This is a genomic window from Levilactobacillus koreensis JCM 16448, from assembly GCF_001435525.1.
GTDB lineage: Bacteria > Bacillota > Bacilli > Lactobacillales > Lactobacillaceae > Levilactobacillus > Levilactobacillus koreensis.
The window spans coordinates 1-57601 of the sequence record NZ_AZDP01000043.1 but is presented as its reverse complement, the minus strand read 5'-3'; the positions used below and the strand labels follow the sequence as shown (position 1 = coordinate 57601).

At 50.0% G+C, this 57601-nt stretch carries 56 protein-coding genes, 1 other RNA gene and 1 other annotated feature; of the genes, 12 read left to right on the top strand and 45 right to left on the bottom strand.

Translation table 11 applies throughout. The features are described 5' to 3' along the window. Nucleotides 1-119: 119 nt before the first annotated feature. The 4 genes from groL to FC99_RS03590 form a co-directional block, all read right to left on the bottom strand. The gene (gene groL / locus FC99_RS03610) at nt 120-1745 is read right to left on the bottom strand and encodes a chaperonin GroEL (RefSeq protein WP_048732424.1); all 1626 of its coding nucleotides are present in this window, start codon (nt 1743-1745) and stop codon (nt 120-122) included. A gap of 58 nt (nt 1746-1803) precedes the next feature. Then, nucleotides 1804-2088: a co-chaperone GroES gene (groES, locus tag FC99_RS03605; RefSeq protein WP_048736247.1), complete on the bottom strand. Its 285-nt coding sequence runs from the start codon at nt 2086-2088 to the stop codon at nt 1804-1806. 525 nt (nt 2089-2613) lie between these two features. Then, on the bottom strand, nt 2614-3687 hold the full coding sequence (gene rsgA, locus FC99_RS03600) for a ribosome small subunit-dependent GTPase A (RefSeq protein ID WP_053083535.1): 1074 nt from the start codon (nt 3685-3687) through the stop codon (nt 2614-2616). A 705-nt stretch (nt 3688-4392) separates the two neighbouring features. Next, nucleotides 4393-5028 (bottom strand): redox-sensing transcriptional repressor Rex, encoded by a 636-nt coding sequence (locus FC99_RS03590; RefSeq protein ID WP_048732426.1) that lies wholly within the window; start codon nt 5026-5028, stop codon nt 4393-4395. A gap of 237 nt (nt 5029-5265) precedes the next feature. Here FC99_RS03590 and FC99_RS03585 point away from each other — a divergent pair, with 237 nt between their 5' ends. Next, nucleotides 5266-7218: an ABC-F family ATP-binding cassette domain-containing protein gene (locus FC99_RS03585; protein WP_048732427.1), complete on the top strand. Its 1953-nt coding sequence runs from the start codon at nt 5266-5268 to the stop codon at nt 7216-7218. 177 nt (nt 7219-7395) lie between these two features. Here the strand turns inward: FC99_RS03585 and tsaD are convergent, their stop codons facing one another. The 16 genes from tsaD to FC99_RS03510 form a co-directional block, all read right to left on the bottom strand. Continuing rightward, complete coding sequence (tsaD, locus tag FC99_RS03580; RefSeq protein ID WP_048732428.1) at nt 7396-8439, bottom strand: tRNA (adenosine(37)-N6)-threonylcarbamoyltransferase complex transferase subunit TsaD; 1044 nt, start codon at nt 8437-8439, stop codon at nt 7396-7398. 75 nt (nt 8440-8514) lie between these two features. Further along, the gene (gene rimI / locus FC99_RS03575) at nt 8515-9102 is read right to left on the bottom strand and encodes a ribosomal protein S18-alanine N-acetyltransferase (protein ID WP_048732429.1); all 588 of its coding nucleotides are present in this window, start codon (nt 9100-9102) and stop codon (nt 8515-8517) included. After that, entirely contained in the window at nt 9086-9808 is a 723-nt protein-coding gene (gene tsaB / locus FC99_RS03570) for a tRNA (adenosine(37)-N6)-threonylcarbamoyltransferase complex dimerization subunit type 1 TsaB (protein ID WP_048732430.1), read from the bottom strand. The genes rimI and tsaB overlap by 17 nt, the downstream gene beginning before the upstream one ends. 459 nt (nt 9809-10267) lie before the next feature. After that, on the bottom strand, nt 10268-11005 hold the full coding sequence (locus tag FC99_RS03565) for an acyl-[acyl-carrier-protein] thioesterase (protein ID WP_048732431.1): 738 nt from the start codon (nt 11003-11005) through the stop codon (nt 10268-10270). Nucleotides 11006-11010: 5 nt separating this feature from the next. Beyond that, nucleotides 11011-11892: a 16S rRNA (cytidine(1402)-2'-O)-methyltransferase gene (rsmI, locus tag FC99_RS03560; protein ID WP_048732432.1), complete on the bottom strand. Its 882-nt coding sequence runs from the start codon at nt 11890-11892 to the stop codon at nt 11011-11013. Between the two features lie 14 nt (nt 11893-11906). Beyond that, nucleotides 11907-12245 (bottom strand): DNA replication initiation control protein YabA, encoded by a 339-nt coding sequence (locus tag FC99_RS03555; protein WP_048732433.1) that lies wholly within the window; start codon nt 12243-12245, stop codon nt 11907-11909. Nucleotides 12246-12271: 26 nt separating this feature from the next. Continuing rightward, complete coding sequence (gene holB, locus FC99_RS03550) at nt 12272-13288, bottom strand: DNA polymerase III subunit delta' (RefSeq protein ID WP_048732434.1); 1017 nt, start codon at nt 13286-13288, stop codon at nt 12272-12274. A gap of 8 nt (nt 13289-13296) precedes the next feature. After that, the gene (locus FC99_RS03545; protein ID WP_048732435.1) at nt 13297-13626 is read right to left on the bottom strand and encodes a cyclic-di-AMP receptor; all 330 of its coding nucleotides are present in this window, start codon (nt 13624-13626) and stop codon (nt 13297-13299) included. A gap of 26 nt (nt 13627-13652) precedes the next feature. Next, a complete protein-coding gene (gene tmk / locus FC99_RS03540; protein ID WP_156166880.1) occupies nt 13653-14309 on the bottom strand; it encodes a dTMP kinase in 657 nt (218 codons plus the stop codon). Between the two features lie 307 nt (nt 14310-14616). After that, nucleotides 14617-14868, bottom strand: a complete 252-nt coding sequence (locus FC99_RS03535; protein WP_048732437.1) for a YaaL family protein — start codon at nt 14866-14868, stop codon at nt 14617-14619. Between the two features lie 13 nt (nt 14869-14881). After that, nucleotides 14882-15481 carry a recombination mediator RecR gene (gene recR / locus FC99_RS03530; protein ID WP_048732438.1) on the bottom strand — a complete coding sequence of 200 codons (600 nt, stop codon included), beginning with the start codon at nt 15479-15481 and terminating at the stop codon, nt 14882-14884. Nucleotides 15482-15504: 23 nt separating this feature from the next. Then, nucleotides 15505-15822 carry a YbaB/EbfC family nucleoid-associated protein gene (locus FC99_RS03525; RefSeq protein ID WP_048732439.1) on the bottom strand — a complete coding sequence of 106 codons (318 nt, stop codon included), beginning with the start codon at nt 15820-15822 and terminating at the stop codon, nt 15505-15507. A 20-nt stretch (nt 15823-15842) separates the two neighbouring features. Next, complete coding sequence (dnaX, locus tag FC99_RS03520) at nt 15843-17603, bottom strand: DNA polymerase III subunit gamma/tau (protein WP_048732440.1); 1761 nt, start codon at nt 17601-17603, stop codon at nt 15843-15845. A 553-nt stretch (nt 17604-18156) separates the two neighbouring features. Then, an RNA gene (gene ffs, locus FC99_RS13570) (signal recognition particle sRNA small type) lies at nt 18157-18243 on the bottom strand. 415 nt (nt 18244-18658) lie between these two features. After that, entirely contained in the window at nt 18659-19180 is a 522-nt protein-coding gene (locus FC99_RS03515; protein WP_082153173.1) for a nucleoside deaminase, read from the bottom strand. A gap of 25 nt (nt 19181-19205) precedes the next feature. Next, nucleotides 19206-19808, bottom strand: a complete 603-nt coding sequence (locus tag FC99_RS03510; protein WP_048732441.1) for a class I SAM-dependent methyltransferase — start codon at nt 19806-19808, stop codon at nt 19206-19208. Between the two features lie 197 nt (nt 19809-20005). On the opposite strand from FC99_RS03510, the gene FC99_RS03505 reads away from it, so the two are divergent. From FC99_RS03505 to nrdF, 3 genes are all read left to right on the top strand, one after another. Beyond that, nucleotides 20006-20233 carry a redoxin NrdH gene (locus tag FC99_RS03505; RefSeq protein ID WP_048732442.1) on the top strand — a complete coding sequence of 76 codons (228 nt, stop codon included), beginning with the start codon at nt 20006-20008 and terminating at the stop codon, nt 20231-20233. Between the two features lie 115 nt (nt 20234-20348). Then, nucleotides 20349-22514 carry a class 1b ribonucleoside-diphosphate reductase subunit alpha gene (gene nrdE / locus FC99_RS03500; protein WP_048732443.1) on the top strand — a complete coding sequence of 722 codons (2166 nt, stop codon included), beginning with the start codon at nt 20349-20351 and terminating at the stop codon, nt 22512-22514. Nucleotides 22515-23064: 550 nt separating this feature from the next. Continuing rightward, complete coding sequence (gene nrdF, locus FC99_RS03495; protein WP_048732444.1) at nt 23065-24060, top strand: class 1b ribonucleoside-diphosphate reductase subunit beta; 996 nt, start codon at nt 23065-23067, stop codon at nt 24058-24060. A gap of 68 nt (nt 24061-24128) precedes the next feature. Here the strand turns inward: nrdF and FC99_RS03490 are convergent, their stop codons facing one another. Next, nucleotides 24129-25028, bottom strand: coding sequence for a 3-hydroxyacyl-CoA dehydrogenase (locus FC99_RS03490; protein ID WP_048732445.1), 900 nt, complete (start codon nt 25026-25028; stop codon nt 24129-24131). A 272-nt stretch (nt 25029-25300) separates the two neighbouring features. On the opposite strand from FC99_RS03490, the gene FC99_RS03485 reads away from it, so the two are divergent. Then, entirely contained in the window at nt 25301-25879 is a 579-nt protein-coding gene (locus tag FC99_RS03485) for an LOG family protein (RefSeq protein ID WP_048732446.1), read from the top strand. Between the two features lie 216 nt (nt 25880-26095). Here the strand turns inward: FC99_RS03485 and mprF are convergent, their stop codons facing one another. The 19 genes from mprF to FC99_RS13915 all read right to left on the bottom strand — a co-directional run bounded on the left by mprF (nt 26096) and on the right by FC99_RS13915 (nt 43779). Beyond that, complete coding sequence (gene mprF / locus FC99_RS03480) at nt 26096-28708, bottom strand: bifunctional lysylphosphatidylglycerol flippase/synthetase MprF (protein ID WP_048732447.1); 2613 nt, start codon at nt 28706-28708, stop codon at nt 26096-26098. Nucleotides 28709-29152: 444 nt separating this feature from the next. Then, nucleotides 29153-29746: an NADPH-dependent FMN reductase gene (locus FC99_RS03475; RefSeq protein WP_048732448.1), complete on the bottom strand. Its 594-nt coding sequence runs from the start codon at nt 29744-29746 to the stop codon at nt 29153-29155. 306 nt (nt 29747-30052) lie between these two features. Next, nucleotides 30053-30418: a 50S ribosomal protein L7/L12 gene (gene rplL / locus FC99_RS03470; protein ID WP_048732449.1), complete on the bottom strand. Its 366-nt coding sequence runs from the start codon at nt 30416-30418 to the stop codon at nt 30053-30055. 58 nt (nt 30419-30476) lie between these two features. Beyond that, nucleotides 30477-30983: a 50S ribosomal protein L10 gene (rplJ, locus tag FC99_RS03465; protein WP_048732450.1), complete on the bottom strand. Its 507-nt coding sequence runs from the start codon at nt 30981-30983 to the stop codon at nt 30477-30479. Between the two features lie 25 nt (nt 30984-31008). After that, nucleotides 31009-31133, bottom strand: a sequence feature (ribosomal protein L10 leader region). Nucleotides 31134-31204: 71 nt separating this feature from the next. Continuing rightward, a complete protein-coding gene (gene rplA, locus FC99_RS03460; protein WP_048732451.1) occupies nt 31205-31903 on the bottom strand; it encodes a 50S ribosomal protein L1 in 699 nt (232 codons plus the stop codon). A 98-nt stretch (nt 31904-32001) separates the two neighbouring features. Then, a complete protein-coding gene (gene rplK, locus FC99_RS03455) occupies nt 32002-32427 on the bottom strand; it encodes a 50S ribosomal protein L11 (protein WP_020088139.1) in 426 nt (141 codons plus the stop codon). Between the two features lie 131 nt (nt 32428-32558). Then, nucleotides 32559-33110, bottom strand: coding sequence for a transcription termination/antitermination protein NusG (gene nusG / locus FC99_RS03450; RefSeq protein WP_048732452.1), 552 nt, complete (start codon nt 33108-33110; stop codon nt 32559-32561). Between the two features lie 122 nt (nt 33111-33232). Then, nucleotides 33233-33409: a preprotein translocase subunit SecE gene (gene secE / locus FC99_RS03445; protein WP_048732453.1), complete on the bottom strand. Its 177-nt coding sequence runs from the start codon at nt 33407-33409 to the stop codon at nt 33233-33235. A 46-nt stretch (nt 33410-33455) separates the two neighbouring features. Continuing rightward, entirely contained in the window at nt 33456-33605 is a 150-nt protein-coding gene (rpmG, locus tag FC99_RS13565; protein WP_082153174.1) for a 50S ribosomal protein L33, read from the bottom strand. A gap of 74 nt (nt 33606-33679) precedes the next feature. After that, on the bottom strand, nt 33680-34249 hold the full coding sequence (locus FC99_RS03440; RefSeq protein ID WP_048732454.1) for a sigma factor: 570 nt from the start codon (nt 34247-34249) through the stop codon (nt 33680-33682). A 549-nt stretch (nt 34250-34798) separates the two neighbouring features. Then, complete coding sequence (locus FC99_RS03435) at nt 34799-35341, bottom strand: NYN domain-containing protein (RefSeq protein ID WP_048732455.1); 543 nt, start codon at nt 35339-35341, stop codon at nt 34799-34801. Nucleotides 35342-35366: 25 nt separating this feature from the next. Next, nucleotides 35367-36137: a 23S rRNA (guanosine(2251)-2'-O)-methyltransferase RlmB gene (rlmB, locus tag FC99_RS03430; protein WP_048732456.1), complete on the bottom strand. Its 771-nt coding sequence runs from the start codon at nt 36135-36137 to the stop codon at nt 35367-35369. Further along, entirely contained in the window at nt 36137-36541 is a 405-nt protein-coding gene (locus FC99_RS03425) for a Mini-ribonuclease 3 (protein ID WP_156166963.1), read from the bottom strand. The genes rlmB and FC99_RS03425 overlap by 1 nt, the downstream gene beginning before the upstream one ends. Before the next feature lie 5 nt (nt 36542-36546). Then, nucleotides 36547-37959 carry a cysteine--tRNA ligase gene (gene cysS / locus FC99_RS03420; protein WP_048732458.1) on the bottom strand — a complete coding sequence of 471 codons (1413 nt, stop codon included), beginning with the start codon at nt 37957-37959 and terminating at the stop codon, nt 36547-36549. A gap of 633 nt (nt 37960-38592) precedes the next feature. Next, nucleotides 38593-40083 carry a glutamate--tRNA ligase gene (gene gltX, locus FC99_RS03410; RefSeq protein ID WP_048732459.1) on the bottom strand — a complete coding sequence of 497 codons (1491 nt, stop codon included), beginning with the start codon at nt 40081-40083 and terminating at the stop codon, nt 38593-38595. A gap of 178 nt (nt 40084-40261) precedes the next feature. Further along, nucleotides 40262-41452, bottom strand: a complete 1191-nt coding sequence (locus tag FC99_RS03405; protein ID WP_048732460.1) for a PIN/TRAM domain-containing protein — start codon at nt 41450-41452, stop codon at nt 40262-40264. A gap of 28 nt (nt 41453-41480) precedes the next feature. Further along, nucleotides 41481-42857 carry a DNA repair protein RadA gene (gene radA / locus FC99_RS03400; protein WP_156166881.1) on the bottom strand — a complete coding sequence of 459 codons (1377 nt, stop codon included), beginning with the start codon at nt 42855-42857 and terminating at the stop codon, nt 41481-41483. A gap of 92 nt (nt 42858-42949) precedes the next feature. Beyond that, nucleotides 42950-43489 carry a dCTP deaminase/dUTPase family protein gene (locus FC99_RS03395; protein ID WP_048732462.1) on the bottom strand — a complete coding sequence of 180 codons (540 nt, stop codon included), beginning with the start codon at nt 43487-43489 and terminating at the stop codon, nt 42950-42952. Nucleotides 43490-43623: 134 nt separating this feature from the next. Next, a complete protein-coding gene (locus FC99_RS13915; protein WP_156166882.1) occupies nt 43624-43779 on the bottom strand; it encodes a hypothetical protein in 156 nt (51 codons plus the stop codon). Between the two features lie 412 nt (nt 43780-44191). On the opposite strand from FC99_RS13915, the gene FC99_RS03390 reads away from it, so the two are divergent. Together FC99_RS03390 and rpiA are read left to right on the top strand one after the other, a co-directional pair. Beyond that, nucleotides 44192-44533: a hypothetical protein gene (locus FC99_RS03390; protein WP_048732463.1), complete on the top strand. Its 342-nt coding sequence runs from the start codon at nt 44192-44194 to the stop codon at nt 44531-44533. Between the two features lie 5 nt (nt 44534-44538). After that, nucleotides 44539-45225 (top strand): ribose-5-phosphate isomerase RpiA, encoded by a 687-nt coding sequence (rpiA, locus tag FC99_RS03385; RefSeq protein ID WP_048732464.1) that lies wholly within the window; start codon nt 44539-44541, stop codon nt 45223-45225. A 174-nt stretch (nt 45226-45399) separates the two neighbouring features. On the opposite strand, the gene FC99_RS03380 is transcribed toward rpiA, so the two are convergent. The 5 genes from FC99_RS03380 to FC99_RS03360 form a co-directional block, all read right to left on the bottom strand. Next, nucleotides 45400-46734, bottom strand: coding sequence for a C1 family peptidase (locus FC99_RS03380; protein WP_048732465.1), 1335 nt, complete (start codon nt 46732-46734; stop codon nt 45400-45402). A gap of 190 nt (nt 46735-46924) precedes the next feature. After that, entirely contained in the window at nt 46925-48154 is a 1230-nt protein-coding gene (locus tag FC99_RS03375) for a serine hydrolase domain-containing protein (protein ID WP_048732467.1), read from the bottom strand. A gap of 175 nt (nt 48155-48329) precedes the next feature. Then, entirely contained in the window at nt 48330-49001 is a 672-nt protein-coding gene (locus FC99_RS03370; protein WP_048732470.1) for a 2,3-bisphosphoglycerate-dependent phosphoglycerate mutase, read from the bottom strand. Between the two features lie 657 nt (nt 49002-49658). Then, the gene (locus FC99_RS03365; RefSeq protein ID WP_048732472.1) at nt 49659-50723 is read right to left on the bottom strand and encodes a DMT family transporter; all 1065 of its coding nucleotides are present in this window, start codon (nt 50721-50723) and stop codon (nt 49659-49661) included. A gap of 39 nt (nt 50724-50762) precedes the next feature. Continuing rightward, nucleotides 50763-51710, bottom strand: coding sequence for an AEC family transporter (locus FC99_RS03360; protein ID WP_048732475.1), 948 nt, complete (start codon nt 51708-51710; stop codon nt 50763-50765). Nucleotides 51711-52075: 365 nt separating this feature from the next. Between FC99_RS03360 and FC99_RS03355 the strand changes: the two genes are divergently transcribed. From FC99_RS03355 to FC99_RS03335, 5 genes are all read left to right on the top strand, one after another. Continuing rightward, nucleotides 52076-53200 carry an LCP family glycopolymer transferase gene (locus FC99_RS03355; protein WP_048732477.1) on the top strand — a complete coding sequence of 375 codons (1125 nt, stop codon included), beginning with the start codon at nt 52076-52078 and terminating at the stop codon, nt 53198-53200. A 102-nt stretch (nt 53201-53302) separates the two neighbouring features. After that, complete coding sequence (locus tag FC99_RS03350) at nt 53303-53830, top strand: GNAT family N-acetyltransferase (protein WP_048732479.1); 528 nt, start codon at nt 53303-53305, stop codon at nt 53828-53830. Nucleotides 53831-53877: 47 nt separating this feature from the next. Next, the gene (locus FC99_RS03345; protein WP_048736250.1) at nt 53878-54795 is read left to right on the top strand and encodes a metal ABC transporter solute-binding protein; all 918 of its coding nucleotides are present in this window, start codon (nt 53878-53880) and stop codon (nt 54793-54795) included. Between the two features lie 527 nt (nt 54796-55322). After that, a complete protein-coding gene (locus FC99_RS03340; protein WP_048732481.1) occupies nt 55323-55970 on the top strand; it encodes an EAL domain-containing protein in 648 nt (215 codons plus the stop codon). Nucleotides 55971-56187: 217 nt separating this feature from the next. Continuing rightward, entirely contained in the window at nt 56188-57318 is a 1131-nt protein-coding gene (locus FC99_RS03335; RefSeq protein WP_048732482.1) for a GGDEF domain-containing protein, read from the top strand. Nucleotides 57319-57601: the final 283 nt, after the last annotated feature.

Below are 57601 nucleotides of genomic sequence, written 5' to 3'. Positions count from 1 at the left end.
GTCCACAGCGGACTTTCACCGCCTAGTTAGCGCCCATGCCGGGCGCACACACAAAGAAGCCAACCGGCAAACACCGGTTGGCTTCTTCTTTTTTCACTAGCTCGCTAGTGAGTTAAGTTTTACATCATGCCGCCCATTCCTGGGTTAGCAGCTGGGGCTGCAGGTGCTGGGTTATCTTCAGGCTTGTCAGCCACAACGGCTTCAGTCGTCAACAACAAAGCAGATACAGAAGCAGCGTTTTGAAGAGCAGAACGGGTAACCTTGGTTGGGTCGGTGATTCCAGCCTTAACCATGTCCTCGTACTTGTTATCAGCAGCGTTGTACCCAACGCCTGGCTTTTCACTCTTCAAGTGTTCAACCACGACAGAGCCTTCGACCCCGGCGTTTTGAGCAATTTGGCGAACTGGTTCTTCCAAGGCCCGCAGGACGATGTTGACACCAGTCAATTCGTCGCCTTCAGCTTCAACCTTGGCAACGTCAGCGATGACGTTGATCAAAGCAGTCCCACCACCAGCAACAAAGCCTTCTTCAACGGCAGCACGGGTAGCGTTCAAAGCATCTTCGATCCGATACTTACGTTCCTTCAGTTCCGTTTCGGTAGCAGCACCAACACGGACAACGGCAACGCCACCGGCTAACTTAGCCAGACGTTCCTTTAACTTGTCCTTGTCGAAGTCAGAAGTCGTGTCTTCGATTTGGCCCTTGATTTCGGCAACACGGTCGGCAATTTGGTCCTTAGAGCCAGCACCTTCAACAATCGTGGTGTTGTCCTTAGTGACGTTAACCTTTTGTGCTTGACCTAATTGATCAATGGTCGTGTCCTTCAAGTTAAGACCTAAGTCATCGGTAATGACAGTCCCACCAGTTAAGACAGCGATATCTTGTAATTGTGCCTTACGACGGTCACCAAAGCCAGGAGCCTTGACAGCAACCACGTTGAAGGTCCCACGCATCTTGTTCAAGACCAACGTTGGTAAAGCTTCACCGGTGATGTCATCAGCGATGATCAACAGTGAACGGCTTTGTTCAACGACGGATTGTAACAATGGCAAGATGTCTTGGATGTTAGCGATCTTCTTGTCAGTGATCAAGATGTAAGGATTGTCTAAGTTAGCTTCCATCTTGTCGTTGTCGGTAACCATGTACTGTGACATGTAGCCACGGTCGAATTGCATCCCTTCAACAACGTCCAAGCTGGTATCAACACCACGGGATTCTTCAATCGTGATAACCCCGTCGTTACCAACCTTTTCCATGGCGTCAGCAATTAACTTACCAGTTTCCTTGCTTGCGGATGAAATGGAAGCAATTTGGGCGATATCGTCCTTGGTCTTGACGTCATGTGACATCTTGTGTAAGCCATCAACGGCAGCAGCGGTTGCTTTTTCGATCCCGCGACGGATACCAACTGGGTTAGCACCGGCAGTCACGTTCTTCATACCTTCGTTAACGATAGCTTGCGTCAAAACAGTTGCGGTCGTCGTCCCGTCACCAGCGATATCGTTGGTCTTGGAAGCAACTTCGGAAACTAACTTAGCACCCATGTTTTCGAAATGATCTTCGAGTTCGATGGACTTGGCGATCGTCACACCATCATTGGTGATCGTTGGGTTGCCATAGCTTTGTTCCAAAACAACGTTGCGGCCTTTAGGTCCTAAGGTCGTCTTAACCGTGTTAGCTAACTTATCAACACCAGCAAGCATCTTGCTGCGTGCGTCTTCAGAGAACTTTAATTCTTTAGCCATTGTTTAAATTCACCTCATACTAAAATTTTTATATTCAATCGTATTAGTGGGAAAGTCACTAGTCAATAACTGCGACTAAATCCTTTTCGTGTAAAACAAGATACGTCTTACCATCGTACTTAACTTCAGTACCGGCATACTTATCAAACAATACCTTGTCGCCAACCTTAACAGTTGGGGCTACCTTGTCGCCATTGTCTAACACACGACCATCGCTAACTGCAACGACATTGGCCGTTGAAGGCTTTTCTTGGGCATTACTTGCTAAAACAATGCCGCCAACCGTGGTTTCTTCTTCTTCTGGTTGATCTAAAATGACGCGGTCTCCTAATGGTTTTAACACTTGAATCCCTCCAATAAACTTACTTTTTAGCACTGTTAGCACTTGACTAACATAAGTGCTAATCACAATATCTAATATATGGTTTTTCCTTTTAAAAATCAAGGAATTTGACAAACTATTTCGGTCATGACTCGCTGAGAGGTTGGGCGCCATAGGTTCGGCCGTGTTGAAATTAGTTGCCCTGTAGCTGCCGTGCTGTGGATACACTTCAAACTGGAATAGCCCCTTCTCCTTGCTCGCTTTGGGGCCACGAACACGTGCCGTCATCTTATTGCCAGTTAACAAGATCGCCACGCCTGGTGTACCCCTGGCTGCCACCGACTTAGACCGATTTCCAACACAACCACAGCGACCCACCGTCTGACCTTTCAGTTAGATCATCCACCCTACCATTGACATCATTCAAATATGCTCCAAAAAATTCGTCCCCTTCCAACTAATAACCTATTAGCCAGAGCAGGACGAACTGATTAATCATTCATTTAAAATATTAGGGTTTGTTTGTCTTACCAACCTAACTAGCTATTACCGCCGGCGAATCTTCTGCACGTGTTCCATGGTTCGCTTCATTTCCTTTTTGCTCCCAAAGAAGCGTTGGATCTTGGCGTTCTCCCGTTCACGGGCGCTCATGTCGCTATAGCTGATCTCCAGCTGGAGTTTACGGTAACTCGCTAGGCGACTTGCATCTAACTCCCCCGTCGTAATAGCCGCCTGAACGGCGCATCCTGGCTCCGTTTGATGGGTGCAGTTCCGAAATTTACACTGGCTGGCTAATGTGGTAATGTCCGCAAAGGCCTTGGTCAGGTCGCCGCTTTGGACCTGTAGCTCGCGCATCCCCGGCGTGTCAATCACCACGCCGCCAGTTGGCACCCGCAAGAGTTCCCGTGACGTGGTCGTGTGGCGACCCTTGTCATCATCCGTACGAATTGCTTTCGTAGCCAGAACATCTCCGCCCAGTAAACCGTTGATCAGCGTCGACTTACCGACACCAGACGAGCCGATGAAGGAAACGGTCCGGTTACCAGTCACATAGGCTTTGAGTGCGTCAACACCGTCCCCAGTTTGCGCGGAGCAGGTGATCACGTCCACGCCCATCGTCACGTCGGCTAGCTCATCTAGCTTGGCGGTCACATCGGCACACAAATCGGCCTTGGTCAGCACCACGACCGGCACCGCCCCACTGTCCCACGCCATGGTCAGGTAGCGTTCGACCCGGTGAACGTTAAAATTCGCATTGAGCGACATACAGATGAAGATGGTGTCCACGTTGGCCGCAATGATCTGGCCAGCCCCCGTCTTACCAACCGCTGCTCGCTCTAACACACTCTGCCGCGGCAAAACGCGTTGAATCAGGGCCAACTGTTGGTCGGGGGTGACCGTGATCAACACCCAATCACCGACCGCCGGCAGTTCGGTTGCAACGGTCAGGTCATGACGGAGCTTACCCGCGATTTCCGCTGGTAACGGCCCAGCCACACTGATGACTTGGTAAGTTTCTCGGTGCTGCTCGGTCACGCGCGCCAAGTCGAAGTCAGGAGACGCGGCGGCGAGCCGTTTCAATTGTTCGGTACACCCGTATTGGTTTAAATCAATTTTCAATTTCGATAATTCCTTTCGCAAACGGTGGTACCCGAAAGGCTGGTAACGAAAGGTGACTATAACCACCCCATTAATTTTGCGTACAAAAAAGGGCACAGTCGAGACTGCACCCCTGAAAAATTTTGTGTGGGCGCAGATGTCAGTTTTCGTTCAAGTGGTTGCGGGTACACTAAAACTAGCAGGCACTTGCCCACTTTTCAGCTTCCTGCGTAACACCTATTGAACGACCGACATCCAGCAACCCTCCGATACTTTTAGTTGGTCATAGAGTAGCACGCCACACTAACGGCTGTCAATCGTTAGAATGCGCCCTGACTAAACCGAAACCAAAGATTGAAAGTACTAAGTTTTCACTTTTCCCGACTGTTGTCGTGGTAAAGCACAGTCAGAGCCGGAGGAGGACAGGGACGTAGCCAGCCGTGGAGGTGGTGTTGGCTGGCGCTTCATCATCAGCCAGCTTACAGCACGGGCGACTTTGGAGACACGCGGTCTTCGTGGCTTCAAAGCGAGCGAGAAGACTGGTGATTTTCCAGTCTGAAGCGTCCCCACAGCAGGCGGAATTCCTGGCAGCCAGAGTGCGGCAAATTTACACTAATTTAATGACGCAAATTCTTACCGATACTGGTGCGAGACAGGTATTTCATCTTCCAACCTTTAGACCAAACAAAAAACACCCCTCGGACTAAACCGAGCGGGTGTCTTTCATTAATCTTTATTGTAGTGTTCCAAGAAGTAGATCAACGTTTGGAGTTCGTTAGTTAAGTCCACGTTTTGGACCCGAACATCCTTTGGCACCGTGATCCGCAGTGGGGTGAAGTTCAAGATTCCCTTCACACCACCGGCGACAACTTCTTCCGTTACGGATTGGGCAACATCAGATGGCACCGTCAAAATAGCGATTTGAATCTGTTGTTCTTCCAATTGTGTCCGCAAATCGGTCATTGGATAGATTGGCACGCCACTTTGAATCGTGTTGGCCATGTCCTGGCTGACATCAAAGGCCGCACTGATCCGGACATTGCCGTCTTGGTGAAAATTAAAGTTCAATAACGCATGGCCCAAGTTTCCGACCCCAATCAAGGCCACGTTAGTTAATCGGTCCTGATTTAAAATCTTCTTGAAGAACTTGATGAGACTTTCAACGTCATACCCGTAGCCCCGTTTACCAAGGGCCCCAAAGTAAGAAAAATCTCGACGAATGGTTGCTGAATCAACCTTAACGGCTTCAGAAAGTTCCGTCGAGGACACACGAGTTTTGTCCGCGTCCAACAAAATGTTCAAATAACGGTAGTAAATGGGGAGCCGCTTTGCTGTGGCGCGGGGAATCTTTTGATCTGTCAAAACATGAGACCTCCTAATCAATAAATACTGGTCATCGCCAACCGACGGTGACACTTTCCCTAAATAGCTTTTTGATTGTGAAATTTGCTTTCTTACAGATTATAGCATAACCGCCCGTCTTGTGAAAGAAATTGCAAATATTTTTCACAATTCTTTCTATATTTCGGTCTGTCCGGTAAATATGCTAGAATAAGAACTATCAACCTATACGAAAATTGAAAAGGAGGTCCATTTACCGTGATTCTTTTACAAGTTCAACAAGTCACGCGACGCTTCGGAGCGACCGTGCTCTTTGAAAACGTTAGCCTCGACGTCCCTGAACACGGACGGGTGGCGCTGGTGGGCCGCAACGGTGCCGGAAAATCCACCCTACTCAAGATGATTGCTGGCGAAACCACACCGGATGTCGGTCAAATTACGACAAAACGGGGGCTGACCATTGGCTACCAGGCGCAAAATGCCGGCCTCGCTTCCTCTAAGACCGTCTGGAACGAAATGCTCGACGTCTTTGCCACGCTCCGGGCAATGGAACAGCGCATTCACGAATTAGAACAACAAATGAGTGATCCCAATATTATTGCGGACCAGGAACAATTTACCCAAGTCACCAAGACCTACGATCAACTCCAACAAGACTTCAGCGATCAAAACGGTTACGGCTATCAGGCCGAGATCCGTGGCGTACTCCACGGGTTTGAGTTCGGTGAAGAATATTATGATAAGCCGATCAACGAACTCTCCGGTGGTCAGCGTACGCAGCTGGCCCTGGCAAAATTACTGCTGGAACGTCCCGACCTGTTAATTCTTGACGAACCCACGAACCATTTGGACGTTGAAACGTTGACTTGGTTAGAAGGTTACCTTCAGGGCTATTCTGGTGCCATCCTGGTCGTCTCCCATGACCGGTACTTCCTCGATCACGTGGTCAACGACGTCTATGACATGGCCCACGGTGGCTTGGTTCACTATCCCGGTAACTACTCCCACTATATCGAAGCCAAGGCCGAACGGCTACGGCGCGAGTGGAAGGAATACGACAAGCAACAGGCCGAGATTGGTAAACTGGAAGACTTTGTGAACAAAAACATCGTCCGGGCTTCCACGACCAAACGGGCCCAAGCACGACGGAAGCAACTGGAGAAAATGGATAAGATGGACAAACCTGAGGGCGATGAAAAGGTTGCCCGCTTCACGTTCAGACCTCACCGGCAAAGCGGTAATGTCGTCTTGGACGTGGTCAACGGCGCAGTCGGCTATGACCAACAGATTCTCTGTGCTCCGGTCAACCTCGACATCAAAAAGCATCAGGCCGTGGCAATTGTCGGTCCCAACGGCATCGGCAAGTCGACCCTACTAAAAACCATTCTGGGCCGTATTCCGGCCATTCAGGGTCAAATCATCTTTGGTACTGGTGTCGATACCGGTTACTACGACCAAGATCAAGCCACCCTGCACGACAAGAAGAGCGTGCTACATGAGTTGTGGGATGATCATCCTACAACTCCCGAGGGCGATATCCGTTCCATCCTTGGAAGTTTCCTATTCACTGGTAGTGATGTCGACAAGAGCGTTCATAGCCTAAGTGGTGGTGAACGGGCGCGGTTACTGTTGACGAAGCTGGCCTTGCGCCACGACAATTTCCTTATGTTAGACGAACCGACCAATCACTTGGATATCGACAGCCGAGAGGTCTTGGAAAACGCGTTGAACGAATTCGACGGCACCATCTTATTCGTTTCCCATGACCGGTACTTCATTAACCAAGTTGCCACGCAGGTCGTTGAGTTGGCTCCTGCCGGTACGACCCGCTACTTGGGCGATTACGACTACTACGTGGAAAAGAAAGCCGAACAGGACGCTTACGCCGCTAAAGAAGCGGCCGAAGCCGAAGCGGCCAATCCCACGAGTGACGCGCCCAAGCAGACTCAGGTCGACTACCAACAACAGAAGGAACAGCAAAAGGCGAAACGGAAACTCAGCCGACAGGTCGATGCGCTGGAAACAAAACTGGGCGACCTCGAAACGCAAAAATCGACGATTGAAACGGCGATGAGCTCGCCAGAAAACTTCAACGACGCCGAGAAGCTGGCTGACCTGCAGGCCCAACTGACCGCAGTCACTACCGACCTCGACGCCACCGAAGAGGAATGGACCGAAAAGAGTTTATCCCTGGAAGATTTTGATGGTTAAAAATTAAAGCTACTTGATTTATGGTCTTCATAACCATTAATCAAGTAGCTTTTTTAGGTGATGACTTAAGCTGGGTTAACCATTATTGCATTGCTGCCAGGTAAACACCGTGTCGCCAAAAAAGACGCCGAAACCATCTCCAATCAGAAGATGATCTCAGTGCCCTTTCAAATTAGCTTATTTAACCGGATCAGCGACCCAATCGAATTCCAAACTGGGGTCCGCGTTCAGTGTCGCATCGGCGAAGTCGCCGTGGCGGTAAGCCACTTCGGCGAATGCCCCGATCATGGCCGCGTTGTCGCCACACAGCTTCAACGGTGCCTTAACCAAGTGAGTCGTTGGGTTGCTGGATAAGTCGCGTTCCAACCGTTCCCGTAACCCTAAGTTGGCAGCGACTCCCCCAGCCAAAATCAGCTGGTGAACCGGATAATCGGCCAACGCCTTTTGCGTCTTTTCCGCTAGCACATCGACGACCGCTTGTTGGAAACTGGCTGCCAAGTCCTGCTTGCTGAGTGTTTCGCCAATCTGGTCGGCGTGGTGGGTGGTGTTGATAAAGGCACTCTTCAACCCACTGAAGCTAAAATCGAAGTTGTCATCCTTCTCCATCGCCCGGGGGAACTTGAACGTATCGTGCCCCTGATGCGCCCATTCATCGACCGTCTTACCGGCTGGGTAGTTGACGCCCATCACCCGGCCAACCTTGTCGTAGGCTTCACCGGCCGCGTCATCACGCGTCTCACCAATAATTTCAAATTGATTCTCGGCTGGCATGTAAACCAATTCCGTATGTCCACCGGAAACCAGCAAGGCCATCGCTGGAAATTCGATGGGTTCCACGTAACGGGCCGCATAGATGTGACCGGCCATGTGGTTCACGGGAATCAATGGCAAACCGTGGGCAAACGCCACCGTCTTTGCCGCAGTGACCCCGATCAATAGGGCGCCTACTAAGCCAGGACCGTACGTTACCGCCACGGCGTCAAGGTCGTCGTATCCCACTTGAGCTTCCGTTAAGGCATCCTTGATGCACAGTGTGACCTCTTCAATGTGGTGTCGACTCGCAACTTCCGGCACGACCCCACCAAACCGCTGGTGACTCTTGATCTGAGTGGCAACGATGTTCGACAGGATCTTCTTACCGTCCTCAATGACTGCCACACTCGTCTCGTCACAACTCGATTCAAACGCCAAAATTAAATTTCGCTTTTCCGTTGGACTCACTCCTCTTCCTCACTAATGCGCGCACTCACGGCTACTCACGAAAAAGACGAGTAGCCTAGCACCAACTCGTCTTTTCTAGTCGGTTTCCTCTGGTTCTTCTTTTAAATACAGGACCATGTCAGCGGCATCTTCGTGGTCGCCAAAATAATAGCCACGTTTGATGCCGGTCTGTTCAAAGTCCAAGTCGCGGTACAACTTTTGCGCATTACTATTCGACACGCGTACTTCTAGACTGACAGACTTGTAATTCAGTTGCTTGGCCTTTTTGATCATAACGCCCATCAAGAAACGACCCAAGCCCCGACTCTGAAATTCGGGCAGAACAGCAATGTTTGTGATATGCGCATCGCGGGTCCGCTCGTCAAACGTACTGCCAATAAACGCCAACAGCTTATCGTTCTTCCGAATAACCAAGTAGAGTCGATCCTTTTCCCGCCGCAGTTCATTGGCAAATGCCGTGGAGTCCCACGGGGCCTGACCAGAGTACACTGCCCGTTCAATTTCAATCATTTCAGGAATATCGGTAAACAGCGCCTTAGCGACAAAGTAAGTGACATCACGAATCTCCACGCGGTGATTCTTAACGTCCATCGTTTCTTCGCGTACCAGTTCTCGCCGGCTACCGAATACATTTTTATACCAGCTTTTAAATTTTTTCAACATAGGATTCGGGTTCCTTTTCTGGATTCTTAGCTCGCCATTCGGCTTCGGCCTGTGTCAAACGAAGATAATTAGGTACGAAACGGTCAACATCAGTCACTGGTGGTAAATCACGACCCAACAGGCCAATCGTTGCGACCTGGGGTAAGTTCAACCATGGACTCACAGCGGGGGTCGCCGCCGAAACGGTCGTGCTGATCAGCTCCGTGAAATGGTCGGCGTCACCCAAGAACCAGATGGGCTCGGCGTATTCCTTGACCTCAGCCAAGAAGTCACTGACATTCGTATGTGCGTCAGCGATCACGGCAACGGGACGGCCCTTTCGAACACGGTACAACCCGGCAAAGACGTTTTGATTGCGGGCATCAAACAGTGGTGCGACTAACGCCCCTTCAACCGGCACGTTAGCAGCCAAGGTCGCCAGACTGGAGACAGCCACCAGATCAATGTTCAGCGTTGCGGCCAAGGTCTTGGCCGTTGTCACGGCAATGCGGATACCGGTATATGAGCCGGGACCCGCTGCCACAACCACTCGATCTAGGTCGGTAGGCTTCAGATCAGCCATCGCCAACAACCGTTCGATCTCTGGTAATAAATATTCCGCGTGTTTCTGGTGAACCGTCACGGTAATAGCCGCGAGTACCGTTGTGTCGTCCAATACGGCGACGCTCAATGGTCGATTCGATGTATCAATTGCTAAAATCTTCATGATTACTTGGGGTCCCCTTTAATTTGTTTCGCCGCCACAGCTTGACCTGCTGCCAACCGTTAAATGTGAAAAGCGGCGGCCTTGATACTCCACCGCTCTTTTAAGGGTTCGGTTACTTTTCCGTTTACTGACTTTATCAGTTTACTATACTACCACAAAGCGGGGCGAACAACACCCTCCCTGCTTACTTTTCCCAAAAGCTAAAGATTGAAAACTTTCCAATCGCCTTACCGGTCGCCAGATATGGGCCGGACCGGTGCGGACGCAACTTGAAGCCTCGAAGACTGCTCTTTACTGCAAGATAAGCTCTACACTGAACATCCCTCACGAACATTGTCAGTGCTCATCGTTTGTCATGGCAGAAATCAGTCTAAGTCGGAGGACCGCCCCTCAGTCTGGAGCGTCCCCACAGCAGGCGGAATCCCTGGCAGCCGCAGTGCGACCAGCTAAACACAATCTTTAGTCCGTCCACTGAACCGTTGCGCGAACGGCAGTCGTTGTGCCAAAGCTGACGACATGCTGGGTCGTGGTGAGTTCCGGTTGGGTCACCGCACTGGTCACCTGTTGGCCATACTTAACTTCATTTTCGAATCGAATCCGAACATCCGTTGCGTGATGGTGCCGTAAGAATTCGGCGGGCAAGGTGTCCAGCATCCAGTCGAAGTAGTGGGCATTATTCACATGACCATTGTGATCGATATCGAAGTAACGAACCGTGTAAGGCTTCACCCGACTCGTCGCCGTGGCATCGTCCCTATCTGGTCGTGGCAACCGCGGTAATCGCGTCACGGGATCACTGTGATAGGGCGCCATGATTGCGGCCGGAATCGTCGCAATTTTACGCGTCTCGTAGCTCATCGTGACCCAGATTCCTTCACCGTACGCCAGCTGCTTGCCGGTCGCATCAAGTAACCAGTACTCACGGTACGCAAAGTAACGGTTATAGGCCGTGGCCCGTGTCTTAACGGTGACCGTCTCCCCGGTCCGCGGTAACTGGTCAATTTGAATGTGGTATTGCGTGACGACCCAGCCCACGCCCAGACTTTGAATTTTTTCGGTCGTGATTCCAAGGTCAGCGTTCTGATCCTCGGAGACCAAGACAAAGAGGTCAATGAGCTTCGCCAACGTTAACTGGTCGGTGTCATCGGCCTCATAATAAACAATACGATGTTTTTCGGAAAATTCGTTTGCAGCCACCTAGGTCACTCCTCGTCTAAATGATGATAGGTCCGGTAGACCTCTTGCTTCTTCAAGCCGCGCAAATTGGCGACCTCTTTGATGGCCGCATTCGGCTTGTCGCCGGCAGCGATTAACCGGTCGACTTGTACCTCAACGGGTTCACTCAGGTCAACGGCCGTCGTCGCGGTGGTCGTCGGTGCCGGGTTGCCCCCCACTAGGACGACAAACTCGCCCCGCACCGTGTCCGTGGCTGCCCATTCTGCTAGCTCGGCCAGACTACCACGCAAGAATTCTTCGTAGCGCTTCGTCAGCTCGCGGCAAAGGACCGCCGGCCGATCATCGCCAAAGCCAGCGGCCAGGTTCTGCAAGGTTTTCTTCAGCCGATGGGGCGCTTCGTAGAAGATCAACGTTTCTGGCCGTTGGGACAGACTATCGATTTCTGAGCGCTGGTCCTTCGGTTTGCGGTCCAAGAAACCGTAGAAATAAAATGGTTGTGGGGCTAAACCGGACGCAATCAGCGCGGTCAACCCCGCATTGGCCCCGGGTAAGGGCACGACCGGAATGTGCGCGTCGATGCAGGCATTGACCAGCTCATGGCCGGGATCCGAAATGGATGGCATCCCCGCATCACTGACCTGTGCGATCTGCATCCCCGCCTGTAATTTAGCTACTAGTTGGGGAATCCGTTCCTGCGTATTGTGCTCGTGAAAACTGATCTGTTTCGTTTCAATCTCAAAATGATTCAATAATTTCTGGGTGTTCCGGGTATCCTCAGCGGCAATCAAATCCGCATCCTTCAGGGTCTTAACCGCCCGAAAGGTCATATCGTCGAGGTTACCGATGGGGGTGGGCACTAAGTATAGATGTCCAATTGCCTCGGCTTGAAAACTTCTTCGTCGTTCCATATGGTGCTGACCTCCTACTGATCACGGTAAATAACTTCTAAGCAAAAGGCACACTCTTCGTCTTGTTTGCGGCGCGTCCCGTAAAATTCACGGCAGACGTGAAAGCCTTCTTCGTAGAGTTTTTCCAAAATCTGTCGCGACTTGGAGAGTCCTTGGGGCGTCCCCGGGTCCTCTGGTAAGGTCTTTTGAAGCTCCCGTACCAGGTCACGTAACCGCTGATTTTCAATTTCTAACTCGGCGTTGCGTTCAAACACCTGCGTCATTTCAGTCTGTAGGTCACCGAATTGGGCGGACATTTGCTGTAACTGGTCCTCTAAGCTTTTAAATTGCTCGTAAACTTCTTGTTTATCCAATTGCCACCCCTCCCTGCTAAACTAAGCTAGCGCGTGACTTGCGCCAAAATCTGAAGTGTTAACGCCTCTAAGATCGTCTGAAAGTTCATGTTGCCGGCCAACTGACTCCGGGTCGCGAGGGTCAGCGTCATCACGTTGACCAACTGATCGATACTCAACCGTTGGCTCACCTGCTGACTGGCGGTCGCAACCTGTGGAAAGGCCAAATCATCACTGGCGACCTGCCCCGCTTGTTGCCGGAGCGCATCGTGCCAGACTTGAACCAGCATATCGAGTAACACGCCTTGCCGGTCACGGTTCAACGCCAATGGTAATAGTTTCGTTTGGACCCGCACAAAAGCCTGCTCATCACCTTGCGTACAGGCACTGAACCACTGGCCAACTTGGGTCTGCGCTTCCTTCAACCAGTCATCTGCCGTCAACTCCTGCGCCGCACTGACACTTTCCGTCAATGTGGCTAACAGGTAGCGTTGGCTGGGCGCCACACCGGCCTTCTCTAGTGCTTGGGCAAAGGCTTGGGGCGCGACCTGTAAGAAATCAACCACTTGGGTTCGCGACAGAATCGTCGGTAAAATCAAGTTCTTGTTGGCGGTCAACAATAGCGCTACCGTATTGCCCACGGGTTCTTCAATGAACTTCAGTAAACTATTCGCGGCCCCCGTCGTCATGCGGTCGACCTGATCGACAATAAAGATCTTCTGATTACCTTCCACGGCGCTCTTAGTGAACTCCGACTTCAGGTAGCGGACCTGATCGACCTTGATGCGCTGCCCATCCGGAATGACGCTGACGACATCGGGATGGTCGCCAGCTAAGATTCGCCGGCATTCGGCACACTGACCACAAGGCAAGCCTTCCGCGGTCACGTGCTGGCAAAATAGCCGCATCGCGATCACCGTGGCCAACTCCTGCCGACCAGTCCCATCGGCACCATTAAATAAGTAAGCGTGCGCGAGATGGTTTGTCTGAACCAGGTGCATAAAGTGAGTCGTCAATTCCGGCTGTAAGTGCTGGATCGTGGCGACCACGGATTCTTCCGTCATGGTGCCTCCTAAAAGCGGTGGAACTGGTCAACGGGTAAGACAAAGACCGTCGCCCCACCGACCTGAACCTCGACTGGGTACGAAGATGTACTGTCAAGCTGCGCATCCAAATTGACTGGTGGTGTCATAAACTGTTGGCGGGTGTGGCTGGCGGCCTTGATCATGTCCAAGACCTCGTCGACCCGTTCGTCTTCCAGTCCAATCATGAATGTGGTGTTCCCAGACTTCAGAAAGCCCCCGGTCGTCGACAGCCGCGTTGCACGAATATCGTTGTCGATGAACTGATTGCTAAGCCGATTAGCGTCCTTGTCCTGGACGATTGCGATTAATAATTTCATTTAAATTCCTCCCTCAAATGCCGGTGTTAAAAGTAACGCTGTGCCGTTTGCTTAATCAAGACTAACGCCTGCGCCACGACCTGGTCTGGCTCTTGGGTGGCGTCGATCAATTTAATCCGTTCTGGATGGGCGGCCTGTAGCCGTAAATAAGCGGCGCGGACCCGGTCATGGAAGGTCTCTTGTTCAACGTCGAGGCGATCGACCTTGTTAGGATCCCGGTGAGCCTGAATCCGTTTCAGGCCAACCGCTGCTGGCACATCGAAATAGATCGTCAGGTCAGGCAACAAGCCGTCGGTCGCAAACTCATTCATGCGGGCAACCGCGGCCTCGCCAATCTGACGGCCGGCCCCCTGATAGGCGACTGAACTATCCACGTAGCGGTCACACAAAACGAGCTTGTCAGCCGCCAAGGCCGGTAGAATCGTCTGTGCCAAATGTTGCCGCCGCGCTGCCGCGTACAGTAGCGCTTCGGTCCGGTAATCCATGGCCGTATTGGCGCGATCTAAAATAATTGCCCGAATGCTTTCCGAAATCGGGTTGCCACCGGGCTCTCTAGTAATCGTCAACCGGTCACCTAATAAGGGCTGAATCTGTGCCGTAATCGTGTTCAAAGCACTGGTTTTCCCGGCGCCGTCTGGTCCTTCAAAGCTAATAAACGTTCCTGACAAAATACTCGACCCCATTTTTGATTGATAGCTATATTGTACTTGAATTCAGAATTGATGTCTATTTGCAACGCCAGCTTTCAGCCAGTTTTCCCTGGGAATTGCTGATTTAGAATAAGTTTATACTGGCCGCTTCCGGCTCAAACTAAGCTTTTAAAAAATAATCGTTTCAGTTCCAAAAACAATTATAGCCTTTATGGCTAGCCCTTTGTCCCACGTCTCAGCAATATGCCAAAAGAAAATCCGGGCTCTTGTCTCAGACTCAAAAACTATATTAAAAAAGCCACCCCCAAAAGGATGACTTCCAACATTCGCTTCAAACAGTCTAGTCGCGGAACACTGCAGCTGAAATGTGTTGTCCCTTGACCTGGCGACGCCGTGCTTCGCGGTACAAGAAGAGGTACGTTTGGCGCGCTAACGCTGTGTTCGCCGTCATTTCATTGTCGGCGTCCGCAATGGCCTCTTCGGTTTGTTTGGCGTGGTCCCACCGGTCCTTGGCTTCATCGATGCTCAACAGAAGCTGTTCATCGTATGCCGCTTTTAACCGGGGAAGTTGCCGTTTCTTTTTCCCAAACATCCGCGATTCCTCCTTACATTTCGGTACGGCCTTCAACCGCCTTGAACAACGTCATTTCATCGGCGTATTCAATATCACTGCCGACGGACAAGCCGTGGGCCAAGCGGGTCACCTTAATCCCCGCCGGCTTGATCAGCCGTGACAGGTACATCGCCGTGGCTTCACCTTCTGGCGTGGCGTTAGTGGCAATGATGACTTCCTTAATGGCCGGATTCTTCTGGAGTCGGTTGATCAGACTCGCAATGTTCAAGTCCTCTGGTCCCTTACCTTCGATGGGTGACATGACCCCTTGTAAGACGTGGTACAGGCCATGATATTCCTTCATTTTTTCCATGACCATAATGTCCTTGGCCTGCTCAACGACCAACACGTGAGACTGATCCCGCGTCTTGTCCGCGCAGATAGAACACGGATCACTCTCGGTAATGTTGCCACAGATCGAACAAAAATGGAGGTCCCGTTTGGCGGAGACCAGCGCTTTAGAAAACGCCGTGACGTCGTCCTCTGCCATATCAATGGTAAAGAACGCCAGCCGGGTTGCCGACTTTTGACCAATGCCCGGCAACTTCATATAGCTGTCGATCAATTGGGCGATGGGTTCTGGATACTGCATAGGTCACAACGTCCTTTCTAACCTTACATCCCGGGAATGTTCATCCCTTGGGTGTACTTGCCTAACGTTTGCTTAGTGGTTGAGTCGATCTGGTTGAGGGCATCGTTAACGGCAGCCAAGACCAAGTCAGCTAACATGTCGGGGTCATCTGGGTCGATGGCTTCTGGCTTGATAGTCAGATCAGTCATCTTCCGGTCACCCGTAAAAGTTGCTTGAACCATGTCGTCTGGTGACGTTCCCGTGAAGCTTTGGGCGTTCAGGTTGTTTTGGTCCTCTTCCATCTTCTTTTGCATTTGACGCATTTGTTTCATCATGTTCCCCATATTTCCCATGTTCCGCATTGTACTCATCCTTTCAAATTTTAATCTGCTTTAACGTTAACGATATCCTTGCCGAAGAGCTCCTCGGCCTTAGTGACCACCGGATTTTCCGCCGGCTTCTCTGGTTCGGCTGGCGTGTCCGAGTTGGCTTGAAGCTCCGCCTTGTGCGCCGTTAAATAGTTCTTCCGGATAGTTGGCCAGTCTTCCTTAGGCACAAAAACCACTGGTAAGGCCGTTCCAATCATTCGATCCAACCCATTTTCCAAGGCGTCGGTCAACTCATGGTCGGTCGTCGCCCGTTGGTACAGGAAGGAGTAGTCAAAGGCCACGATCACACCGGAGTTCGCCGCTGCGACTGGTTGCGAGACCTTCATGACTGCCCGTTGAGTAATCGACAGGCTGTTCAAGAGGTCTGGCCAGACTTCCTGTAATTGGTTGAGCTTTTCACGGGTGGCCGAGCCCAACACCGGATAAATCTTTGCCAAGTTGACTTCCTTGGCTGGCGCCGACTTGGTCACTCGTGGTTTTGCCGGGGCCGCAGCCGCCTTAGCGGTACTTGGCGCCTGTTCCAAATGCTTCACGGCAGAACGCAACTGGTCGATCTCATGTTGCAGCTCCGTCACGTCACTCGACTCGGCTGCCGGCTGCGGCGCACTAGGTGCCTCGGCGTTTGGCGTTGCCGGCACGGCAGTTGCAACGGGAGCCGCCCCATTTTGCCGACCGATTTCGGCCAATTTGATGGTCAGAATCTCTAAATAAACGTCGGGATGGGTCGTAAACCGCATCTGCTGTTGAATCGCGTTTAGCTCATTGATCATGGCATACATGGTCTGGGCTGGCGTTTTCTTCGCCAAGGCTTGGAAGTCGTCGCTCACGCTGCCCATTTCGGCCCCTTCCACCAACTGTGGTGCTTGTTGGTAAAGGAGCAGGTCTCGGGCGTAGCTGATAACATCTTCGGTAAACCGCTCGGCATCCTTACCGGCTTCTAGAACCGATTGCAGGGTCGCCAGTGCGGCCTTGGTGTCACCACTCAGGACCTGCTGAACGTAAGTCGCCAACAGCTCGTGGGTCACACTGCCAGTAACCAGCAGCGCATTGTCCAACGTGATTTCGTTATCACCAAAGGACAGGGCCTGATCCAAGATACTCAGCGCATCTCGCATCCCCCCCTCGGCTGCCTTTGCGATGACCTTGATGGCCTGTTCGTCGTAGGTGACCTTCTTCTGATCCAAGATGTAGATCATCCGTTGATAGCTATCGTTGGCCGCGATTCGTTTGAAATCAAACCGCTGGGTCCGCGAAATAATCGTGGCCGGAATCTTGTGGGGTTCCGTGGTGGCCAGGATAAAGATCACGTTAGCCGGTGGCTCTTCAAGAGTCTTCAGTAGGGCGTTGAACGCCCCCGTCGACAGCATATGAACTTCATCGATGATGTAGACCTTGTAGTCGGCCACGGTCGGCGCATATTTGACCTTGTCCCGAATGTCACGAATTTCTTCGACCCCGTTGTTAGAGGCCGCATCGATTTCGATGACATCGTTTAGCGTGCCGTCCGTGATGGCCTTGCAGGTGTCACATTCGTTGCAGGGCTCGCCGTCTTGCTGGTGATGACAGTTGATGGCCTTCGCAAAAATCTTGGCCGCTGACGTCTTCCCGGTTCCCCGGGGCCCAGCAAACAAGTACGCATGACTAATTTGATTGGTCGTAATGGCGTTCTTTAACGTCCGGGTAATGACCTCTTGCCCGATCATATCGTCAAAACGCTGGGGCCGCCAGACCCGGTAGAGTGCTTGATAAGCCATGCAATCTGTTCCTTTCTTCAAATGGTTAAAGTTAGTATGAACTGGCCGCACTACGGATGCCAGGGATTCCGCCTGCTGTGGGGACGCTTCAGCCTGAGAACCGGGCTTCTCGCTCGATTTGAAGCCGTGAAAAACACACGTCTTCAAATCGCCCATGGCCTAGGCTAGCAAAGAACGCCAGCCAACGCCATTTTCACGGCTGGCTACATCCTTGACCTCCTCCGGCTATGATAACGTCCCTCCATAGATACATGTCAATAGCCGTAAATACCTGTTTAAGACACAACTAAGCATCGCAAACACAAGTCGCGTTATGCCAATATTTTTCCTCAAATTTGTAAGAAAACTTCCAGAATCAATGGACCTTTACTTCAAATTCGCTGAGTATAATTATAGCCTTTTTGCCCGGTAGCTGTCACGGATTGACGGCAAGTATTTACGGGAAATTAAGGTGCTCAACTTAACAGCTGACACGATTCTTCTATAGGGTAAAAAACTTTTTTAAAGGTATGAAAAAACTCCCAGTCAATGACTAGGAGTTATTAATTAGCTCATAAACTTGAAGCACAAAGCGAAACGAACTTAGTGCTGCTTCCTTCCGGACCTGACACGATTCGTAGGCCCGCCCTTGCTTCAAGGCCTTAACGGCAAGTACTAGTGTATCATGATTCCCCAACTCTGTCTACTCAATTGTCAGTTAGACTGACGTAAGTTGTCCGCACTGCGGCTGCCAGGGATTCCGCCTGCTATGGGGTCGCTTCCACCCCTTAGGCCCGGGGTTCCAGCTCGACTTTAAGCCACGAAGACCACGTGTCTCAAAGGTCGTCCCATGCTGTAAGCTACCTGAGAAACGCCAGCTAACACCATCGACACAGCTGGCTACATCCCTGCCCTCCTCCGGCTAAGTTAGTGTTTTCCAACAATAACCGCTCAATTATAGAACTGGGCAAAACCATCACATTAGTCCCTATCCTGGCTATCATTCTGCCTACAAATATAGTTTAGTCTCCCACACTGGACAGAGATAAGCCGGTCACACACTCGACCCAAACCAACTAACTCTCAGCCCGCTGTGCCGCCTTGCGGGCTTTCTTGGCGGCCTTTTGACGCTTGCGGGCCGCCTTGAAAAAACTGACCATGCGCTCGCCGGCGTCTTTAGCCATTAAGCCCTCGTGGACTTTGACCACGTGGTTCAACCGGTCGTCCGTGAGCGTTTGGTAGAGGCTGTCCACCGCCCCGGCCTTGGGGTCCCGGGCGCCGTAAAAGACCTCCGGAATACGGGCATTGACAATGGCGCCGCTACACATGAGACACGGTTCAATCGTCACGTAGAGTTGACAGTCGTTGAGCCGCCAGCTTCTCAGGGTCGCACACGCCTCTTCGATAGCCCGCACTTCCGCGTGAAGCATGGCGTCGTTGCCATGTTCACGGAGGTTGTGCCCCCGGCCAACGATCTGGCCGTCATGCACGATAACCGCGCCGATGGGGACCTCGCCAATGATGGCCGCCTGGTCAGCTTCAAACAAAGCTTCTTCCATATAATGACGTTGTTGTGGCGTATACGTTCGCTCCCGCACGTCAGTCCCCTCCTTTCACCGCTAGTTAGTTCAGTGTGCTTTCCAAAATGTAGTACCCTTTATCTTTTTTCAAGATCTGGCAGTTCCCGAAAGTTTCGGTCATGTGCTTCTTGGCCGATGGTGCACCCTGCTTCTTCTGCAGGACCACCGTCAACGTCCCACCGGGTAACAGGTGCTGCGCTGCGCCTTCTAGCATGGTCGTGACAACCTGTTTGCCGGCCCGAACTGGCGGGTTGGTAACGATGGCCGCGTAACGCTGCGTGACGTTCGCATAAATGTCTGACGTCTTGATCTCAACGTTTTCAATCTGGTTGGCCACCGCATTTTGCCGCGCCAAATTCAAGGCCAATTCGTTCACGTCGACCATCGTAACTTGCCGTTCTGGCCACTTCTTTGCTAGTGCCAAGCCGATTGGGCCATAGCCCGTTCCGAGATCCAACCAAGGACCGGCTGGGGTCTTATCCGCGTTAAATGCGGCCAACAACACCCGTGACCCGTAGTCCACCCGGTTCTTCGAGAAGACGCCGTTGTCGGTGGTAAACAACAATTCGTTACCTAAGAGGGTAAATGGCCAGTGTTGTTCTTCGTGTAAAACGTCTGGATTTTGTGTATAATAGTGATTAGTCAAATTCTCCGCCACCTTTACCCCTTATTTTACCGTAGATAGGTCATCGTGGCTAATAAAAAAAGATTATCGTGCTAGACACTATATTTAGTAGTTATTGTATATTTCAACTACAAAATATGGTGTCTTTTTTGATTGAAATTTTCTATATCTGGTGTACACTAAGTTCATTGATATTGAAATTAGAGGATGTGGCAACAATGAAAGTAACGATCTATTCAAAAAACAACTGTATGCAATGCAAGATGACAAAGCGTTTTCTCAGCGAACACAACGTGGACTTTGAGGAACGGAACATCAATCAGAACCCAGAATACGTGTCATATCTCAAGGAACAAGGTTTTCAAGCCGTTCCCGTAGTTGAAGCACCCGGTCTTCCCGCTTTTTATGGGTTCCGACCCGACCAATTAACTAAGATTGCGGGCTAACTAGCCTGGCACAAACCCGTCTTGGCGACGTCGTGTTTGTTCACGGTGTCGCCATTTTTATTTGATCTAACGTGTTTACACACTTCGACCCATCAGAGAGGAAGAGACGACCAGTATGAGCTTAAAAGACTTAAAAGATGTCACGTACTACGACTTGAACAACGAGATCAACATCCCGGTAAACGGGCAGATTCCGCTAAATAAGGACCAAGAAGCCCTCCAAGCCTTTCTAAAGGAAAATGTCGTCCCCAACACGAAGAAATTTGATTCACTCCGCGACCGATTCGACTATTTGATTGCTAATAACTACGTGGAAAAAAAGGTGATCGACGCCTACCCACTGAGTTTCATCGAAGACCTCTACGCCTATCTAAAGGCTCAGAATTTTCATTTCAAGTCCTTCATGGCGGCTTACAAATTCTACGCCCAGTACGCGCTTAAGACCGACGACAACGACTACTACTTAGAAAACTTCATCGACCGCGTGGCCATGAACGCTTTAGACTTCGCTGACGGCGACCAACAACTGGCTCACGATTTAGCCGATGAAATCATCCACCAACGTTACCAACCCGCAACGCCGAGCTTCCTAAACGCCGGTCGTTCACGCCGAGGCGAGCTGGTTTCCTGTTTCTTGATTCAGTCGACCGACGACATGAACACGATTGGCCGGACCATTAACTCCGCTCTGCAATTGTCACGAATCGGTGGCGGGGTCGGTATCAGCCTCTCCAACCTTCGCGGTGCTGGTGATCCCATCAAGCATATCGAAGGCGCTGCTTCCGGTGTGGTTCCCGTGATGAAATTACTGGAAGATAGCTTCTCCTACTCCAACCAACTCGGTCAGCGCCAAGGGGCCGGCGTTGTCTATTTAAGCGTATTTCATCCCGACATCGTGGCCTTTTTGGGTGCCAAGAAGGAAAACGCCGACGAAAAGATTCGTTTGAAGACGTTATCCCTGGGTGTCACGGTTCCCGACAAGTTCTATGAACTCTGTGAAGCCGACGCTGATATGTATCTATTTAGTCCCTACGATGTCGAACGCATCTACGGTAAGCCCTTCTCCTACGTGGACATTACCGCGGAATACGACAATATGGTCGCTAACCCCGACATCCGTAAGAAGAAGCTCAAGGCACGTGACTTGGAGACCGACATCGGCAAGCTGCAACAGGAATCTGGCTACCCTTACATCGTCAACATCGACACGGCCAACCGTGAAAGTCCAATTGATGGTCGCATCGTGATGAGTAACCTGTGTTCCGAAATTATGCAGGTTCAAACTCCCTCGACCGTTAACAATAAACAAGAATACATTCAAAAGGGAACCGACATCTCTTGTAACCTCGGTTCCACTAACATCGTCAACCTCATGACCTCCCCCGACTTCGGTCACTCCGTGGAGACCATGGTCCGGGCCTTAACTTTCGTCACCGATCACTCCGACATCGACGTGGTTCCTTCCATTCAAAAGGGCAACCAACTCGCTCACACAATTGGACTGGGTGCCATGGGCCTACACAGCTACTTTGCTAAGAACCAAATGATGTATGGCTCCAAGGACAGTATCGCCTTTACTAGTGTTTACTTTATGTTGCTCAACTACTGGACGTTGAAGGCCTCGAATCAGATTGCTAAGGAACGACACGAAACGTTCCACAACTTTGAGAAGAGTACCTACGCTTCCGGGACTTACTTCGACCGTTACACCGAAAACGACTGGCGACCAACATCTGAAAAGGTTCAAGGCCTCTTCGCCAATGTCTGGCTACCTTCACCAGCAGACTGGGCCGCTTTAAAGGCCGACGTGATGGCCGATGGGCTGTATCACCAAAACCGAATGGCCGTTGCCCCCAACGGTTCCATTTCCTACATCAACGACACCACGGCTAGCCTGCACCCGATTATCAACCGGATCGAAGAGCGCCAGGAGAAGACGATTGGGAAGATCTACTACCCGGCCCCTTACCTGAGCAATGAGACCATGCCTTACTACAAATCCGCTTACGACACCGACATGCGCCGTGTGATTGACGTCTACGCCGCCGCGCAAAAGCACGTCGACCAAGGAATGAGCCTGACACTGTTCATGCGTTCCACGATTCCCGCCGGCCTATACGAATGGAAGAACGGCCGGACCGACAAGATGACCACGCGAGACCTCAGCATTCTGCGGAACTACGCATATCGCAAGGGCATCAAGTCGCTCTACTACGTCCGCACCTTCACCGACGATAACAACGAAGTTGGTGCCAACCAATGTGAAAGCTGCGTTATCTAGCAAACTGGTTGGACTTGGATGACTTGTGTGACCTTCGCCTTACCGGCCGGCAGATATGGGCTGGAACGGTGCGGGCACAACTTTAAGCCCCGAAAGATCCGAGTCTTAAAGCTTGGCCTCCTACTAGGCCGGCCAAGAACGCCGACCAAGCAGAACGACGCGCCTGAGCCCATATCTGCCGACCTCTCGGCTTATAGTGGTGTTCTGAGGCAACATAGATAATGACTGTTAGAATTGTTAGCGACTAAACTTTCAACTTGAACAGTTACGAATTGACAATTTACGAGTCCTATCGTGGAAATCATCAATCAGAGCCGGAGGCGGCCAGGGATGTAGCCAGCCGTGAAAATAGTGGTAGCTGAAAGCTGCCACTATGGGCGACTTTTAAGACGCATGAATTTTGCGGCTTAAAAGCGAGCGAGAGGACCGCTTCACAGTCCGAAGCGTCCCCACAGCAGGCGGAATCCCTGGCAGCCGCAGTACAGACAACTTAACGCAATCTAATCTCTAAACAAAGGCAACACTCACGAACAATCAAAGGAGTGGTAGCATGGCAAGAATAGAAAATTATCAAGCAATCAACTGGAACCAGGTCTCCGACGAAATCGACAAGGCAACCTGGGAAAAATTAACGGAACAATTTTGGTTGGACACCCGGATTCCCGTGTCCAATGACCTTGACGACTGGCGGACACTGGACACGGACCATAAATGGGTCGTCGGCCACGTCTTTGGGGGATTGACCTTACTGGACACCCTCCAGTCGCAAGACGGCATGGCAGCGTTACGGCGCGACGTGCGGACGCCCCACGAAACGGCCGTCCTGAACAACATTCAATTCATGGAATCCGTTCACGCGAAGAGTTACTCCACGATTTTCTCCACGTTAAACACGCCAGATGAGATCGACGAAATTTTCAAATGGAGCGATTCCGAAGAATTTCTGCAGAACAAGACGAAGCGCATCTACGACCTCTACCACGACGATGAACATCCCCTGAAGAAGAAAATCTCCAGTGTCTTCTTGGAAACGTTCCTGTTCTATTCCGGTTTCTTCACCCCACTCTACTATCTGGGACACAACAAGCTGAACAACGTAGCGGAGATCATCAAGCTGATTTTGCGGGATGAATCCGTCCATGGTACCTACATCGGCTACAAGTTTCAGTTGGGCATGAAGGAACTCACCGACAACGAACAACAAGCCATGAAGGACTGGATGTACGATTTCCTTTACAAGCTTTACGATAACGAGGAAAAATACACCCACACCCTGTACGACCAAATTGGCTGGACGGAACAAGTCCTGACATTTATTCGCTACAACGCCAACAAGGCCCTGATGAACTTGGGTCAAGACCCCCTGTTCCCCGATACGGCCGACGACGTGAACCCCGTGGTCATGAACGGAATCTCCACCTCAACCGCCAATCACGACTTCTTCTCTCAAGTTGGTAACGGCTACCTGTTAGGTAACGTGGAAGCCATGAGCAACGATGATTACAACATCGGTGAACCGACTGATCCAGAAGATCCTAGTAAATAAGGTGACAAAGTAAAGTCCCATCATCGGCACCCCAGAGCACAGGGTGTTGGTGATGGGACTTTTTTAGTTTACGCTTTCAAAAAGGCTGGTTGGGCATACGCCGGGTTCGGGTACCGATAGAAACCGGCTCCGCTCTCTTGTCCCAAATGATTCTGCTCGATCATATCTGTCTTGACTGTGTGTGCCACATCCACTAGGAATTCCTTACCCGGTTGGCCACTGGCCGCCAAAATGATGTTGTAGGCGGTACGTAGGCCAATCTCATCAAGAATCCCAAATGGCCCCATCGGTGCGCCTGTCGCAATCATCCACGCCCGGTCGATGGTCTCGGTATCCGCCACGCCCTTAGCCCAGAGGACCAGAGCGGCGTCCACGAATGGGATCAATAACGTATTGAGAACGTAGGCTGGTTGCTCCTTCTTCAATTGAATTGGCACCATGCCGATTCGCCGGGCAAAGGCGACCCCGGCTTCATAGATTGCGGGGGCCGTGCCGGCGTGCCCCATCACCTCGGTCATGTTATTGGCCCAGATATGGTTGGCAAAGTGTAGCGCTAAGAATTTCTCCGGTCGTCCGGTCATGGCCGCAAACTGGCTGGGCACTAACGTCGATGAGTTGGTGGCAAAGATTGTTTTTGCCGGCGCTACTTTTGCGAGCTCACCATAAAAAGCACTCTTGATGGTCAACATCTCCGGGATGGCTTCGATCACCAGGTCGGCGTCCGCGACAGCTGTCGCGAGATCCGTTGCGAAGTGCAGGTGCTCGTTCGTGGCAGCTAAGACCGCTGGCGTCGCATTCATCTCCTGTGCGTAAGCCTGGTCCCAAGTCGCCATCCGGCGTTTAGCGGCTGCGATGGCCGCAGCATTCACATCATAGACGGTGACCTCTAACCCACTGTAAGCCGTTTGATAAGCAATTTGACTTCCCAACGTGCCCCCACCAGCAACGGTTACCTTTCCAATCGTCATAGTCCTCTTCCTCCTTGCATGAAACAGTCAGACATACTGGGATCTTCGGCCGGAGTTGGCTTGTGTCATGAGTTCCGTTAGATGGCCACAGACCCCTTCATCAAAAACACCTTTATTTTAGAATCGACTAAAGTTTTTCACAATTTGCACGCGATTGTTGCGTCCCAACATTTACTAAGTCACTTACCCACCGCCACTGTGACCGGTTTACCAGACTTTTCCGGGCGGATTGCGGTATAATAATGCCAAATCTAATTTCTGGGGGTCTTTACATGTCAACCATTAAAAACGTCTGTGTCTTCTGTGGCTCGAATCACGGCTATGATCCACAATTTCTGATTCAAACGAACGCACTGGGAAAATATCTTGCCGAAAATAACCACCCCGTTGTCTACGGTGGCGGCAAGGAAGGCTTGATGGGCGCCATTGCCACCTCGACCATGGCGGCCGGCGGTGAAGTCATTGGTATCATCCCCACCTTTCTCCGCGAGATGGGCTTAGCCAAGGAAGACGTGACCACCTTTATCGAGACGGCGACCATGGATGAACGCAAGGACGAAATGTTGCGGCAATCCGATGCCTTCATTGTTCTCCCCGGAGGCTTCGGCACCTTTGAAGAATTCACGACCATGCTGTCTTGGAGCCAGATCAACGTCCACCAAAAACCCATCGCACTCTTTAACATCGATCACTACTTCGATGAACTGGTTGCGATGATGCACAAATGTTGTGATGAAGGGTTTGCCCCCAAAGAGAATCTGAACCTCTTCATCGACGCGGACACCATCGACGGTATTTTCGCCGGCTTCGCGAACTTCCACCATCAACTGCCTTTCAAGTACACGAACTAGGTTAATTTTACGTACTGCGGCTGCCAGGAACTCCGCCAGCTTAGAGCGATTTTTCCACTCATATGCGTGAGGCATTTCTCAATGGACTGCTGCGAACATAACTTCTATTATCAGTTAATTTAAAAGCATCTAGCGACTTGAATCTTCTCGCTAGATGCTTTTTTAAATTATTTTTGATAGTTGGCGGCGAGTCGTTCGCTTACACTCCTCCCACTATCACTCCCGGTTCTGCCACCGGACTTCGTCAACCAACCAGCCAGTGAGCCACTTGGGAACAAATTGTGGCGTCACATTCGGCCGGCGATTGATGATCAAGAGTAGTTGTAACATGCTAAAGATCAACGACTGCCGTTTACGATAGGCCAGGTATTTGGGTTGCCAGTCCGTAACGTACTTTTCTTTGTACGCACGCAGGCCTTGGAAACTGTAAAAGTTATAACCATACTCATAAATAAGGTGCGCTGCCCGTTCCTCAATGAAGCTGAACTCCGACATCCCCACGTTGGCCAATGGCGCCATCCCCAGGTTAAAACTCTGATAGCCCTGGTCCCGACAGGTCTCAAATAGGTAGACGAACAAGCCGTCCATGATTCCCGAGGGCGCGTCATGACTGGCCCGCATCAAATCGATCGACGTCATGGTTCGTTCACCGGTCGGCATGAGGTTGGCAAACGCCACGATTTTTCCTTGGGCGTCACGCATCACCGCCACCGGTGCCTCATTCAAGTAGTCGCGGTCAAAGAACCCCATAGAGAAGCCCTTTTCCGTTTCATCGTTCAACCACGATGTGGAAATCGCCTGTAGGTCACTGAACTGTTCATCGCTCAACGGCGGCTGTAAGAGGTCGAACCGGTAGCCTTCCCGTTGGAACTTATTGATCAACGCCCGCTCGCCCCGCCGCGCCTTACCGCTTAACTTAAACGTCTGCAGGTCAACGTGGCCCTCTTCACCAACCTTGATGAAGTCAAAGCCCATTTCGTGGAGCCGTAGGGTAAGTGTTTCGCTGATCTCATAGAAGACCGGCCGCAAGCCCGCCCGATCGGCATCGTGCATGAAGGCCTTCAACGCTGGTTCCAGAACGCCTTGATTGCCAATCGGTTCCCCCATGACCATCAGCTTGTCTGCCTCTTGGCGGTACAGCAAGAAGAGCTGGTCCTCACCATCGACCTGATAGAAATAGGCCCGCTTGTCGTGCAAAAACGCCAGGTGACTGACCTCATTTCCCCCAAACTTGGCAATAATTGCACGCATTCTGGGGGCATTATATGGCTCTTGTAGCCACTTTGGCCGACCACTGGATAAGTACCGGTAAATTCCAATTAAAATCAGTAGCGCAACTAAGAGGCCACCTAGACCATTCAGCCACACCTGCGTCGATGGTAACAGCCAAGCATTGGGTAAAAATTGATGATGGTGCGTCCCGACCTGCATGCTGAAAATACCGATAATGGTATAGAGGATAAAGGTCCCCACGTAAATACTACCATCTACCAGTAGGCCACCCCAGGAATAATTCAGACTCGTTCGGTAAAGCTCCGGCCGGGCAAATAGGAGACAGGCCAAGACCAGCCCCAGTAAGATTGCCAGACCAACTGGGAAGTTTTCCCGCCACAGTGTGATCACGATTGCCACGACCAGGACGACCAACGTGGGCCAGAATGCACGTTTGACCCGGGCACCCACGCCGCGCGCCAACCCAATCAGCAGGAAGGCCATAATGATATTACTCATCTGGCTTAAGAAATAAAACATGTAGGGGATAAGCCGCATGTACAACCGGTTAGCCAGCACCACGTCTGGAATCGTCGCAAATAGCAACATCATGACTCCCGAGAAATACATGAAGGTCGTCACGAAGAGGTGGGCCCCCCGCCGCAAAATCGTCACCGGTAAACCATTTAGAAACTGGTTGACCCGGTGACCGACATCATGGATGAAGAACCCGACACCCACGGCAAATGGCAGTAAGTAGTAGAACAATCGGTAGAGTAATAACCACCCCGTTGCGTCGGCCCGACTGACGCCCAAGAACCCCAGTCCGATAATCATGAAGACGTCAAATGACCCCAAACCTCCGGGAATCATCGACACGACGCCGGCCACGGAAGCCACGACAAACATCGGGAAGACGGCTGCCAGTGAAATTGGCAATCCCAAGGCCCAGCCGATCAATAGGAAAAATAGCGCACAACTTCCCCATTCTAGGCTGGAACCGACAATCAGCTTCATTTCGCGTTTTAAGGTTAGATCATGAAAAAATTCGCCATTACTCAGGCGGGTGAAGACAAAGACACCGGGGAAGTAAAGGCCCCCACCCAATAACCAGACCCAATACCCGCGAAACGGCTGGCCAATATCAAAACCGAATAACATGATCAACGCAACCCAGCAGGCCAGGGAAAGTCCCGCCAGCAGGAATAATGCAATCTTAGAAATGGCGTAGACGACCTGCTTCTTAGTTGCCGCTTTGGCATAGAAGTTGGCACGGAGACTAGCGCCCAATAAGCCGCCCATCCCCGCCAAGTTGGTAAAGGTATTCGTAGTCCAGCCACTGCGAACGATGTAGCCGCGCGAAAACTTACCTGGTAAAAATTCAACGATCGTAAAATCGTAGACCAGCATTGGTAAAACCGCAATGAAGCCGCAGACTAGCAGTAACAGCAACGTCCCCGTATTGAGCGTTGCCAGCTCAGCCCGCAAGTCCTGGCCGTTCACTTCCTTAGCCACACGACCCACCGCTTGAATAATAAATATTAAAATCGAAAACATGAAGAGGCCCTTGATCAGCGTTAAATGACGCTGAATCCGACCCCACAATCCTTTCCCCATGATGCTACCTCCCCCGTAGAACTCCATTATCTCAATAGCGTTTTGAAAAAACAATCAAGGGGCAAAGCTAACCGACTGTTGCGACAGTTAACTATCTTTACCCACCACCTGACCGTTACGCTAAACAAAAGGACATGACTACTGCATTCAGCGGCCATGCCCTTTTGTGACTGACTAAAACACTCTGTATTAGTCCTAACCAATCTGATAGCTCATTATACCATGGGGAACCCTGCTGGTAACTGGTTAATAATCCGTGGGGAAGATAGAAGATTTGCTAAACTTTGATACGCCGCGGCTGTCAGGGATTCTGTCTGCTACAGGGATGCTTCAGACTGTAAAACCACCAGTCTTCTCGTTCGCTTTGAAACCACGAAAACTACCTCCACGGCTGGCCGCATCCCTGGCCTCCTCTGGCTCTAATTACTTTACCACTATTCTAAGTTACTTCGCCGAATAAGGATGGTCCTTCATTATCTGCGCGTAGTGTTGGAGCTCATCAAAGGCTGACTCTAACCGCGCTGCGAAGTGGTCACTGTTAGGTGCCGTGGCAACCAACGTTCCGTCGTCTTGAAAATTAGGTTCGGCATTCCACAGTAACACGGGTGATGGCAGCACCATCATCTTTAGCATCTGGAGAATACCCACGAAGGACATCGCGGCAAGCATCCCACCATCACTGTATTTTGAATACGTCACGATTTGAACCGGCTTACCTGCCGTCTCTGGGCCGACAAAGTCTAACGCATTCTTCAAGACACCGGTGATGGCGTGATCGTATTCTGGACTCAAGAAAACGTACCCATCCTGTGCGGCCAACACGTCCAACCACTTCTGCTCCGCGGCCGCTAAACCTTGAATGGGTTCAGAGAGTGGCGTTTCCTCGTGATCATAAAATGGTAGTGGATAGTCCTTCAAGTCAATCCATGTGTACGTTACATCCGCAGTTGACACCGTCTTTTGTAAATACCGAAAAAGTTTGGCGCCTAAAGACTTCGTCCGCGTCGTTCCGAGAATAACACCAATTTTTACTGTCATGTTTAGCGACCTCCTATAGTTTTGCTTACGTTCACAAGGTTATCATAGGCATTAACTAATCACAATAGAAACCGATTAATCATTTGATAACTTAAAATAAGTAATTTTCACTTAGAGCCCTAGCCATCAGCGTTTTAACTAACTAAATGTAAGCAAATATTTTTTGATCTATCGCCCGTTCATTCTCCCCCAACCGTCCGTGGTCTTGCCAGTTAACTCATTTTCTCTAGGGTTAAGTCGGCAAAATGGCGGCACAAAAAAACCGTCACCCGTAGGCAACGGTTTTTAATTTGTAAGTGTAAGTGACTACTTAAGAGTAACAGTACCACCAACGGCTTCAAGCTTTTCCTTGATGTCGTTAGCTTCGTCTTCAGTAGCGCCTTCCTTGATGATAGATGGTACGTTATCAACAAGGCCCTTAGCGTCCTTCAAACCTAAACCAGTGATTTCACGGACAGCCTTGATGGCCTTAACCTTGGCGTCACCAGATTCAGTTAATTCAACGTCGAATGAATCCTTGGCAGCAGCGTCGCCACCAGCAGCACCGGCTGCAGCAACTGGGGCAGCAGCGGATACGCCGAATTCGTCTTCGATACCCTTAACTAAGTCGTTAAGGTCAGTAATGGATGCTTCTTTAAGAGAAGCGATGATAGCATCTTTATCAAAAGCCATGTTATTTTCCTCCAATAATTGGGTTTTATATTTTATGTTTCAAATTTGAATCAGGGACTTAGGCTGCGTCGCCTTCGTCACCCTTTTCAGCAATAGCCTTAACCGCGTAAGCCACGTTCCGTACTGGTGCTTGTAATACATTAGCCAGCATAGAAAGAAGATCTTCACGACTTGGCAAGCTTGCGTAAGCATTGATTTCGTCAACGGAGACAATCTTGTCTTCGATGAAACCACCCTTGATTTCAAGGTCATCAACACCGTCAGCAAACTTCTTCAAAACCTTAGCTGGGGCGATTGCATCCTCGTCAGAGAAAGCAACAGCAGTAGGGCCTGCAAAGAGATCGTTAAGATCACTGTAACCAGCCTTTTCAGCAGCCCGAACCAAGATCTTGTTCTTGATAACGCTCATATGAACGCCGGCTTCACGTAATTGCTTCCGTAATTCAGTTGCTTCTTCAACAGTTAAACCACGGTAGTCAACGACGATAGCACTGGTGGCGTTGTTGAATTTTTCAACAACCTCATCAACCTTTTTTGCCTTAATTGCGATAGCTTGTTCACTCAAATTAATTCACCTCCCGGAGTAGTTTGGTGGGATAAAAAAATCCCTATGCCACCAAGACATAAGGAGTCCAAAGTTTAAGTAAACTTCTTCCTCGGCAGGAAATTAAGACCATTAGGCCACCTGAGTCTTAGGTAGATCTATTAAATACAACTTCAATAGCATACAATACTTCGACATCACTGTCAACGTATTGCAAGGGATTTTTTTAAATCACATTTTACTTAGGCTAATAAAGAAGCCAAGTCAACGTCGACACTAGGGCCGAACGTTGATGCGATTGAAACGTGTTGAACGTAAGTCCCACGCACAGCGGCTGGGCGGATACGAACAATCGTTTCGGCAATGGTCTTCAAGTTGCCGGCAAGCTTGTCAGCATCAAAGGAAACCTTACCAAATGGAACAGCAACGTTACCGTCCCGGTCAGTCCGGTAAGTAACTTGCCCGTTCTTAGCATCGGAAACAGCCTTTTCGACGTTCATCGTAACGGTACCCGTCTTAGGGTTAGGCATTAAGCCCTTAGGTCCTAAGACACGGCCTAAACGACCAACTTGGGCCATCATGTCTGGCGTTGCAATTGCAACGTCAAAGTCCAACCAGCCGTCTTGGATGCGTTCTACTAAGTCTTGTTCGCCAACAACGTCAGCACCGGCAGCTTGTGCAGCCTTAGCTTGGTCACCCTTAGCGAATACGATTACCGTGGTTTCCTTACCGGTACCATTTGGCAATACTAATGCGCCACGGAGTTGTTGGTCCGCTTGCTTTGTATCAACGTTAAGCTTGAAAGCAACTTCAACAGTTGCGTCGAACTTAGCGAAATCCATCTTCTTAACTAAATCAATCGCGTCGCCCATGCCGTAGACCTTGTCAGCCTCGACCATTTTGGCAGCGTCTTGATAATTCTTACCTCGTTTGTGAGCCATTTTTGTGTATTCCTCCTTGCAAATGTGGTTGTAACGGATAAACCTCCCACTTGACACATTTCATTTTCGTGAAGTGTCCGACTATCCGAAAACTGAGCTTAACCTTCGACCGTGAAGCCCATGCTCCGGGCAGTACCTTCAATCATGCGCATAGCTGCTTCAACATCAGCTGCGTTTAGATCTTGCATTTTAGTTTCAGCGATTTGCTTAACTTGATCCTTGGTTACCGTAGCAACCTTCTTCGTGTTAGGTTCGCCGGAACCACTTTCAACACCAGCGGCCTTCTTCAACAGCGTTGCTGCTGGAGGGGTCTTAGTGATGAAATCAAAGGAACGATCTTCATAGACACTGATCACAACAGGAATGATCATACCAGCTTGGTCAGCGGTACGAGCGTTGAATTCCTTAGTGAAGCCCATGATGTTGATACCTGCTTGACCTAAAGCTGGTCCAACTGGGGGAGCTGGGGTTGCTTTACCCGCAGGAATCTGTAATTTAACGACATTAGCTACTTTTTTAGCCACGAGACAATACCTCCTTGAGTCCGTGTGTGGTAAGTGGGGCTGTTAGTTTGCCCCTCCCACTTTGTACATATGCATCACGCATACCTGAGAATCATACCACACTTTACTAACTGCAACAAGTTCTTTTCAAATTAACCTAAGATTGGGTCAACTTGGTCAAAGTTCAGTTCAGTACTGGTTTCCCGCCCGAACATATCAATGTTGACCTTCAACTTCATCTTTTCGTTGTCAACTTCAGTAATCTTACCAACTAGGCCACTGAAGGCACCATCGACGATCGTGACGGAATCGCCAGGAGCAACGTCCAAGTCGGCATGCCGTGCAGAAATGCCAACTCGCCGTAAGATGCGTTCAACTTCATCTGGCAACAATGGCGTTGGCTTACTCCCTTGACCATGTGAGCCCAAGAACCCAGTGACACCAGGCGTGTTCCGCACAATGTACCAAGCTTGGTCACTCATGACCATTTCAACCAAGACATAGCCAGGGAAAGTCTTTTCCATTGTGACCTTGTCCTTACCGTTCTTAACTTCGTGTTCCTCTTCTTCGGGAACGACGACCCGGAAGATGTTGTCTTGCATCCCCATTGATTCGGCCCGGGATTCCAAGTTCGCCATAACCTTGTTCTCGTAACCTGCGTAGGTGTGAAGAACGTACCATTGCTTTTCAGCTGACTCAACCATTTTGGTGCACTCCTTTAATTTCATTGACTTTTCGAGCAAAATAAAAAAACTCCGCGTACACGAAGTTCCCTGTTACCTACTAATATAGCATATTTAGTCACATTTGACTACCGACAATTCCACTAAGCGAGGAACTTCAGGCCAAATTGAACGACCCAATCAACAACCGCAAAGAAGATTGCGAACAGGATTGAAATGCCAACTACAGTTCCGGTATCGTGCCGGGTCTGCTTAGGGCCTGGCCAAGAAACTTGTTTCATTTCCTGCCCGACCGCCTTAAAAAAACGGAATAAACGCATGGTGTTGCCTCCCTAGAATTAGTGTTTGTCGTTGTGATTAGTCAAATTAACGGGTTTCGCGGTGTAACGTGTGCTTACCGCAGTACTTACAAAACTTCATAACCTCTAGCCGTTTCGTGCGGGTTGCACTTGCTGTGATGGTGTAATTCCGTGACCCGCAAACCGAACAAGCCAGGGCAATTTTCCGTTGAGCCATTTTGCCACCACCTTTGATCAAATCGTCTTCAACTCATACTGCAATAGCTTACCATCGTTTGCCCCGCCCGTCAATCATTCGGCCAATAGTCGCCGCAGCTTGATCTGACTTCGGTGAGCGGCGGAAATCACCTGCTTTAACGGCAACGCCTGCTGCTGACTGATGGCCCCTAGACTACTGCCCTGAACCAACCCAGTAAACACGGTGCGCTCAATCACTGATAGCTCGCCCTGTAATTGCAACAAAGTTTCCTTGACTTCTAATTGTTCACGCACGACCCAATGCTCGTCGACTAAGGTATCCGCAAAATAGGTGCCATGTTCTTCGATTGAAAGCGGCGATTGTCCCGCCTGACGCTTTAACGCATGACTTTTACGAATCAGATCGTACACGCGATGAGCCAAGTTCAACCGGTAAAAGGCGCCAAAGCTTAAGGAACGACTAAATTTAAAATTTTCAATGACGGTACAAAAAACCAGGAGTGCTTCTTGCTCCCAGTCATCCTCATCATGGCCGGGAATAAAATAGCGGTGCTGCATTCGGTACAGAACTGGCCGATAACGTTCAAATAAAACACGCAACGCGGGTGAATCCGTCCCCTGGTGAATCAACTCTAATAGTGCGGTATCGCTTAACTCAGTCAATGAAAAAGCCTCCCCTTCGTCTGGTAAGTTCCAGTCTACGGGAAGGCCGCCCTTTCGCCGAGCGAACGAACGTTCATTTTTAAATTTATATTTCTAGAATCAAATTGTATAACTTGGCCGCACTCCGGCTGCCAGAGATTCCGCCTGCTGTGAGGAACGCCTACAGCCTGAGAAACGGGCTTTCGGCTCGCCTGAAAGCCGCAAAAAACCATGCGTCTCTCAGGTCGTCCATGCTGTAAGTCGGGCAAGAACCCCGACTAACACCATTTTCACGGCTGGCTACATCTCTGGCCTCCTCCGGCTCAGGTTGTGCGCTGATGCCATCGGTACTGGAAAATTAAATGTGATTCGCTTATCAAGCATGCCCGAGTAGGCATCATTTAATACTAATATCGTGGCAACTAAAATCCGTCAGCGACGATTGACACTGACCCAACAACGAGTTTCCTATCGAATTTAAGTAAAAACTGTTTGTGATTTCAGACTACGTCCATCCCACTTCGACTAATAGTTACCAATCAGTAGATAGATTCCACCTACAATCTACAGCTACTTTTTCTTCTTCGCCGGCTTTGCCATCATTTGGTCGCGCAACTTCTCTAACTTATAAAGTTGCTGATCATTCCACGGTGATTTACGCACCATGCCCTTGTCCGCGAATTCGCGGGCCGTCTGTTTGACCTCGTTTTGGGCCCGTTCGATATCTCGGAGAAGTTCACCCGCTGGGATTCGCAAGGCGCCTTCGGAGAAGATGGTCCACTGTTCAGCCTGGTCACTAGTGGCAACCGTGACTTGGGTGAACCGCGTTTGCCGCTCCTTGGCCAATTTTTCAATATAGCTGTCCGCCGTCTCATCCCTGTTTGTCCAAACGACTTCCAAGTCAAACTGCTTGTAGCTCTTAGAGATACCGGGAACGTACATGGCATCAAACACCACGGTGATCGACGCGTCACGCAGCTTACGGTAATTGGCCAACATGCTCAGCAGCTCATCCCGTGCTTCTGGTAACCGATCTGCTAATTTCAATCGGTTGAGTTTGGGCCAGTTGCCGATCATGTTATAGGCATCGACAATTAAAATGTCTTCTTTCATTATCCCTCGCTCATTTCTTTTTGACTTAGTGTTGCACGGGGTGACGAGAACTGAAGCCTTGGTACATCAACAAACCGGCCGCAACACTGGCGTTTAAGCTTTGCACGTGACCAACCATTGGAATCGTCAACGTCACGTCGACCGTTTCCTTTAGCAAGCGCGAAATACCCTTGCCCTCGTTGCCAATGATCAAGGCACTGGCGCCCTTAGCGTCCCAGTCACGGTAGTCAGTTCCATTCATATCGGTCCCAAAGATCCACAATCCGCGGTCCTTCAATTCTTTAACCGTGTTGACCATGTTGGTGACCCGGGCAACCGGTACCGTCTCGATGGCCCCCGTCGATGTCTTGGCCACCACGGATGTCAACCCAACTGCACGCCGCTTGGGAATAATGATTCCGTGAACACCACTGGCATCGGCTGTCCGCAGAATCGACCCCAAGTTATGAGGATCTTCAACGCCATCCAAAATCAAGAAGAATGGTGCTTCACCGGCAGCTTCGGCCTTAGCGAATAAGTCGTCAATGGTGGCGTACTCAAAGGCGGCAACCCCTAGGGCGACCCCCTGGTGATTTTGGTGGTCCGTTAACAGGTCCAGCTTTTGCTTAGGGACTTCGGAAATGACCAGATGCCGCTTCTTTGCCAACTGACGAATTTCGTCCAGTGCTTCGGCCTTTAACCCACTCTGGAGGAACACCTTGTTGATGGTCTGTTGGCTCCGTAAGGCCGCCACGGCTGGATGCCGACCAATGACAAAGTCACTGCTGATATCTTTTTCTGATTGTTCTGGTTTCATTACTCAGTTCGCCCCGCTTCCACTTGTTGAATGCACCATTGTCCTAATTCGTCTACTCGGTCTTGCTTGCCACTCAGGGCCAAATATCCCATGAGCGCTTCAAATCCGGTTGAGATTCGGTAAGTCACGACATCCGTGTTCTTGGCGTGGGTGTAGCTCTTAGCATTTCGCCCGCGTTTGAACATCGTCCATTCGTCCTCACTCAGGAGCTTGTCTTGTTCCATCAGGTTGATCAACGCCGCTTGGGCCTTAGCCGAAACGTAGTGCGTTGCTGTCTTTTGTAAATGGTTCGGTTTTGCCAGGCCTTCTGCGATCAAATGCCGGCGAATGATGACCTCGTATGCCGCGTCGCCCATGTAGGCCAGTGCGACCCCGTTCAATTGTCGATAATCTGCTGCTTCAATTGTCATTAATTTCCCTTTCTCCAACGCGTCCCTTGGGGCGTATCTTCCAAAATGATGCCGTCGTTTTTAAGTTGTTCGCGAATTTCATCGCTCCGTTCAAAGTTCCGGTTGTTCCGGGCTTCGATTCGTTCTTGGATCAATGCCTCGATATGGTCATCGTCTAGCTCGGCCGCGGACGCTAACTTGACTCCAAAAACGCTCAGTAAGTCCGTCAGTGTTTGCCGCATAAACTCTAGTGTGCCCTTGAAGACCACCGGCCGTTCAGCATAGACGTTGCCTAACCGGGCCAAATCATAGACTTCAGACACCCCATTTTGAACGTTAAAATCATCATCCATGGCGTCGATGTAATCCGCCACGATCTGCCGCGTTTCCTGCTCCGTCTTCGGGTCATTGCCGGCTTCAGCATCCTTCAAGCGGTAGCCCATATTGTCATACGCTGTCTGCAGTCGTTCGAGATTCCGGACAGCCGTATCCAAGTTCCGCTGACTGTACTGAATTGGCCGCCGATACTGCGTCGTTGCCATGAAGAACCGCAGCGTTTGTGCGTCCACCGTCTTTAAAATGTCGTGGACCGTCACAAAGTTGCCCAGTGACTTACTCATCTTCTCATTGTCATCGCCGATGGTCACAAAACCATTGTGTAACCAGTAGTGAACGAAGGTTTTACCCGTCTTGGCCTCACTCTGAGCAATTTCATTTTGATGATGGGGGAAGATCAAGTCTTCGCCACCCCCATGAATGTCAAAGGTATCGCCAAGGTAATGGGTGGACATGACGGAACACTCGATGTGCCAACCAGGACGACCGGCCCCCCAAGGAGATGGCCAGGAAATTTCGCCGGGCTTAGCCCCCTTCCAGAGCGCAAAGTCGACGGGATCTTCCTTACGGGCAGTCTCTTCATCGTTTGTGTGCTGCGAAGCGCCCTCTTCCAGATCATCCAAATTCATGTGCGCCAATTCACCATAGTGGGCAAACTTATGTGCCCGGTAATAGACGTCCCCATCAACCGGATAGGCATATCCCTTGTCAACTAGGTCTTGGACAAAGGACACGATTTCATTGATATGGTCGGTCGCTCGTGGATTGACCGTAGCTGGCTCAATGTTTAACGCCGCCGTGTCTTCCTTAAAGGCCGCAATAAACCGGTCCCCCAATTCAGGCACCGTAATCCCTAACCGGTGGGCTTCATTAATCATCTTATCGTCGACATCAGTAAAATTAGAAACGTATTTGACTTGGTAACCGCGGTATTCGAAGTAGCGCCGAATCGTGTCAAACGCAATGGCACTCCGCGCGTTCCCAATGTGAATGTAATTATAAACGGTGGGGCCACACACGTACATGTTGACCACACCGGGGGTAATTGGCTCGAAAGTCTCTTTTTGCCGAGTCAGTGTGTTAAATACTTTGAGCATCCCAAGGCTCCTTTCGCGTCACTTTTATATTTTAATTCTGTAGCTTTGCAGTAGCCTGCGCCTTACCAGTCGGCAGATATGGGCTGGAACGGTGCGGACACAACTTGAAGCCTCGTAAGTGCCGAGTCTCCAAGCTTGGTCTTCTGCTAAGCCGGCCAAGAACGCCGACTTAGCAGAACGACGCGCCTGAGCTCATATCTGCCGACCTCTCGGCTTACACTGTTGTTCAATGGCAGCCATATCGAGACCAATAAGACTGCACTGCCAGTAGATGGCCGTCACACACAGCATCTAGGTAACATCTACCGCATGAATGAACAATCTGTAGCCAGAGGCGGCCAGGAATGGATTCAGCCGTGATAATGGCGTTAGTCGGGGGACTTTCCCGACTTACACCATGGACGACTTTGAAGACACACGATTTTTGTGTGGCTTCAAATCGAGCGAGAAGACTGGTGATCTTCCAGGCTGAAGCGTTCCCACAGCAGGTGGAATCCCTGGCAGCCGCAGTGCGGCCAATTTTCACCAAACCACAGAACCAAATGAGTTAGCTCCATTGTAGCATATCCCGGAGAAAACAAAGAAGCCGAATGAGCAGCTTATCCGCTCATATTCGGCTTCTTTACCAAATCACTAACCTTCGAGTTGGGCTAACGTCTGGTGAATGTGTTGTAAGGCCGTCTTGCGACCAACTAATTCAATGGATTCTGGTAATTCTGGACCGTGCATTTCGTGGGTCACGGCAATTCGGATTGGCATCCAAAGTTGACGGCCCTTGATGCCGGTCTTGGCTTGAACGGCCTTGATCACGTGGAAAATTTCTACGGAATCAAAGAGGTCCAGCTTTTCAATCTGTTCAGCGAATTCCTTCAACACGATTGGTGCCGTGTCGTTGCTGATTTCAGCTAAGGCGTCGCCAGAAACTTGTTCTGGTTCCTGGAAGAAGACGGAAGCCATATCGTTGATTTGGGCCATGTAGCTCATTTGTCGCTTGTAGAGGTTGATGAGTTGACGTGACCATTCGATGGTTGCCGTATCAGGGTTAGCCGGAACGTTCCCAGCCTTGATCAATTGCTTCAAGGCCAAATCCATGACGGTACTGTCGTCGGCATCCTTGACATAACGGTTGTTCAACCATTCCAACTTATCACTGTCAAACGTTGCGGGTGATGAACTCAGGCGCGTTTCGTCGTACATCTTGATAAATTGCTTCCGGTTGAAGATTTCGTCTTCGCCCACTGGTGACCAGCCCAACAACAGAATGAAGTTGAACATGGCTTCTGGCAGGTAACCCAAGTCACGGTATTGTTCGATGAATTGTAAGACGGATTCGTCACGCTTAGACAGCTTCTTACCGGTGTCCTTGCTGATAATCAAGCTCATGTGGCCGAACTTTGGTGCTTCCCAGCCGAATGCTTGGTAGATCATCAATTGCTTTGGCGTGTTGGCAACGTGGTCATCCCCACGGAAGACGTGGCTGATTGCCATCTTGTGGTCGTCAACCACAACGGCAAAGTTGTAGGTTGGCATGCCATCGCGCTTGGCGATAACGAAGTCCCCACCAATGGTATCGGAGTTGAAGGACACGTGACCCTTAACCATGTCGTCCCATTCGAAGATTTCGTCCTTGGGTACGCGGAAACGAATAACCGGCTTCAACCCCTTAGCCTTAGCGGCGTCAATGGCAGCTTGTTTTTCTTCCTCGTCCATACCAGCGTATTCATATTCGTAGTGTGGCATTTCCTTACGCGCTTTTTGAGCTTCCCGGTCGGCAGTTAATTCGTCTTCCGTCCGGTATGATTCGTAAGCTTTGCCTTCATCTAACAGTTGTTGGATGAGTGGCGTGTAAATGTCGCGCCGTTCGGACTGACGGTAAGGACCGTAATCCCCACCGACATCGGGACCTTCATCCCAGTCCAAGCCGAGCCACTTTAAGTTTTCTAATTGGCTCCGTTCACCGTCAGCGATGTTCCGCTTCGTATCCGTATCCTCGATCCGAATGATGAACTTACCCTTGTTGTGACGGGCAAATAAATAGTTGAAAATGGCCGTCCGGGCATTACCAATGTGTAAATGACCGGTTGGGCTCGGTGCGTACCGAACCCGAATTGAATTTTTCGCCAAAACGTTTGCGCCTCTTTCTAATTTATTTCACGTTTTATTTAAACACTGCCACATTTTCATGACACAGTGCCTTAAGTGTACAATGCCATCGCGGAAAAATAAAGGTGTGGGCCTCAATCCTTCCCAGAAAACGGAAATTGGCGCCGCAACTCACCGCTACGGTACCAATTTTTGGCTCTTATCGAGAACGTTTCATGTTCTTGGAGCCGTTGCTTGTTTTGCCGGCACCGGATTTCCCGGCATTGGCTTGTTCTTCAATGTTCTTGCTGGAGTGCAAAGGCTTAGCGAAAATCATCCGCCCAGCATCCGTTTGAATTGCGCTGGTCACCACAACGTCGAGCTGCTTATTGATGAAGTAGCGACCGTCTTCAACGACGACCATCGTTCCATCATCCAAGTAAGCGACCCCTTGTTGCCGTTCAGTCCCGTTCTTAACCACCATGACGTGGAGGTTCTCACCCGGAATGACTCGCGGCTTCAAGGCGTTGGCCAACGAATTAATGTTCAACACCTGAACATTTTGGAACTGAATCACCTTATTCAGGTTATAGTCGTTGGTCACGATGACCCCACCGTTTTGCTTGGCGAGAGCAATCAACTTGCTATCGACCTCGGGGATATCCTCGAAGTCCCCTTCATACATTTCAATCGGCATGATGTGTTCATTTTGGAGTTTGTTTAAAATATCCAAGCCCCGCCGGCCCCGCACCCGCTTGATGGAGTCACTGGAATCCGCAATGTACTGCAGTTCGTACAGCACAAAGTTAGGAACTAACAATGTACCTTCCAGGAACCCGGTCTTCGCCAGGTCATAGATCCGACCATCAATTAAAATGTTGGTATCCAAAATCTTATAGTGATGAAAATTCGGTTCCGTTTGCTTATCCAAGACCTTCTTGTCAGCCTCTTCTTCGGTCTTTTTCGCCCGGGGTTGGAAAAGCTTCCGCCACTCCTCGGCCCGAATCTTGCTAAGCCGCGTTCCGCTGCGGAACCCAAAGTAACCAAACAAGATCATCAGGATTAGTGGAATCACGTTGCTGATGAAGAACGATGGCACCCGAAAAAGAAATTGCGAAATCAAAAGGGCTAACGCCAAGCCGACAATCGTTAGTAAACTGCCAAAAATCAAAGTCATTGGGTTTTGCTTGTTCAGGTAAGCCTCAATCTGATTGATCAATCGCATCAAGACTCCCGCAAAGAGCACACCCAAAATAAGGAAAATAATAGCACCAAGCAAGACATTTACAATTAGGTTGTTGACGAGGTGATTGGCGATTCCCATCACAAGCCACAGCCGTGACAGATACACAGCACCCATGATCCCACCTAAAATGGCAAATATGACTAAAATAACTGTCCGTTTACGCATAAATTCACCTCCCTTCAAAGCGCTCGAGTTAAACGCCCAGCGCCAATTTTAACGTCTGCCGTAACGTGGAAACGCCGATGACTTCAATGCCCTTCGGTGGGGTCCACCCCTGCAGATTATTCTTAGGAACAAAAATCCGTTTAAATCCGAGCTTCTTGGCTTCGCCGACCCGTTGTTCGATTCGGTTGACCCGACGAATTTCACCGGTCAAACCGACTTCACCCACGAAACCATCCGTGGCGGCAGTCGCCGTGTCACGGTAACTAGAAGCAATACTCATGGCGATGGCCAAATCAATGGCCGGTTCGTCGAGTTTGACCCCACCAGCCGCCTTTAAAAAGGCATCCTGATTCTGAAGCATCAGGTTGGCCCGCTTTTCCAGTACGGCCATCAGCAGTGAGACCCGGTTGCGATCCAACCCACTTGAAGTCCGCTGCGCGTTACCAAAGACCGATGGCGTAATCAACGCCTGAACTTCAACCAGAATGGGCCGCGTCCCTTCCATGGAGACCACAATGGATGACCCGGTGGCGTCCTTGAGCCGTTCTTCCAGGAACATTTCAGATGGGTTGGCCACCTCATAAAGGCCGCCGTCTCGCATCTCAAAGATTCCTAGTTCATTAGTCGAGCCAAACCGGTTCTTCACTGCCCGCAAGATGCGGTAGCTGTAGTGCATGTCACCCTCGAAGTACAAGACCGTATCCACCATGTGCTCCAGGATCTTAGGCCCAGCGATGGCGCCCCCCTTGGTCACATGACCCACAACAAAGATCGTGATGCCGTTGGTCTTCGCAATCTGCATCAGTTCGCCGGTGACTGCCCGAATCTGAGAAACGGACCCAATGGCGGATTCAATGCCGGGCGCCTGCATGGTTTGTACGGAGTCGATCACCACATAGTCTGGCTGCATCTCTTCGATATTTGCCCGAATGCTGGCCATGTCGGTCTCTGGATAGAGGTAAAGATGATCACTGTTAACCACTAGCCGGTCCGCGCGCATCTTGATCTGCGAGGCACTTTCCTCACCAGAAACGTACAGGACCTTACCCCCAGTCTGGCTGAGTTGGCCGGAAACTTGGAGAAGCAATGTGGATTTCCCGATACCGGGATCCCCACCAATCAGGATCAGTGAGCCAGGAACGATTCCCCCACCCAAGACCCGGTTGAGCTCTTCCATCTGCGTCTTCACGCGCGATTCGGTCGAATGCTTGATCTCACTCATCAGCTGTGGCTTAGAGTGTTCACCAGCAGGGGTGACTCGCGTTGATTGCGGCTTGGCCGACTCCGGAACGACGACCTCTTCGACCATCGTATTCCATTCGCCACAGTTCGGGCAACGGCCCAAGTAACGTGGCGAACTATAATCACAATTTTGACAAACAAAGTTCGTTTTCTGCTTAGCCACGTGCATTCCCCTTATCTCTTAATTTCAGTACCTTTATTCTAGCATACCACGGGTGGTTTCCCCCACTAGTCTGTTGGGATATTCCAAAAAATTTAGTTTCTGTCGGATGAGCCAAACCCACCGGTCCGTCGCTGTTCTGGAATCTGTTCGCCATCGGCTAGCAGGTAAGGCATGAACAACCCTTGGGCAATTCGCTGACCCTTTTTGATCACCACGTCTTGCAGGCCAACATTCACGAGTTGAACGAAGATCTCACCTTCGTTTTTTTCATTATTATAGTAATCGGCGTCAATAATTCCGACCCCATTTGGCAAAATTAAATGATGCTTCAGCGGATTACTCGACCGGTTGGCCAACATCAGGACCTCGCCCGGCCGCATGTAAGCCTTGATCCCCGTGGGCACCAACCAGGGCGTCAAATCATGGTTGCCGGCAGTCAATTCGGCCGTCGTTAACTGTTCTCTGTGCCGTAATGGCTTGAACGCGTGCAAAAGATCATGCCGCCAAATAGACGGTAACGTGAAGTCCTCGGCACACTCGAAGTCATACCCGGCAGCCTGTTGGGTGGTCCGATAAGGCAATTTGATTCCCTTATCCGCATATTTACTAACGATTTCAAATCCCCGTTGCATAATTAAACACTCCCTCATCAATTCTTATGTAGCAACTTACTCTGTTACTAGGATAAGCAAGATACGACCAGATTACCAGCAAAAGCGTGTTCCCCTACCGAAGTTTCTTTGAATTTAACTAAACTGATGTAAAATTACCGCACTGCGGCTAACAGAAATTCCACCTGCTGTGGGGACGCTTCAGCCAAAGAACGGGTTTCTCGCCCGATTTGCAGCCACGCAAAACGCGTGCCTTCAAAGTCGCCCATTGTGTAAGCTAGCAGCAACACAATCTTCACGGCCGGCTCCATCCCTGTCCTCCTCCGGCGCAGATCGTACTTTTCAATTATAACGACAGAAATCATAACCATCTTGCACAATCTGATTAATCACCAATGCCACTTTGATTCTCAGCTTATATTGCCATGTAAGCCGAGAGGTCGGCAGATATGAGCCCAGGCGCGTCGTTTTGCTTAGTCAACGGTGAATTTTCCGTTGGCTTAGCAAAAGACCAAGCTTGAAGACTCGTGATTTTCGAGACTTCAAGTTGTGTCCGCACCGTTCCGGCTCATATCTGCCGGCCGGTAAGGCGATGAAACCACCAAACTGTCCTTTACAAAAGTAGTCTGGCTAAGAACATCGGCTTTCGAGAAAAGGAGTTGACAAGCGGCGTGCGATAGACCAGAATCTAAGGTGTAACTGGTCACGAAAGGAGTAACCGCCATGACGATCACGGAACAACCGGGCCAACTGACCATTACTCAAGATGAGCAGTTGCTGGCAAGCCTGCATTACTTGCGTTTAAGCGCAACCAGCTGGGTTCTTGAGCAGATTTTTGTGCGCCCATCTCAGCCCGCAGCCGAACGTGCCGCAGACTTGATAAAACGTTTTACGGAACTGGCTACTGCCGCAAACGTTACCGTTAAGGTGCTCGATCCGTACGCCAAACGATACTTCATGCAACACCCGGCCCCAGATCTCTTAGCTGCGCATCAACTGCCAGTTAGCGGTGCGGCGGCCGTTCAACCAGTTGCCTTACACATCAACCATTCAGAAGAGGAGTAGTGATAATGGATCAAAACGCATTAAAGGCCCTCGTTGGCCAAGAAGCCGTCAAGTACGTTGAAGACGGGATGATTTTAGGAATCGGTACTGGGTCGACTGTTCGTTACATGATCGACGCACTCGGAGAACGGGTCAAAAACGAAGGCCTCAGCATTGTGGGGGTCGCTACTTCCGACCGTTCTGCCAAGCAAGCCCGCGACTTGGGCATTACCATTAAGCAATTGGACGAAGTTGACCACCTCGATTTAACCATCGACGGTGCCGATGAAGTCGACGACAATTTCCAAGGCATCAAGGGTGGCGGTGGCGCTCACCTCTGGGAAAAGATTGTAGCCATCAACTCCAAGAAGAACCTCTGGATCGTTGATGAAAGCAAGCTGGTCCATCATTTGGGCAAGTTCCCCTTACCACTGGAAGTCATTCCTTTTGGTTCCTCACATGTCTTAGAAAAATTGGACAAGATGGGCTTCAAGCCAGCCTTCCGGATGAAGGAAGACGGCACGCACGTCTTGACCGACTCTAAAAACTACATTATCGACCTGCACCTAGGTCGCATCGACCATCCCCACGAATTAGCCAACACATTGAATGGCGTCGTGGGTGTCGTGGAACATGGTCTGTTCTTGGACACCGTTAACACAGTTATCGTTGGTCGTCAAAACGGACCTGAAGTGTTGAACGCCCGCGATTAATCCTGAAATTTAAAAGTTAGTTAACCTAAAAAGCATGATCTCACCGACCCCAATCGGGTCATTGAGATCATGCTTTTTTCAATCCACAATCTAACTAACCCATTAGCTGGATGCCTGACAACCAAAAAATCTTACCGACCGTTTTTTCGCAGCCAGTAAGATTTTTTATCGTTATTAAGCTAAGGCACCCATTGGATCCCAAGGGGCCAAAACAGTTGGTTCTTCGGTTTCTTGGATCTGCTTTAAGTTGTCAGGCAAGAATTGCTTGTTCACAACAACTTGGTAGCAGTATTCGTCCATCCAAGCGTCGCTCATCACGAAGTAACCCTTCGTGCCGACCTTTTCACCCCAAGAGTTTTCAACTTTCCACTTGGTAGGTTGACCGTCGACTAAATCGACACCGGTCAAAACCATGGCGTGGGTCATCATGCTTTCCCCGTAGTCCAGGCGTTCTGCCTTGGTCGTGGAGAAGTCGATGTTGAAGAGGGCATCCTTGTCGTAGAACTTGGTGTCCATGATCCCCTTTTGCCGTTCTGAGGATTGACCAACATCACAACCGAACCAAACGGATTGGCCAGCTTGTAATTGCTTGATGGCTAATTGCTTGAAATCTTTCATCGTCACGTTCAAATGCTTCACTTGACGGCCGTTGACCACGTTACCCAGCATTTCGACCGTGTAGGTGTGGTTGTATGGCTTGTCAGCAGTTGGTGCGTTGATGATGGAAACGTAGTCGGTCAAGTCCCAGTCGACGTACTTGTCGAAGAATGACTTTGGCGTTAAGCCCTTGTCGATGTGGTAGTTCTTGTCATCGTCGCGGTATTCAAAGTCAAATTCACTGACGGGTTGGCCTAATGAGAAGCTCAGTAAGCGGTAAACTTCACCGAGCATCTTGTCCTTGGCAGCAGCGATGTCAGCGTCACTAGCCTTGTCGGCAACCAATTTCCGTAACGTAACAGCATCCTTACGTAACTTCAAGTTCAACGTACTGTTCAGTTCGCTAGACTTTGAGCTGTTATAAGTTTCCGGCATGACGGACTTAGGAACGATCCCGTACTTCTGGATGATGGCGCACAACATGTCCCATTGACCACCATCTTGTTGAGGGGTTGCCATTAAGAAGGCTACCTTTCGGCTCGACGTTGGTTGGTCAGCGGTGGCCAGCACGTTTTCGTAGAAGTAGTTGGCTTTTTCAAATTTGTCCCAGAAGTTAGTATAGTTTTGAGACAATTCAAAGTCGCTTAAATTAAAGAGATCTGCTAAGTGATGACGCATCGTGTTCAATGCGGCAAACATCCAGCAACGACCACTTTGCTTTTGGTTCGCAACTTTCCCGGTGTCCAAATCAATGGAGAAGACGGGAGTCATGTCGGTTTCAGAAGCGTAATCGGCAGAGGTTGCTAAGATTCCTTGATGACTGACGGCGCGTTCTAAGACCTTCGCGGTGGGGTCAGTAGCTAATGCTTGTTGATAACGGGCGGTTTGATCCGCCGTGATTTCTTTACTCAATGACGTCACTCTCCTAACTATTCTCTCATTGTACCCCAATCTTCTCATTTTTTGTATAGGTTTCAGAAAACTGACGAAATTTTCGTGCTGTTCCGTCACTTTTCTTAGAAACGTTCTCCCCACCCGGTCGCATAATTCGTTAACAACGCAAAAAGCGATCAGAGACATCGCATCCCCAACCGCTCATCGTTTATTTTAATTGTGGTGCTACCAACACATGTCTAAACGTCGAAATAGCTAAATCCTCCGTCGACCAATCCGGCCACATGGACTTCTTGTAGAAGTTGTTCGACAGGAAGATGACGCCAGTCTTACCATCGCGACTCATGACGAAGGTGCCCTCGTAGAAATCACCGACACCGTGACCGTAATAGCCGATACGGTCGAGATGATACATTCCGCCAGCGTAGTAGGCATTCTTGTTGGCGGCCTCATGTAAGACGTTGGCCCCCGCCTTGGACGTAAGCAACTTGCCCTGAATGATGGCGCGTTCGGCGCGGAACATGTCACCCGTGCTCATCGTCACGTTTCCCGTCGCAATTTGGGCTTCCATGTCCCGCATCGACGGTAACTTCGGCGTTGAAAAATCACCTGGTGTCGTGCCGCTATAGCCAACCGTCATGCCCTTGGTCTTTGACCGTAGCTGAGCAAAACTCGTGTGATTCAAGTTCAGCGGTGTCACTAATCGTTGATAAAACAACTTGTAATACGACTCGTGCGTCACCTGATGTAAGATTCCCGCCAGTAAGACGTAGCTAATGGGTTGGTAGTCAAATGTATTAATTCGTTTAGGATTGATCTTTGCCGTTTGCTCAGCGTACTTATAAACCCCGGCTTCATTTAACGTCGTTGTCGGTGCCATCTCACCGGTCAGGCCGGCCTCCATGTTCAACATCTGCCGTAACGTGACTCGCCCGCTATGTTGAATACTAGGATAATACTGACTCAATCGATCCGTCAGCTGTAACTTGCCTTCCTGAACGGCCTGCATGACCAGCATCCCGGTCAGTGATTTCTGTAGCGAGTTGATTAGGAACTGCGACGTGACCTTGTTGGCACGCTTCTTTTTAGCGTTGGCCTTCCCAAATGACCGTTGATAGACCACGTGATTGTTCTTGACGACCAGCGCCGACCCAGAAAACTTCTTCGCCTTTAATTCCCGCGTCAGCTTCTTCGTAAATTGTGGTGCTACCATCACTTGTTTCTTATCAAAACTAGTTTTCCGATGCGTCCGTTGTTGGCGACTCTTCAACGCATCATAAGCAATTTCCTGTTTCGTTTGCTTGGCGTTGGCTTTATTGGCTTTGGTGACCTCTTGTTCATCCTTAGCGTCAATAGAATGCATGCCATAGACCACGCCGCCAATCCCCAAGATGACGGCCAAAAGCACGGCCCAATGCCCCAAATTTCTAGTATTCAATTTTCTCGCTCCCCCATAGTGTTTCCCACTAGCTTTAACCTGATTATACAAAAAGGCCGGTTAAAAACAATCTTTTATCCCCAATTGCCCTAACCGACTTAAATATCTTATTATTTTGTTAACCTCTGGTGCGTGAAATTCTGAATGATTTAGCAGGAAGATTGCGGGTCAGCCCTTACAAAACTGTTTTCTTTAACACGTTCAACCGATCATCGAAGTCGTACTGAATGGGCTCGCCGTTGGCCACTTCAACCTGACTGATGTCAGCATCCGCCACTTGGTCAAGATACTTGATCAGTGCTCGCAACGTACTGCCGTGGGCAACAATCAGTTGATTATCACCATTGAGCAAGCGCGGCGCCACCTGGTCTTCCCAATAGGGCATCAAGCGGTGATAGGCCATTTCAAGACTCTCCCCGCGGGGTTCAACGTGCGGACCGAATTGATCATAGCGCCGGTCCTGTGTCACGTGATCCAGTAAGGGCGGCACGGTCTCAAAGCTCCGCCGCCAAATTTTGACTTGACGCTCGCCAACTTCCGCTTGAACGGCTGCTTTATTCTTCCCACGCAATGCACCGTAATGCCGTTCGTTTAGCCGCCAAGACTTGTACTCCGGAATGTACAACTGATCGATGGCCTCCAAGACAATATCGGACGTCACGATAGCCCGTTGTAGCATCGACGTGTGGAGCGCTGCAAACTGAATTCCCGTCTCCGCGACCAGCTTTCCAGCGGCGACCGCCTGTCCACGCCCCTTTGCCGTCAGGGGAACATCACTCCACCCTGTAAAAATATTGTCCCGGTTGGCGACACTCTCTCCGTGCCGTAAAATGACCAGCGTTGCCATTGACCATGCTCCCTTTCTCTCATCAATTCTCACCAACAATGATACCATAGCTTTTGCGTGTGGCCTTGAAATTTGTGTGCTCTTTCACTAGATTGTCACTGTGTTATAAGCATTCCGCACTGCGGCTGCCAGGGATTTCACCTGCTGCGAGGACGCTTCGAACTGAGAAACGGTCCTCTCGCTCGCTTTTAAGCCGTGAAGAGCACACGTCTTAAAAGTCCCAGACCCGTTGTGCGCTCCGAACGTATATTGCTAAAACGTGCGCCAAAAGGCAGTCAACTCCGCTTAACCCCGATAGACAAACAATCCAAAACCGGGATTATTCGTCTATCGACGTTAATGCTCATTGACTAACCGCCTTTCGTCCCACTCTCATTTCCACGGCTGGCTACATCCCTGGCCGCCCCCGGCTCTGATTGATCATTGTCATGCTACTGTTCTTCACACACAAGATTACTATTACTGCCCAGCATATAATCGACCACTATAGTTACTATCGTCGTTACTGCCAACATAACCCCAGTCCCACCAGAAATGGGTTGAGATATTACTGGCATAACTAAATTTCACGCGACAGTCATCGTTAACTCCAGCCCTAACCAAGTAAAAAGCGTCATCGACCGCAGCTTTCGCCTCAGTCCACAACGCTCACTTAATTTATTCGTTTAAATCCGTCGATGACGACTCCGTGTGGCGCGCCGCTAATTTAGCAGCAGCCTGTTGGGCAACGGAAACTGGTGCATCGTCGTCTTGAAAATCGCTGGCATCTTCCTCTGCCAATGCAGATTCCCGTGCCTTGACGCGGTTCCCCATGAAGGTAATGACCGACCCCATCAGGATAATAACGATTCCGATAATGGTCGTCGTCAAGATCCGTTCGTGAATCAGTAACGCCGCTAAGATAGGTGCTAACCCCGGCTTGATAAAGAACACCAGAGAAGCCGTGGAGACGTCGGAACGTTCCATCGCCAAGAAATAAAAGGCAAACCCACCACCGGTCACGCAGACCCCGATGAAGAAGAGAATCCAGAAGTATTGTAGGCTCACATTTTTCAGAATCGGCATGGCCGCAAACTGCCGCAACCAGCTCACCTGACGCATCCCACCAGCAACGGCTGGTACGTGCGTTAACAGCATGATAACTAACAGTTCAAATGACCCAGCCAAAAAGGTAAAGCAGGTCATCACAATACCGTTGAAGTGGTGACGCACTGACCCCCACCGAGACACAATGCTGTAGAGTCCAAACGTCAATGCGGACCCAATGGCTAACACTAAGCCCACCGGATTCGTTAAGTGGGCGGGGTTCACAATGACCACCAACCCAATGATCGACACGATAACGGCAATCAAGTTAGCTCGCCCTAACCGTTCGTGTAAGATAAAGTAAGAAAAAATCAGTGCAAAGACGGGGTTACAACTGAACAAAACAGCCACCGTTGAAGCTTCATCAACGGTAATGGCCAGCTGATACAACGTCATACTGATAATGACACAAACCAATCCGGTCAAGAAGAACAACGCCCAATCGGAACGCGTTAACCGGTGGCTTTGCTTATGTAAGGCTCGGAGCGCGATTGGGAGCAAGATAATGCCCCCGATAAAGAAACGGATCAAGTTCAACTGAATCGGGTTAAACGCCCCACCAGCGGACTTCAATGCAATTTCCATAGAACTAAACATTAACGTTGAAAACGCGATGTACAACATTGTTTTTCTCAAAACGAAAAAGTGTTCCTCCTTATAAGTAAACGATCATAGTTAGGCAACGTGCTGGACGATGACCATCAAAATCGGAATCACCACTAAACTTAGGAGGGTCGTTTCGGTTACCATGATGGCCGCGTAATCGGCATCGGCGTGGTAAAGTTTCGCCACGACCGGTGCGTTAGTCATTACGGGCATCGCTGCTTGCAAAATAAAAACTTGTTTCATAATTAATGGCATCCCCGTTGGAATCACCAACAGTCCCATCAACACGGGCGCTACAATGAAGCGTCCCAAGAGGATTCCGAGACTGTCGCGGTTGAGGTGGACATTTTGCAGTCCCGCCCCGGCAATCGCCGTCCCAATAAAGATCATGGACAACGGAATCGTCAATCCACCGACATACTGAAAGTCCTTCATGATCCAACTCGGTAGCTGAATATTCAGCAGTACTAAGAGGACCCCCACGATGAACCCCAACAATGGCGGCGAAAAGATTTTCTTCAGCGTCTCTTTCAGGTCGAACTTTGCGCCCCCCTGGCCGTCCCGTTGAATCAGGTAAACTCCCAACGTCCAGAAAAAGGTCGTGTTGGCCATGTAGTAGACCAGCACGAATGGGAGACTCTTTGGCCCAAACAAGGCCTCATTGACTGGTAGGCCCACAAAGACCGTGTTGGAATTTAAAAACATCGACTCGAATAGTCCACGATGTCCCGGTTTAATCCGGAAAAGGTGAAAGGCCACAATTGATAGGCCAAACATGATCAGCATGGAGACTACTGGAAATCGGAGATCCGGTAGCGTCCGTTTCAGCGTTTCCGCCGAAAATTTGGCGGTAATGGTACTGATCATGTACGCGGGCAGGGCAATCTGTGTCACCAAACGCGCAATTAACTTCGGCGCTTGGTCGTCAAACCAGCCGCGGCGGGACAAAACGTATCCCAGCGCAATCATGACTAAGATAATTAAGACACCAGACACACTTCGGATAAATATAGCCATCCGCGACCCTCCCCACGAATCGTAACAAAAAATTAGATTTTCTTAAGCAACTCTTCGTATTATAGCATAAGACGGCGGCTACGCCCTTTAGCAAGCGTTTACAGTTACCGAATTAACACCGTTTAAGTTGACTTGACAACTTAATATTTCCCATGAAATCTGGTATAATTCTCGCTAGTTGGGGCCTAAAGTGCCCGGGCGTCCGTTTACGCGCGCCGAATTTTATGGTCTAATTAGTAAATTGAATCAACAGATGAGATTCCAGGGGAATTTAAAATCTGGTAAAAGTCACTAGGTCGTCACCCAGACTGGTCACCTGCATGGCTTATAATGGGTTAAAGATTTTAACGAGGATGAGGAATAATATGCCAAAAGATAATGGAAGCAAACGGCAACGGTCGCCTGAGGACTTCGAACAAGTCTTCGACCGTCGTGCCGATCAACACTCACACTACAAAGCACCCACCGTTCACCCCCACCGGCCGGTCATGTGGACGATCATCATCGCCCTCATGATTCTCCTGACCGGGGGACTGGCGTACGGTCATCAAGCTTGGATGTCCGCCAAGAAGACATTTAGCGCGACTTACCAATCTTCAAACATTGCGAAGAGCCGGAACGTTTCTTCCGTGCTTAAGAAGAACAAACCGTTCTCGATTCTTCTTCTGGGAACGGATACCGGTGCGTTGGGGCGTTCCGATGTCGGCCGAACAGACACCATTATGGTTGCGACCATCAATCCGCAGAAGAAGACGGCTTACCTGACCAGTATTCCGCGGGATACACGAGTCACCGTCGGCTCTGGCGTCAATTCGTCAATTCAAAAAATCAACGCCGCCTACACGATTGGTGGAGCCAGCACGGCGGTCAAGACCGTTGAGAATCTGCTGGATATTCCCATCGACTTCTACGCCATTATCAACATGGGTGGCCTAGAAAAGATGGTCGATTCGGTCGGCGGGGTCGATGTCGTGCCACCGTTGACGTTTAAGTATAAGTCCGCTGACGTTCAAAAAGGGGTCAAGATTCATTTGAACGGAAACCAGGCCCTCTCCTATTCCCGGATGCGTTACGACGATCCCAAGGGAGACTATGGCCGGCAAAAGCGGCAACGACAAGTCTTACAAAAACTCGTCGTTAAGGCGGCAGGGTTGTCATCCATCACGCGTTACCAAACCATTCTAAAGTCACTGAACGGCAACTTAATGACCGACCTGACCTTTGATGACCTGATGCAGATTCGGGCCAAGTACGGTGACGCCTCGCACCACATCAGCTCCGAAACGCTTCAAGGGCAAGATGCGATGATCGACGGCCTTTCCTACCAAGTGCCGACGACGACCGAACTCAAGAAAATCTCCAATCACATCCGCAGGACGCTGGACTTAGCCGACACGACAAAGTTCACGACGGATGCTGACACGTCCACGACCGGTGCCAATAGCAACGGGAACGGGACAAACGATAACAACAATAATAATGGTGGCTAGTTTTGGGACCGATGTTGTTGCTAGAGCAGGCATGACTGGTATTTTGGAACTTTCAACCTTTAGCTCATACTCAATTGACTAACAAGAAAGGAGCTACCCCCTATGACTGCCCTACTCTTCCCAGTTACCCCTGCAGAACACCCCCAGTTGCAGGCGCTGTACGCCGAAATCAAACCGTACTTTGCGACTATCGAAGGACGCGACCCACTGTCACCATTTGCCGACATTTCTGCTAAGATTCCCGGAATCCCGGTCGAAAAGACCCACTGCCTCGGGATTCACGTCGCCAATCAGGTGGTCGGCTATGTCTGGGTCTTTGAAGAGACGCCGACCAATCTATACATCTTACACCTGTCCATTGGTCAGCAATTTAGACGCCAACATCTAGGACAAGCGACCATTGACGCCCTCGCCACCCGTTATCCCCAAATGGAGACCTTCACCCTGATGGTCTCCACCCAAAACTATCCGGGACTCAAATTCTGGTTGGCCGTTGGCTTTGAGCACTTATGCTACGTTGAGGCGCCAGACGAAAATGCCGTGACCAGTGCCGTGGAGCTGGAATTACGAAAGCAACTGCCATCCCCCCCAATTAAAATTACACTTGCCAAACGGGAAGATGTTCTGTAGTATCTAAATAGTAATAATTACTATTTAGAGGAGAGAGTTCTTTGTTAATTAAACTGAAACACCTTATCCTAACCGCCATTTTAGTTGTCACCGCGGGAAGCCTCGCAGCGTGTTCTGCCACTAAACACCAGTCGGCCCCTAAAATTTCCGCTAGTAAGCCAATTCACGTCGTCGCCAGCCTCGACTTTTATGGGGAAGTTGCCCAAGCCGTTCTTGGGAACCACGGGACGGTAACCACCATCATTAAGAGTGCCAGCGTCGACCCCCACGACTTCGAACCGACACCCAAGGACGCCGCTCTGGTGTCCCACGCCAACTTTATTCTGGCTAACGGGATCGGTTACGACGCCTGGATGCAGAAATTAGTCAAAAGTAACGCCAGCAAGCAGACGACTAGCATTCGGGTGGGTGAGGATGTCATGGGGAAACAGGCCGGTGACAACGAGCACATCTGGTACGATCCGGAAACCATGTCACGGGTCGCCACCACGCTGGCCCAAAAATTTGGTCAGCAGGCCCCTAAATACAAGCAGACTTATCGCCGCAATGCTACAGCCTATATCAAATCGCTTGCGCCCCTCCAGAACCAGTTGAAGGAACTCAAGCAAAACAGTAACCAGCGCGCGGTCGATGTCAGCGAACCCGTCTTCGACTACGCCCTCACTGCCCTGGGCTATCGTCGCAACAACACTAGCTTTGAAATGGCCATTGAGAACGGAACGGACCCATCGCCAAAATCAATCACGGCCATGCAGCGCGATATCAAGGAACACCGCATCGCCTTCTTCGTGAATAACAGCCAGGCCAGCAGCAAGACAGTCACCACGATGGTTGCACTAGCCAAAAAGCATCACGTTCCGGTTCTCAACGTGACGGAGACCCTCCCGGCCGGAAAAAACTATCGAACTTGGATGACCAGTCAATATAATCAGCTGGCTAAGATTCAGAGCAAAACGACCGATTAGCCGTTAAGAGTTCCCAAATACCAGTCATTTAGCGACTATCGTGGTGCCCACACCGAAACTGCTGGCGGTCAGAGTGCACCCACTGAATTGACCTTTTCAACTTGCAAACGACTATGTAAAAAATGGGCCTGGGACAAAAGTCTCGGGCCTTTCTTACGCGCCAAGTCCATGGACGAGGGGCGTCAACAGACAGTCAACGCCGCTTAGCCCCGATGGACAAGCAATTCCAAATCGAGATTATTCGTCCCTCAACGTTAGTGTTCATTGGTTAATCGCCTCTCCCCACTCTTTTTTGATTGACAAGACTAGGGTTGGCCTGGTAATATCATGTCCACACTTATCAGTTAGTATGGGCATTCAGGGTCATTCGTTAAAATGACGAACAAAACAAACTATCGTTACCCTAATCTAGTTGCATCTCGACTAGCTGACCACATTAAACGATATATGACGTTGCGCTTTTAAAGTTTTGCGCTAAAATAGGATGTAATCAGATGATTAACAAAATTTTTAAGGAGTCGACCGGTATGTATCGTTTCTTTGTTCAGCCACAAATCAACCAAGATGATCATCAAGTTTTTGGCTACGAAGTACTTCTGCGTAAACAGCAGAATGATACGTGGGTCTTGCCGAAAAACTTCACCGAAATTTCGGTTGAGGAACAGGCAAAACTCCTAGAACAGACGGCGACCTCGTTGCACACGGCGGTCACCAATCAAGTTTTGGCTTTTAACTTGAATAATCAACAGTTACGTGACCCCCTCACCTTGGGGGCCATCATCGCCTTAAAGAAGCGGATGAATCCGGCAGCTCTGACCATTGAGCTCACCGAAGCCCCTACACTTGAAGAGGTGAAAGGTTTTAGCATCGCCCTTCATCAGTATGGTATCGGCTTAGTTCTCGATGATGTCGGCACGGGATCGAACACGTACAACAACATTGTTCACCTCTTACCGTTCGTCGATCAGATTAAATTCGCCATGCAGAATCTCCGCATGAATGGCGACGCCGACAAGATTCCAACCAGTCTGGCCTTTTGGGCGAAGATTGCTCATGAGTATCGTCTACAGCTCATCCTTGAAGGTGTTGAGGATAGTCATGATCAAGCTCTCGCCAAGCAATTTGGCGTGACACTGCACCAAGGCTATTTGTACGGCAAACCAAGCTTAGTGTAAAGTAGCGGGTCAGTTCAGCTGTCAGTTGGACTGACCCCTCTTTTTCTAAACTCAGCAAGATTTAATGACTTTTTTTCATTTTATGAGTTAACATATAATTGTGGTATTAATTAATATAATTTACTTACGGAGTGCAACTATCTTTTGTTTCGCCGTACTTTAACGACTCGTCACATTAGTTCACCCCATAAGCAATTGGATTGGAAGGCGTTAAACAATGACTTGGTCTCACTGGTTTGTTACCCCTGCTTTCACGAGCCTGTTCTTTCTTCTCGGCGTTTTAACGCTCTACTGGTTTATTACGAATCAGATTATCCACGCGATGAAGAAAAAGGGAAAGCACCCAAATATCGAACAGGTCCGCGCAAATGTCGGGGTCGTCTACATGATTTTAATGGTGGTCGCGGTTCAAATTACCGTTCACGGTACCAACAACAGTTGGGTCTTCTCAAACTTTTTAATCTTTGCGATGGCCTTTGTCAGTTACTTCTTAATGCTCGAAATTCGGTTTTGGCAACTGCTATCAGGAATTCTGATCTTCATGACCGTTAACGGCACCATTTTCTTCTCCCTTTCGTGGGCTTACGCCGTCATCTACCTTGGCTTCTTCTACACGATGAAGTTCGTCCGCCAACATCGAAATACCGGTTGGTTGGCCTACGTTGACTACACGCTGGCCACGCTACTCTTCTCCACGGCCCTGTGGATCTTGGTTGGGTTTCGCTTTGACCTGCCCATCTGGACACTGGTCTGGGAAATTCTCTTCAGTTACTTCCTATTGACCATCATGTACATCTACGTCAATTCCCTCATGTCCGGCGCCAACACGCTAGCTGAGCTGACCTACACGACGAACTATGACGAATTGACGCACGTTAAAAATTATTTTGCCTTTAAAAATGAATTCAGTAGTGCCTTCGACCGCGCAAAGCTTAAGAGCCAACCGTTGACCTTAATGTTATTTGATATCGATCACTTTAAACACGTCAATGACACGTACGGTCACTTGACCGGCGATTACGTCTTGAGTCACGTTGCCCAGTTGATTGCGACGCAGTTAAAGGCGATTGATCCTGCTCTAGTGCTTTACCGCACCGGGGGGGAAGAGTTCACGATCCTCTTCAGCAACTACACGGCAGATCAGGCCCGCGAACACGTAGCGGCCATCGCTAACAACGTGCGGGACGCCGAATTCCATCACAATGACAATGACATCGACATCAGCATTTCCGTTGGGGTCACCCAGATGCAGGGCAACGACGAGGGTCAGGTCGATATTTATAAACGGGCGGATCAGAACCTGTACTACTCCAAACGTCATGGCCGCGATCAGGTCACGTTTAGCTAATCTCATCCCCCTTGTTCGCAGAAGGGTCTGGGGCAAAAGTCCCCAGATCCTTTTTGCGCTTCGAACGTATATGCGACAAAAGACGGTCAACTCCACTTACCCCCGTTCTCTAGTCGTTTACTTTCAAGTCAGATCACTTTTACCAAATATTTAGTACCCACTTCACCTTTTAAGAGTTAATATATAATTAGTGAATTAATTAATACGTTTTACTTATTAAAACAAAATAACCCGGATTATTCATTAACAAGATTTCTTACCAAAATAGGTAGGTCCGAATCGA

Excerpts from the sequence above, each read along its gene's own strand:
- FC99_RS03335 (WP_048732482.1), top strand. The coding sequence starts at position 56,188 with ATGACTTGGTCTCACTGGTTTGTTACCCCTGCTTTCACGAGCCTGTTC.
- FC99_RS03505 (WP_048732442.1), top strand. The coding sequence starts at position 20,006 with ATGAAAGTAACGATCTATTCAAAAAACAACTGTATGCAATGCAAGATG.
- rplA (WP_048732451.1), bottom strand. The coding sequence starts at position 31,903 with ATGGCTCACAAACGAGGTAAGAATTATCAAGACGCTGCCAAAATGGTC.
- rsmI (WP_048732432.1), bottom strand. The coding sequence starts at position 11,892 with ATGGAACGACGAAGAAGTTTTCAAGCCGAGGCAATTGGACATCTATAC.
- FC99_RS03350 (WP_048732479.1), top strand. The coding sequence starts at position 53,303 with ATGACTGCCCTACTCTTCCCAGTTACCCCTGCAGAACACCCCCAGTTG.
- FC99_RS03355 (WP_048732477.1), top strand. The coding sequence starts at position 52,076 with ATGCCAAAAGATAATGGAAGCAAACGGCAACGGTCGCCTGAGGACTTC.
- cysS (WP_048732458.1), bottom strand. The coding sequence starts at position 37,959 with ATGCTCAAAGTATTTAACACACTGACTCGGCAAAAAGAGACTTTCGAG.
- FC99_RS03370 (WP_048732470.1), bottom strand. The coding sequence starts at position 49,001 with ATGGCAACGCTGGTCATTTTACGGCACGGAGAGAGTGTCGCCAACCGG.
- FC99_RS03485 (WP_048732446.1), top strand. The coding sequence starts at position 25,301 with ATGTCAACCATTAAAAACGTCTGTGTCTTCTGTGGCTCGAATCACGGC.
- FC99_RS03525 (WP_048732439.1), bottom strand. The coding sequence starts at position 15,822 with ATGCGGAACATGGGAAATATGGGGAACATGATGAAACAAATGCGTCAA.
- nrdE (WP_048732443.1), top strand. The coding sequence starts at position 20,349 with ATGAGCTTAAAAGACTTAAAAGATGTCACGTACTACGACTTGAACAAC.
- rimI (WP_048732429.1), bottom strand. The coding sequence starts at position 9,102 with ATGTTGAAAAAATTTAAAAGCTGGTATAAAAATGTATTCGGTAGCCGG.
- FC99_RS03340 (WP_048732481.1), top strand. The coding sequence starts at position 55,323 with ATGTATCGTTTCTTTGTTCAGCCACAAATCAACCAAGATGATCATCAA.
- rlmB (WP_048732456.1), bottom strand. The coding sequence starts at position 36,137 with ATGAAACCAGAACAATCAGAAAAAGATATCAGCAGTGACTTTGTCATT.
- rplL (WP_048732449.1), bottom strand. The coding sequence starts at position 30,418 with ATGGCTTTTGATAAAGATGCTATCATCGCTTCTCTTAAAGAAGCATCC.
- nrdF (WP_048732444.1), top strand. The coding sequence starts at position 23,065 with ATGGCAAGAATAGAAAATTATCAAGCAATCAACTGGAACCAGGTCTCC.
- FC99_RS03360 (WP_048732475.1), bottom strand. The coding sequence starts at position 51,710 with ATGGCTATATTTATCCGAAGTGTGTCTGGTGTCTTAATTATCTTAGTC.
- FC99_RS03535 (WP_048732437.1), bottom strand. The coding sequence starts at position 14,868 with ATGTTTGGGAAAAAGAAACGGCAACTTCCCCGGTTAAAAGCGGCATAC.
- recR (WP_048732438.1), bottom strand. The coding sequence starts at position 15,481 with ATGCAGTATCCAGAACCCATCGCCCAATTGATCGACAGCTATATGAAG.
- FC99_RS03490 (WP_048732445.1), bottom strand. The coding sequence starts at position 25,028 with ATGACGATTGGAAAGGTAACCGTTGCTGGTGGGGGCACGTTGGGAAGT.
- rpiA (WP_048732464.1), top strand. The coding sequence starts at position 44,539 with ATGGATCAAAACGCATTAAAGGCCCTCGTTGGCCAAGAAGCCGTCAAG.
- FC99_RS03390 (WP_048732463.1), top strand. The coding sequence starts at position 44,192 with ATGACGATCACGGAACAACCGGGCCAACTGACCATTACTCAAGATGAG.
- secE (WP_048732453.1), bottom strand. The coding sequence starts at position 33,409 with ATGCGTTTATTCCGTTTTTTTAAGGCGGTCGGGCAGGAAATGAAACAA.
- FC99_RS13915 (WP_156166882.1), bottom strand. The coding sequence starts at position 43,779 with ATGGAGCCGGCCGTGAAGATTGTGTTGCTGCTAGCTTACACAATGGGC.
- mprF (WP_048732447.1), bottom strand. The coding sequence starts at position 28,708 with ATGGGGAAAGGATTGTGGGGTCGGATTCAGCGTCATTTAACGCTGATC.
- groL (WP_048732424.1), bottom strand. The coding sequence starts at position 1,745 with ATGGCTAAAGAATTAAAGTTCTCTGAAGACGCACGCAGCAAGATGCTT.
- nusG (WP_048732452.1), bottom strand. The coding sequence starts at position 33,110 with ATGGTTGAGTCAGCTGAAAAGCAATGGTACGTTCTTCACACCTACGCA.
- FC99_RS03545 (WP_048732435.1), bottom strand. The coding sequence starts at position 13,626 with ATGAAATTATTAATCGCAATCGTCCAGGACAAGGACGCTAATCGGCTT.
- FC99_RS03475 (WP_048732448.1), bottom strand. The coding sequence starts at position 29,746 with ATGACAGTAAAAATTGGTGTTATTCTCGGAACGACGCGGACGAAGTCT.
- tsaB (WP_048732430.1), bottom strand. The coding sequence starts at position 9,808 with ATGAAGATTTTAGCAATTGATACATCGAATCGACCATTGAGCGTCGCC.
- dnaX (WP_048732440.1), bottom strand. The coding sequence starts at position 17,603 with ATGGCTTATCAAGCACTCTACCGGGTCTGGCGGCCCCAGCGTTTTGAC.
- FC99_RS03405 (WP_048732460.1), bottom strand. The coding sequence starts at position 41,452 with ATGCGTAAACGGACAGTTATTTTAGTCATATTTGCCATTTTAGGTGGG.
- holB (WP_048732434.1), bottom strand. The coding sequence starts at position 13,288 with ATGACGGAAGAATCCGTGGTCGCCACGATCCAGCACTTACAGCCGGAA.
- FC99_RS03395 (WP_048732462.1), bottom strand. The coding sequence starts at position 43,489 with ATGCAACGGGGATTTGAAATCGTTAGTAAATATGCGGATAAGGGAATC.
- rpmG (WP_082153174.1), bottom strand. The coding sequence starts at position 33,605 with ATGGCTCAACGGAAAATTGCCCTGGCTTGTTCGGTTTGCGGGTCACGG.
- FC99_RS03435 (WP_048732455.1), bottom strand. The coding sequence starts at position 35,341 with ATGAAAGAAGACATTTTAATTGTCGATGCCTATAACATGATCGGCAAC.
- tmk (WP_156166880.1), bottom strand. The coding sequence starts at position 14,309 with ATGGGGTCGAGTATTTTGTCAGGAACGTTTATTAGCTTTGAAGGACCA.